Origin of the sequence: Streptomyces sp. NPDC050703 (assembly GCF_040654435.1) — a bacterium.
GTDB lineage: Bacteria > Actinomycetota > Actinomycetes > Streptomycetales > Streptomycetaceae > Streptomyces.
Genome location: NZ_JBFAHX010000052.1, coordinates 1 through 45,826, shown reverse-complemented (window position 1 = coordinate 45,826; position 45,826 = coordinate 1). Strand labels below are relative to the sequence as shown.

The following is a 45,826-nucleotide window of genomic DNA, read 5'->3' as shown; positions in this document are numbered from 1 at the left end:
TCCCAGGGTATATGTCGGGCATGACGCAACCTGTGGACGCCGACGAACTGTTGATCCGCATCCGTGGGGCCCGGGACTGGGTGGAGAGCGAGACGCCCCGTGGGGGTGGGCACGGCGACCGCGGTTCGGGGGAAGGGCGGCGAGGACTACTCGACGACCTTCAGGAGCTTGTTGGGCGTGCCCTCGCTCGGGTTGGAGATCTTGTCGGGCGTCGCACCGCCGGTCAGGGCCGTGGCCACGTCCGCGGGCTTGGCGTCCGGGTGGGCGGCGACGTAGATCGCGGCAGCGCCCACGACGTGCGGGGTCGCCATCGACGTACCGGAGATGGTGTTGGTGGCGTCATCACCGGTGTTCCAGGCGGACGTGATGTCCGAGCCCGGGGCGTAGATGTCGACGACGTCGCCGTAGTTGGAGAAGTCGGACTGCTCGTCGTCCTTGGTGGAGGAGGCGACCGTGATGGCCTCCTTGACGCGGGCCGGGGAGCCCTGCGAGGCGTCGGTCGACTCGTTGCCGGCCGCCACCGCGAAGGTGACGCCCGAGGCGATGGCCTTCTGCACGGCCGCGTCGAGGGCCTCGTCGGCGCCGCCGCCGAGGCTCATGTTGGCGACGGAGGGGCCCTGGTGGTTCTTGGTGACCCAGTCGATGCCCGCGACGACCTGCTCGGTCGTGCCCGAACCCTGGTCGTCGAGGACGCGCACGGCGACGATCTTCGCCTTCTTGGCGACACCGTGCGCCTCACCGGCGATGGTGCCGGCGACGTGCGTGCCGTGGCCGTTGCCGTCGTCGGCGTTGTCATCGTTGTCGACGGCGTCGAAGCCGGAGGTGGCACGGCCGCCGAAGTCCTTGTGGCTGACGCGGACACCGGTGTCGATGACGTACGCGGTGGCGCCCTCACCGGCGGCGTCGGGGTAGGTGTACTTGGTGTCGCCCGCGGTGTCCGCCTGGTCGATGCGGTCGAGGCCCCACGACGGCGGGCTGTCCTGGGTGGCGTCGATGGTGAACTTCTTCGACTGGACGACCTTGCCGACGGCCGGGTCGGCGGCCAGGCGCTTGGCCTCGGTCTCGCTCAGGCCCTTGGCGGAGAAGCCGTTGATCGCGGACGAGTAGTTGCGCTTCAGCTCGCCGCCGTACTCCTGCGCCAGCTCGGACTTGTCGCCCTTGTCGGCCTTCTCGTCCATCATCACGATGTAGCTGCCGGCGACGGCGCCCTTGGCGTCGAGGCCGTACACCTTGCCCTCGGCGGGGGTGGCCGCACCGGCGAACGAGGTGGCGAAGACCGTGACGCCGATCGCGGTGGCGGTGGTGGCTGTCGCGGCCGTGAGCTTCAGCGAGCGGGCGCGCTTGTGAGTTGCCATGAAGAGGGGTCTCCTCGTGGTGCTGTGGGGGGATGTGGGGGGTATTCAGCTGTCGCGCGAGGGGCGGGACATGGCGACAAAGTCGCCGCGACAGCCCTCGCGGCCCGGAAGATCTCCGGGTGTTGGGACGAAACCCTGACGGATTGACGCGCGCAGATCAATACCTTCAAGCACCTGTGACTTGTTCAACAAGGTTCTGTAATAACAAACGGGATCTGTTGCACGGGAACGGACATCCAGAGGCCGAACCGCCCCAACCCGGGCCCCGCGCCGCCCACTTTCCGGCCGCACGGGGAGGCGGTTCCCGTGTCACACCGTGGCGGAGACCCGCTCCTCCTCGAAGGAGTCGATCGTCCGCGTGAAGTCCCTCGTCGACAGCAGCAGCTTGTAGATGATGGCGAGCTCGAAGACGAGCAGGAGCGCGCCGGACACGATGGTCGCGGGCATCACCGCGTCGAAGAGCGGGCCGATCATGAAGACGCCCATCTGGAACTCGATGCCGCTGACGAGGTGCGCCCGGATGCGGTGACGGAGCAGGAAGGAGCGCGCCCGGAGGTAGAGCGGGAACTTGCGCCGGAACTCCTGGTGCAGGTCGATGACCTGCGCCTTGGGAGCGGCGGCCGTCGACGCCTCCCCCTCCCCCTCGCTCCCGGCCCCGGCTCCGGCTCCGGCTTCGGCTTCGGCTTCGGCTTCGGCCCCGGCTCCGGCCTGGGCCGGGAGGGCGTACGGGGCCTCGCCGCGCGCCCTCTGGAGGTCCTGCTCGATGTCCGCCTGGGGGTTGTCCCGCAGCAGGTCCTCCATGAAGGCCAGCTCCGCCTCGTTCCGCGCCCGCCGCGCGGCCCGCATGCGCGTCTTGATCTGCTTGCGCATGGTGTGCCGGATCTTGAAGATCTCCAGGGAGTTGATGTACCGCAGGGTGTCGAGCCCCACGACGGCGAGCGCGAGCCAGATGTAGGAGGTCTCGCCGGTGCGCTCGTACTGGCCGCCCATCAGGGCGACGCCGCACACCATGACGCGGATGCGGTCGAAGACGAAGTCGAGCCAGGCGCCGAAGACGGAACCCTGGCCGGTGAGCCGGGCGACCTTGCCGTCCATGCAGTCGAGGACGAAGCTGAAGTGGTAGACGACGGCACCGAGAACCAGCCACTGCCAGTCGCCGAACGCGAAGCACGCGGCGGAGCCGAGCCCCAGCAGGAACGCGCCCCACGTGATCTGGTTGGGCGTGATGTTCGTGCGCATCGCGGTGAACCGTACGAGCGGCGTGGCGACCGGGTCGACGAGCAGCACGGTCCACCACGCGTCACGCTTCTTCTCGGTGATGCGGCGCACCTCTGCGAGGGGCGGTATGTCTCGGCGCATGGGGGTCAACTTCCTGGCGTTCGGCGAGAGTTCACCTCACGCTAGGGAGGGGTTCACCCAAGGGACAAGATCGCTTCCGTGCAACCTTCAACCGGGGGTAACGGTCCTCCTTTCAGGACGAGTCAATGGCCCCGCCAGAGCACGGGCACGTTACCCGAGCGTTACCGAAAAGCTACACTGAGCGTTACATCAAAAGGGGAACCAGCGGGCCCGATCACCCCCGTGGGACGACCGGGTGACGCGCCGTCACACTCCATCACGCCCGCGCCCCGGCCAGTTCCGCCTCGATGAGATCGGCCGCCCGCCCCGTGCCGCCCTCGCCCGCCATGGACGCCTGGATCTCCGCCAGCCTGCGCGCCACCTCGGGGTCGTCGACCAGCGCGAGCACCGCCTCGCGCAGCGCCTTCGCGTCCGCCTCCGCCATCGGCAGGTGCCGGGCGACACCGAGCCCCTGCAGCATGTCGGCGTTGCCGAACTGATCCACCGCCTGCGGTACGGCGACCATCGGGGTGGCGGTGGCGAGCCCTTCCTGGCTGCCGCCCGCACCGGCGTGCGTGATGAAGGCGTCGGCCTTCTTCAGGACCGCGAGCTGCGGCACCCAGTCACGTACCTCGATGTTCTGCGGCACCTCGCCCAGGTCACCCGCGTCCACGTGCTTGCCCACCTGGAGCACCACGTGCCAGCCGGGCAGCCCCCCGAACGCCTCGACGCACTCGCGGTAGAAGCCGGGCTGCTTGGTGAAGGCGGAGCCGAGCGAGACGAGCAGCACCTTCTCGGCACCGGCGGGCCGCTCCCAGTCGCCCTGCGCGGCCCGGTCGCCCTGACAGGCGCCGACGAACGTGTGGACGCTCTCGTCGACCCGGTCCGCGTGCGGCTGGAGCGCCTTGGGGATCAGCACGAGGGACCGCGGCGGCCGGCCGACGAAGGGGTCGGGGTGCTGGTCGATCCCGTTCTCGGCGAGCCACGCGGTGAAGCGCGCGTAGTAGGCCCGTCCGCGCTCGCTCGTCTTCAGCTCCGCGTACATCGGCTCGGCGACCTCTTCCTCGTACCCCTCCCAGGCGACGAGGTTCGGCGAGAGCGAGATCTCGGGGACGCCCCAGCGGCGGGCGAGGACGCGCGCGGGGTAGGAGGTGATGTCGTGCAGGACGAGATCGGGCTCGTCCCCCTCGTACGCGCGGGCCAGCTCCGGCAGGACCTGGACGGCGTCGTCGAGGAACGGCTCGATGTTGTCGATCAGTTCGGTGCCCCAGGCCTCCGGGTCGTCGTCCGGCGAGGGCAGCGTCGTGGTGTACGGCCGGGGCTCGGCGCCGGTCTCGGCCACCTTGTCCGCGAAGACGTGCGGAATGGCGTACGTGACGCGGTGCCCGCGGGCGACGAGTTCACGGATGACTTCGAGGCTCGGGTTCACGTGCCCGTGCGCGGCGATGGAGAACATGGCGATATGGGCGGGCCGTGGTGTGGTCATACCCCGGAGCTTAGACGAGACGATACGTATCGTGCAACACTTTCACGCCTCGTCCTCGGCCTGCTGGACGCGACGCCATTCGCCCCCGCTGCCGCTGCTGCCGCCGCCGACGAGGTCGGGCGACCCCCCGTCGGCGGTCGCGGTCTCGTTGTAGCGCGACAGGTACTCCGCGAACCGCGACAGATCCGACTCGCTCCACTCGGCGAGCCGCTCCCGGAACGCGATCCGCCGGGCGTTGCCGACCTGGGCGAGGACTTCGTTGCCCCGCTCGGTGAGGTGCAGCACGTGTACGCGGTGGTCCGCGGGGTCACGCCGCCGCTCGACGAGCCCGGCCTTCTCCAGGGCACCGACCTGCCTGCTGATCGTCGACTTGTCCAGCGTGTAGTGCGCGGCCAGGTCCGTGGCCCGGCAGCCGCCCTGGAACTCCAGGTGCCCGAGGAGCGTGAACGAGACGAGCGACAGCTCGGGATGCATCCGCGCGGCGGTGGCGCGGGCCCGGCGCGCGAAGGCGGTCATCTCGCGCTGAATGGTCTCGATGGCGGTGTCGCGGGGCGCGGCGGGCGCGCCGCCACCCCGCGCGGACGCGGCGGGGGCGGCAGGCGAGGAGCCGGCCGGGCCGGTGGCCGAGGAGCCGGCCGCTGAACTGTCTCGCTCGGTCACGATTTCACCCTTCCCGTGGATGGTTGTAGAGTACAACATCGCAGTGAGTTGCATATACCAACTACTGTCGACTCGCCGAGCCGCCGACCCGCGGGCCCCACGGCTCCGCGCCCCCTCACACCCCGCCCGAGCAACCGGAGAACGCCCATGTCCGCCACCGCGGAACCCGCCCCCGGACCGCGCGCCACCCTGCGCCACGTCCTCCTCCACCTGGTCACGCCCCTGCTCATGTGCCTCGGCATGGGCCTCGCCTACATGGGTGCCTTCGTCACCCCGGAGCCGAACCACCTGCCGGTCGCGGTCGTCGGATCGGGCCCCGCGGCCGACTCCGTCGCGCAGGGCGTCCGCGAGGCGGCGGGCGACGCACTCGACGTGCGTACGCTGCCCGACCGCGGGGCGGCCGTGGACGCGCTGAAGTCGCTGGACATAGCGGGCGCCTACATTCCCGGCGCGAAGTCCCCCGAGCTCGTCGTGGCCTCGGCGGGCTCCGACATGAGCGCCATGGCGGTGCAGAAGATCTTCACGCCGCTCGCGGCGGAGCGGGGCGTACCGCTGAAGGTCACCGATGTGGCGAAGCCGGTCGCCGACGACCCCACGGGCCAGGGCCTGTTCTTCCTGCTCGTCGCCGTGAGCATCGGCTCCTACGCCTCCGTGGCCGTACTCGGCGCCGCGGGCGCGGGGCTGCGGATGCGGGCCCGCGCGGGCCTCGTCGTCGGGGTCTCCTTCGCCGTCAGCCTGATCGGCGCGGCGCTCGCGGGGCCGATCTTCCACCTGGCGCACCACGGCCTCTGGGGCGTGTGGGCGATGGCCTGGCTCTACTCGGCCGGGGTCCTCTTCATCGGCGTGGGCCTGCACACGTTCCTGAAGCGCTGGACCACGCTGACGATGATGGTGCTCTTCGTGATGCTGAACTTCACCACGTCCGGCGGCCTCTTCCGCCCCGAACTGCAGAACGGCTTCTTCGGCGCGCTGCACTCCTTCTGGAACGGCGCCGGTTTCGTCGAGGGCATCCGCGCCCACCTCTACTTCGGCGGCCACGGCCTCCCCGCCCACGTGTGGACGCTGACCGCCTGGCTCCTCGCGGGCCTCCTGGTCGTCGCCGTCGCCGCCCTGTGGGAACGGCGCCGCCGCGTGGCACCGGCCCCCGAGCCCACCGCCGAGGAGGAGATGGAGGAGTCGGTCGCCGTCTGACGTCGGCCGGGTCATCACACGGAGGACCCGGCCCCCGGCCACCGGCCCCCGGACCTAGCGCTGGTACCGCGCCAGCACCCTGTTCCCGTCCTCCACCAGGCGGTCGCGCAGCTCCGCCAGGTCGATCGCGCCGCTGTAGTACTCCTGGAGCGCCGGGGTGGCCACCTTGTCCTTCCACTCCGGGTAGCCGCGCACCGCCTGGGCGGGGGCCGGGCGCAGATGTCCGGCCAGGGCCGTGCCCGTGGCCCAGCCGTCCTTCTCCGTGTGCAGCGCCGGGTCCTTCAGCGCCTCCTCGCCGGTCGGCAGCATCCAGTCGCCGCGCGCCAGCTTCACCATGTTCGGCGGCTGGAGGAAGAAGTCGATGAACGCGGCCGCCTCCTTCTTGTGCGGGCTGTCCTCCGCCACGGACAGCGTCTGGGGGCTGACGCCCTGCGCGAGGCCCCCGGGCCCCGCGGGCGCGGGCAGCACCTGCCAGTCGAAGCCCTCGGGCGCCTGCTGGGCGATCTGCTGGCGGTACGAGAAGCCGAGCGGGACCATCGCGTACTTGCCGCCGAAGAAGCCCGGGAGCGTGTCGGAGCCGCCCATGCCGAGGGTGGCGCCCGACGCGCTCTTGTCGGTGTTCACCTGGTCATGCACCGTGCGCGGCATGACCGCGTCGGCCTTGCCGAAGCGGATGTCGACCTTGCCGTCCTCGCCGCGGTGGAACATCCGGCCGCCCGCCGACAGGGAGAGGTTGAGCGTCGCGGAGACCGGCTCCTTCAGCGGCCAGGCGACGCCGTACTTCCCGTCGTCGCCGTCGCCGAGCCGGGCGGTGACGCGCCGGAACTCCTCCCAGCTCCACGGCTTCTCGGGGGTCGGAATCCGTACGCCCGACCTCTTCAGCCACTTCGCGTCGGCGATCAGGACGCGCGGCTCCTGGAGGAAGGGCACGCCGTAGACCTTCCCGCCGAACGTCGTCGTCTCCCAGCTCCGCTCGGGGATGTCGGACTTCAGGCGTTCGGGGAGGAGGTCGCCGAGGTCCGCGAGATAGCCGCCGTACGCGAAGTCGGCGAGGTCGTCCGAGGCGTCGTGGATGATGTCCGGCGCCTCGCCGCCCTCGAAGGAGGTGAGGAGCTGGTCGTGGACGCTGTCCCAGCTGCCTTGGACGTACTCGACCCTGACGTCGGGGTGCGTGGCGTTCCACTCGTCGACGAGTGCCTTGTTGGCGTCGACGGACTCCTTCTGCCAGGCCAGGGACTGGAACTGGAGGGTGATCCGGCCGTCGTCCTCGCCCGGGTCGCCGCTGCAGCCGGCGAGCAGCAGGGTGAGCGCGGTGGCGGCGCCGAGGAGCCGGCCGCGGCGGAGGCGGAACCGCGGGGTGCGCATCAGGCCTTCACCGCCCCGGCCAGCATGCCGCCCGTGATCCGCTTCTGGATGATCGCGAAGATGACGAGCGAGGGGATGGTCGCGAGGAAGGCCGCCGCGGCGAGCGGGCCGAGGTCCGCGACGCCCTCCGCGCCGATGAAGCGGTTGAGGATGACCGGCAACGTCTGCTTCTCCGGGGTCTTGAGCAGGACGAGCGCGAAGAAGAACTCGTTCCACGCGGTGATGAAGGCGAACATCGCCGTGGCCACGATGCCGGGCGCGAGGAGCGGTGCGACGACCGAGACGAACGTCCGCGCCCTGCTCGCGCCGTCCACCGCCGCCGCCTCTTCGAGCTCGGCGGGCACCGCCCTGACGTATCCCACGAGCATCCACAGCGCGAAGGGCAGCGACCACACCACGTAGACCAGGACCAGGCCGAGCAGTGAGTTGATCAGGTGCAGGTTCTTCAGGATCAGGAAGAGCGGGATGATGATCAGGACGAACGGGAACGCCTGGCTGATCACCACCCAGCCGGTGGCCGCCTTCGCGAGGCGGTTGCGGTGCCGCGCCATGACGTACGCCATCGGGGTCGCGATGACGACCGCGATCAGGGCCGCGCTGAGCGCCGCGACCAGGGAGTTGCCCGCGGCCCGCAGCAGCGGCTGCTCGTCGAAGGCCTGGCGGAAGTTCTCCAGGGTCGGGTCCTCCGGGACCCACGTGGGGTGGAGGCTGCCCAGCTCCCGTGCCGGCTTGAACGCCGTGGAGATCAGCCAGAGGAACGGGAAGGCCAGGAAGACGAGATAGGCGGCGAGCGCCGCGTACTGCGCGGCGCGCGTGCTCTTCTTCGTGCGCATCATGCCTCGTCGCCTCCCTTCAGACGGCCCGCCAGATAGCAGGCGAGGATCACGGAGATCACGGCGACCATGACGCAGCCCATGGCCGCGGCGTACCCGAACTGGCCGTAGCGGAAGGCCTCTTCGTAGGCGAAGAGCATGGGCAGGCGGGTACGGCCGCCGGGGCCGCCCTGGGTGAGGACGTAGACCAGGGCGAAGGAGTTGAAGTTCCAGATGAAGTTCAGCGCGGTGATGGCGAGGGCGATCGGCCTGATCGCGGGCCAGGTGACGGTGCGGAACCGGCGCCAGGCCCCCGCACCGTCCATCGCCGCGGCCTCGTGCAGCTCGCGCGGGGTGTTCTGGAGCCCGGCGAGCAGGGCGACGGTGGTCTGCGGCATGCCCGCCCAGATGCCGACGACGATCACGGCGAGGAGCGCGGTGGCCGTACCGGTCAGCCAGTCCTCGCCGTCCCCGAGGCCGAGGCCGGAGAGCGTTTCGTTGAGGACGCCGGCGTCCGGGTGGTAGACGAGCCGCCACATGATGCCGACGACGACCTCGGGCATCGCCCACGGGATGATCGCGAGCGCCCGCGCCAGCCAGCGCATCCGCAGCGGCTGGTTGAGCAGCAGGGCGAGGCCGAGCGCGAGGAGGAACTGCGGCACGGTGACGCCGAACGCCCACAGCAGGCCGATCCGGAACGAGTCCCAGAACAGCGTGTCGTGCAGCAGGTCCCGGAAGTTGAGCGCGCCGATCCACTGGGTGGGCTCCGTGCGGCCCGACTGGGAGTCGGTGAAGGCCAGGGCGATGCCGTAGAGGAGCGGGCCGACGCTGAGGACGAGGATCGGGATCAGCGCGGGCAGCACGAGGAACCACGCGCCGTGGTCCGGCCGTCCGGATCGCTGCGCGCCTCTCGCTGACCGCTTCGTTGCGGTCGCCAATGTCACGGGATCGGCTCCTTTGGGCGGCTGGTGCGGGTCCGGCCGCCCTGGCGGCCCCCGTCATCGTGCTGATGTGATCTTGATACGTCAAGCGGCTGCACGGCCCGCGCACACGCCTTGGCCAGTGCGAATGCGAGACTGTCGGCGATCCGGGTGATCGGGTGACGGATGCGGGAGGCATGGGATGGACGAGGCGCGGGCGCGGTACGTGCTGGACGCGGCGGCTCTGGGGGTTCCGGCGGGTGGGGCCGAGCTGATCGCCCTCGGCGAGAACGCGGTGTTCGCCGCCGGGCAGCTCGTCGTCAAGGTCGGGCGCGCCTCCCCCGAGCTGCTCGACCGGGCCCGGCGGGAACTCGCCGTCGCCCGGTGGCTCGAACAGGCCGGCGTCCCCGCCGTGCGCGCCGCCGAAGGCGAGGCCCGCCTCGTGGACGGCCATCCGGTCACGGTCTGGCACCGGCTCCCGGAGGCCGTGCGCCCCGCGGAGCCGCGTGACGTGGCCGCGCTCATCCGTCTCGTACACGCCCTCGAACCCCCCTCCTTCGATCTGCCCCGCCGCGAACTGCTCGGTGGTGTCGAGCGCTGGCTGCGGCTCGCGGGCGACGCCATCGACCCGGCCGACGCGGACTACCTCCGGCAGCGCAGGGACGGCTTCGCCACCGCCGCCGCCGCGCTGACCCCGCACCTCCCCCCGGGCCCGATCCACGGCGACGCGCTGCCCCGCAACGTCCTTCTCGGCCCCGACGGCCCCGTACTCGTGGACCTGGAGACCTTCTCCTTCGACCTGCGCGAGCACGACCTGGTCGTCATGGCGCTCTCCCGCGACCGCTACGGCCTCCCGGCCGGGGCCTACGACGGCTTCGTGTCGACGTACGGCTGGGACGTGCGCGAGTGGGACGGGTGTGCCGTCCTGCGCGGGGCCCGCGAGACCGCGAGCTGCGCCTGGGTGGCCCAGCACGCGCCCGCCAACCCCGGGGCCCTGGCGGAGTTCCGCCGGCGGGTGGCCTCCCTCAGGGACGGCGACCCCGAGGTCCGCTGGTACCCCTTCTGAGCCGGGCGCAACCGGCGCGGCCGAACGGCCGCCTCAGCCCTCCCGCAGGGGCCACACCCCGTCCACCACGGCGTCCGCGTTGCCCTTGCCGCGCAGGAAGGTCTGGAAGTCCGCCGCCCACTCCGCGTACCACTCGGTCTGGCGGCGGTGCAGCTCCGCCGGGCCGAGTGTGGCGATCTTGGGGTGGCGGCCGGCTATCGCGCGGGCCAGGCGGACCGCCGCGAGGGCGTCGGCCAGGGCGTCGTGGGCCGTTTCGAGGACCACGCCGTACTCCGTGCAGACCGCTTCCAGGTTCCGCTTGCCCCTGCGGTAGCGGTCCGCGCGGCGGTCGATCGTGTACGGGTCGATGACCGGGCCCGGCTCGGCGCCGCCGAGGCGCTCGCTCAGGGATGGCAGGCCATGCCTCCGCAGCTCGGCGGAGAGCAGGCTCAGGTCGAAGACCGCGTTGTACGCCACGACCGGGACGCCCGACAGCCAGTACGACGTGAGGACGTCGGCCACCGCTCCCGCCACCTCGTCGGCGGGTCTGCCGTCGGCCGCCGCGCGTTCATCGGTGATGCCGTGCACGGCCACCGCGTCGGCCGGTATCGGAACGCCCGGGTCCGCGAGCCAGGTGCGGTGCCCCAGCGTCTCACCGGCCTTGAGCTCGACCACCGCCGCGGTGACGATGCGCGACTCGGCCGGATCTGTGCCTGTGGTCTCCAGGTCGAACCCGACCATCAGCTCTTGGTGCCAGCCCATGGCCGCCCCCTTCTTCGTGGTGCTTTCCCCCAGTGACCACAACGATCGCATGCACCACTGACAACGGGAGGACCACGTTCCGCTCAGCCCGCCGCACCCCCGTTCACGACACCGGACGCGAGTCCGCCCACGCCAGTTCGAACTCCTCCCGGTAGGTAGCGAAAAGGCCGCCTTCGCCCGGATCGTCCGACTTCACCACCCGGCCCCCGCCGCGCAGCACGAGCACCGGCGCCTCCATCCCCCGCGTCCTGCGCAAGTACGACTGGACGACGGCTATGCCGTCCGAACCGTCCCCGTCGACCAGGTACGCGGTGAAGCGCGGCGTCTCGTCGAAGACCTGGATCTCGAAGGCACCGGGGTCCCGCAGGCGCGCCCTGACCCGGCGCATGTGCAGGATGTTCATCTCGACCGTGCGGCTCAACTCACCCCTTTTGATGCCCAGTTCCCGCTCGCGGCGCTTGACCGCGCTGCTCGCCGGGTTGAGGAAGAGCAGCCGCGCCCGGCAGCCCGAGTCGGCGAGCCTGACGAGACGGCGCCCGGAGAAGTTCTGCGCGAGGAGGTTGAGGCCGATCCCGATGGCGTCGAGGCGGCGGGCACCGCCGAAGATGTCCTCCGCGGGGAACTGCCGCAGCAGCCGCACCCGGTCGGGATGGACGGCGACCACGTCCGCGTACCGGTCGCCCACCAGGTCCTCGACGGCGTCGACGGGCAGGCGCCGCGCGGAGGGCGTGTCGGTGCCCGCGCCGAGGATGTCGAGCAGCCTGGCGGAGGCGCGCTCGGCCTGGGCGAGGACCGCCTCGGAGAGCGCGCGGTTGCGCGAGACGACGTTGCGGGTGACCTCCAGCTCGTCGAGCGCCAGCTCGACGTCGCGCCGCTCGTCGAGGTACGGCTCGAAGCACGGCCAGTGCTGCACCATCAGCTCGCGCAGCTGGGGCAGTGTCAGGAAGCTGAGGACGTTGTCGTCGGCGGGGTCGAGCAGGTACCCCTTGCGGCGGCTCACCTCGCGCACGGCGACCGCCCGCTGGACCCACTCCTGCCCGGCCGGCCCGGCGGCGGCGACGACCCAGTCGTCGGCGTGCACCGGTTCGTAGACCGGGCGCAGAACAGCGGCCACGACCGCGCGCAGCCGCTGTTCCACCAGATTCAGCCAGATGTAGGCACGCCCGGCGCGCTGGGCGCGCGTACGGACCTCGCGCCAGGCGTCGGCGTCCCACTCCAGCTCCGGACCTATCTGGGACGCCGTCTCCATCGGCCGTGCCAGTGACACCGCTCCGGCGGGTACGTCCGCGGAGCCCCCCTCGTGACCCTCGTCACCTGGGGGCAGCTCCCGCCCACCCGAGCTCACCCGTGCACCTGCCTTCCGCTCCCCGCACACTCCCCCGGTCAACGATCAAGGAAGGGTACTCCGGGAGCGGCGGGCGGTGCAGCCCGATGGGCAGTGTGGCCCGTCAACCGCCGAGGGGCGGCTGACCGTTCTGGCCCGCGAGGTCCTGCGGAGTGAGCGGGCTCATGGCGGTGACGTCGCGCGCGGCCAGCGAGAAGCCCTGCCAGTGGACCGGCATCGGCTGCTGGTCCTCGTCGCGCGCGATGTGGTGGAAGCCGATGTGCACCCAGGTCACGGGGTGCGTCATCGTCTGGCCGTTGACCCACTTGTCGACGCTGGTGGGCGCGGAGTTCGCGCAGCCGGGGTTGTTGCTCGCGTACTGCTCGCACTTCTTGTACTGCGTGAAGTACACGTCGTGCTTGGTGAACTCGCGGCCCGCGTGCTTGTTGCTGGCTCCCGGCACGATCTCGTACGACCTGGGGTGGCCGTCCTTGTTCTTGCCCGCGCCGCTGACCACGCGCCACCAGCGCATGTCCTTGCGGTCGCCCGCGAGCTCCTTGGTGACCTTGGTGCGGGTGGTCTTCGTCTTGGGGCTGCCCTGGCCGGTGGGCGGGGTGACCTTGGAGTCGTACTGCTCGACCTTGGCCTTCGGGGAGCCGTCGAGGCCGAAGTTCAGCCGCCAGAAGACGTTGTGGGCGTGGCTCTCGGCCTTGGCCTGGTCGCCCTTGCCGATGGGCCAGCCGCGGCTGTCGCCGCCGTCGTAGTCGTACGGCGAGAGGCTGCCGGTCGCGCCCACGTTGGAGGTGATCGTGCCGTCGGAGGAGAAGCGCCACTCGGTGATGTACTCGTACCAGGAGGCCTTGTTGACGGTGTAGACGAGCAGGTCCTTGCCCTGGCCCGTGTAGACCTTGCCGGTGCCGCCGGTGCTCTGGTCGTCGTTCAGGCGGTAGGCGTGGCCACGCGCGCGTGTGGTGGTGCACAGGCCCTTGACGTCACCGCGGTGCGGGACCTTGACGGTCTTGATGGTGCCGCCGGGGCACTCGCTGGTCTTGAGGTTCTGCAGGGCCTGGCCGAAGTCGGTGCCGGTGACGTCGTCGTACTCGGCCTCGCCGTCGTCGTAGGGGACGTGCACCTGGGCGAGGCGGGCGCTGGTCAGGACGGGTATCGGCTTGGGCTCGCCCTTGGGCTGGTAGCTGACCTTGTCGAGTATCAGCCCGGAGAGCGTGTTGTAGTGCCAGCACATGCGCCAGGTCGTGCCGCCGTCGAGGGTCTGCTCGATCTTGTAGGCGTCACTGCAGTCGGCCGCCGCGGTCGGGGCGCTGGGCGCCTGCGGTGCGGCGGATGCGGGTGTGGTGGCGCTCAGGGCGCCGCCGATCAGCGCGGAGACCGCGACGGCCATGCCGGCCCGGCCGCGGGCGCGCGAAAGTCTGTTGACGTGCATTGCGGAGTGAACTCCCTCGTACGAGGAGAAAGACGAGTGTGGTGGCGGGCGCGGACACGGCTGCCGTGCCGCGCGGCCGGGTCAGCCGAGGCGGCCGACCGTGCCGGTGCTCAGGTCCACGACGAGGGACCTGGTGTCGATCCAGGGGCCGCTCTTGACCTTGGTGACGACCTGGAGGCAGCGGTGCTTGCCGCACTCCGCCAGCTTGTCGGGCACGCGCTCGACGGTCTCCTTGCGGAAGACCATGCCGCTCAGTTCGAGCTGGCCCGGGCCCGTGAGCGCCTTGCCGGTGGCGTGCTTGAAGTCCTTCTTCAGGCCCTTGCCGAGCGGGTCGGCGATGAGCAGCCGTGCGCCCTCGGCGAGCTCCTCCTGGCTGGGCGGCGGCTGCACGTTCTGGGCGGTCGTCGTGTCGTCCACCTTGCCGGTCTCCAGATTGACCGTCTTGGTGATGACCGCGTCCGTCTTGTAGTCGTAGTAGACGACTTCGGCCTTGCGCTGCGCCGCCGCGCCGGTGTTGGCCGGGTCCGGCTCGCTGAGGTTCGTGGACAGCAGCTGCGGGCCGCGGTCCCCCTCGACGTCCCGGGCGCTCGAACGCATCGGTGCCGACACCGACACCTTCTCGGCCCGCTCGATCTCCTCGTCGGTCAGCGGGTCGCTGCCGACGCCCCTGGCGCCCTCTTCGGGCGCCTCCTCGACGACACCGTTCCTCGCGATGGCGTCCTGCTCCTGCGCCGCGGCGTTGGCCTGGCGGCCCCCCGACTCGCCCGCCCCCGATCCGGGCAGCGCGACGCCCACCAGCACGGCGGTGCCGGCCGCCGCTACCGCCGCGCCCGCCACCACCTTTCCGAGGTGGCGTCTGACTGTTTCGCGCACTTACTCCCCCTACTCCCCTGGCGCCCCATTTTTGGGCATGCCGAGTATGTGGTCAGGGGGTTAGACGGGTTGAACAAGGCGGTGGTTGCCCCACTTTTGGGCAGACTCTGGCCAATGTGGCCCCGACCCGAGGGGGCGTGAGTGAAAGAGTCTTTGCATGCAGGTCTGGCCTGGACAGGCGTACCCCTTAGGTGCCGCGTACGACGGAGCCGGCACGAACTTCGCGGTCTTCTCCGAGGCCGCGGAGCGAGTGGAGCTGTGTCTGCTGCACGACGACGGCTCGGAGACGGCCATCGAGCTGCGCGAGTCCGACGCGTTCGTACGGCATGCCTATCTCCCGGGCATCATGCCGGGGCAGCGCTACGGCTTCCGCGTACACGGCCCCTACGAACCCGGACAGGGGCACCGCTGCAACTCCGCGAAGCTGCTGCTCGACCCCTACGCGCGCGCGGTGAGCGGGCACATCGACTGGGGCGAGGAGGTGTACGGCTACCACTTCGACGACCCCGACAAGCGCAACGACCTGGACTCGGCGCCGCACATGATGACGTCGGTGGTGGTCAACCCGTACTTCGACTGGGGTGACGACCGGCCGCCCCGCACCCCGTACCACCAGACCGTGATCTACGAGGCCCACGTCAAGGGCCTCACGATGCTGCACCCCGACCTCCCCGACGACCTGCGCGGCTCGTACGCGGCGCTGGGCCACCCGGCGATCGTCGAGCACCTCACCGGCCTCGGTGTGACCGCCCTCGAACTGATGCCGGTCCACCAGTTCGTGAACGACCACCGCCTGGTCGACATGGGCCTGAACAACTACTGGGGCTACAACACCATCGGCTTCTTCGCCCCGCACAACGCGTACGCCTCCTGGGGCGACCGGGGCGAGCAGGTCCTGGAGTTCAAGCAGGCCGTGAAGGCGCTGCACGAGGCGGGCATCGAGGTGATCCTCGACGTCGTCTACAACCACACCGCCGAGGGCAACCACCTTGGGCCCACGCTCTCCTACAAGGGCCTGGACAACGCCTCGTACTACCGCCTCACCGACGACCCCCGCTACTACATGGACACCACGGGGACGGGCAACTCGCTCCTCATGCGGTCGCCGCACGTACTCCAGATGATCATGGACTCGCTGCGGCACTGGGTCACCGACATGCACGTGGACGGCTTCCGCTTCGACCTCGCGGCGACGCTGGCCCGGCAGTTCCACGAGGTGGACCGGCTCTCGTCGTTCTTCGACCTCGTGCAGCAGGACCCGATCGTCAGCCAGGTGAAGCTGATCGCCGAGCCGTGGGACGTCGGCGAGGGCGGGTACCAGGTGGGCAACTTCCCGCCGCTGTGGACCGAGTGGAACGGCATGTACCGCGACACCGTGCGCGACCTGTGGCGGGGCGAGCCGCGCACCCTCGCGGAGTTCGCGTCCCGGCTCACCGGCTCCTCCGACCTCTACCAGGACGACGGGCGGCGGCCCCTGGCGTCCATCAACTTCACCACCTGCCACGACGGGTTCACCCTGCACGACCTCGTCTCGTACAACGGCAAGCACAACGAGGCCAACGGCGAGGACAACCAGGACGGCGAGAGCCACAACCGGTCCTGGAACTGCGGTGCCGAGGGCGAGACCGACGATCCGGGCGTGCTGGCCCTGCGCGAGCGGCAGATGCGCAACTTCGTCGCCACGCTGATGCTCTCCCAGGGCGTGCCGATGCTCAGCCACGGGGACGAGTTCGCCCGCACCCAGGGCGGCAACAACAACGCCTACTGCCAGGACAACGAAGTGGCGTGGGTGCGCTGGCCGGACGAGGAGACCTCGCTCCTGGCCTTCACGCGCGCGATGGCCATGCTCCGGCGTGACCATCCCGTCTTCCGCAGGCGCCGGTTCTTCCACGGCCGTCCCGTCCAGGGCACGCGTGACGAGCTGTCCGACATCGCCTGGTTCACCCCGGAGGGCGAGGAGATGGAGGAGAGCGACTGGAACGCCTCGCACACGCGTGCGCTGAGTGTGTTCATGAACGGCAACGCCATCTCGGAGCCGGGGCCGCGCGGTGAGCGGATCACCGACGACTCGTTCCTGCTGATGTTCAACGCCTCGCCGGACCCCCTGGGCTTCGTCGTTCCCGTCAACCACGGGCGGCAGTGGCAGGTCGTGGTCGACACGGCGCTCGAAGAGGGCGTCGAGCCGGACGCGGGCCGCAAGGTGCGGGCGGGCGACCGCCTGACGCTGATGGACCGGAGCCTCACGGTGCTCCAGCGGCCGGCGTGAGGGCCGCGAGGGCCGAGGGACCGGGCCGCCGGTCGCGCCGAAGCGGGTGACCGGCGGGAGCGGATGACACGAATGCCGTCCGGGCGGGTACGTACTTCCGCATGACCCCTGTGCCCTCCGGCCCCGCGGTGCCGCCCCCGCCGACCGCGACGTACCGGCTCCAGCTCCAGCCGGACTTCCCGTTCGCCGCCGCGGAGGCGGCCGTCCCCTACCTCGCCTCCCTCGGCGTCTCGCACCTGCACCTGTCCCCGGTCCTCGAAGCGGTGCCCGGTTCGACGCACGGCTACGACGTCGTGGACCACGCGCGCGTGCGCGAGGAGCTGGGCGGCGAGGAGGGGCTGCGGGCCCTGGCGCGCACGGCCCGCGAGGCCGGCCTCGGCCTGGTGGTGGACATCGTGCCGAACCACATGGCCGCCTTACCGCGGCACAACCGCGCCCTCTGGGAGGTGCTGCGGCAGGGCCCGGGGTCGGCGTACGCGCACTGGTTCGACATCGACTGGGAGGCCGGGGGCGGGCGCGTGCTGCTGCCGGTGCTCGGGGGCAGGCTCGGGGACGAGCTGGGGGCCCTGCGGGTCGAGGGCGACGTCCTGCGCTACCACGAACACGCGTTCCCCATCCGGGAGGGCACCGCGGGACTTCCGCTGCCGGAACTGCTCGACGCCCAGTGGTACCGCCTCGCCTGGTGGCGCCTCGCCCGTACGGAGATCAACTACCGGCGCTTCTTCACCATCTCCGACCTCATCGGCGTACGCGTCGAACATCCCGACGTGTTCGAGGCGACGCACGCCAAGATCCTGGAGCTGCTGCGCGACGGCGTCGTCGAGGGCCTGCGGATCGACCACCCGGACGGCCTCGCCGACCCGGGAGCGTACCTCCAGCGGCTGCACGAGGCGACCGGCGGGCGCTGGACGGTCGTCGAGAAGATCCTCGCCGACGGGGAGCACCTGCCCGCCGCCTGGCCGGTCGCGGGCACCACCGGGTACGACGCGCTGCGCCACCTGGACGGCGTCCTCACCGATCCGGCGGGCGCGGGCGAGCTGCTCGGCCAGTACCGGCGCTTCGCCGCGCCGCCCGCCGACCGGGGCGGCGAGTGGGAGGCCACGGCGCGCCGCGCCGCGTACAAGGTCGTCACGCGCGAACTGGCCGCCGAGGTGGACCGCCTCACGCGCGAGGCCGCCGCGATCTGCGCGGCCGACCCGGCGCTGCGCGACCACGCGCCCTGGGCGATCCGGACGGCGCTCAGGGAACTGCTCGTCCGCCTTCCGGTCTACCGGCCCTACGTCTCCGGAGGCGCCGCCCCGGAGACCGTGCTCACCGAGCGGGCGGCGGACGAGGCGCGGGCGGCCTTCACCGTGCCGCAGGAGGCGGAGACGGTCACGGTCGTACGGGACCTGGCGCTCGGCCGCGCCGGCGGGGCGGACGGCCGGGCGCGGGAGGCGGTGGCGGGGTTCCGCGCGCGGTTCGCGCAGGTCGCGTCGGCGCTGCGGGCGAAGGCCCTGGAGGACACCGCGTTCTACCGGCACGCGCCGCTGCTCTCCGCGGCGGAGGTGGGCGGGGCGCCGGAGCGGCCCGCGGTCTCCGTGGAGGAGTTCCACGGGTACTTCGCGCGCGTGCAGCGCGACTGGCCCTACTCGGGCACGGTCCTCACCACGCACGACACCAAGCGGAGCGCGGACGTGCGGGCGGGCATCTCGGTGCTCACGCAGTGCCCCGGGCGCTGGGCGGACCTGCTGGCCGCGCTGACCGAGCGGACGGCGCGGGCGGGCGGGACGGGCGCGCCGGACCCGCAGCTCGCGTGGGCGGCCTGGCAGACCTCGGTGGGATTCGGCATCCCGTACGACACGCGGCTGCGGGACGCGCTGCTCAAGCACGTGCGCGAGGCGGGTCTCCACACCAGCTGGACCGAGCCCGACGAGGCGTACGAGAAGGCGGTGGAGGCGTTCGTGGACGCGGGTCCCTGCGGACCGCCGCTGAACGCGGTCGCCTCGTTCACGCGCGGACTGGACGCGCACGTACGGGCCAACGTGCTCGGCGCGGCCCTGCTGCACCTGGCCGCACCCGGCGTGCCGGACGTGTACCAGGGCACGGAGGGCGAGTACCGCGCCCTCGTCGACCCCGACAACCGGCGTCCCGCGTGCTTCCGGCCGCACGTCCTCGAACGGCTCGACACGGACCGGGAGCGCCGCGACCTCTCCGAGGAGAAGACGGCGCTGACGGCGGCGGTCCTGCGGCTGCGCGGGCGGCGCCCCGGGCTCTTCGGCGGGGCCGCGACGTACGAGCCGCTGACGGCCGAGGGCCCCGGCGCCCCGCACTGCGTGGCGTTCGCACGCTCCGGGCAGGTCGTGGCGGCGGCGACACGGCTCTCCCTGCGGCTCGCGGAGGCCGGCGGCTGGCGGGAGACGGAGCTGCCGCTGCCGGCCGGGCGGTGGACCGATCTGCTCGTCCCCGAGCGCGTCTTCGAGGGCCACGTGCGCGTGGCGGAGCTGTTCGCCCAGTCGCCGGTGGCGCTGCTCGAACGGGCGGAGACCGACTAGTCGGCGGCGAGCCGGAAGCTCATCTGGCCGAAGCTGACCTGGTCGCCGTCCCTGACGACGGCGGCGCCGATCACCCTGCGGCCGTTGACGGAGGTGCCGTTGGTCGAGCCGAGGTCGCGCAGCACCCACATGCCGCCCTGCCGTCGCAGCTCGGCGTGGTACCGGGAGACCGTGTCGTGGCTGAGCCGCAGTCCGTTGGCCGGCTCCCTGCCGATGAGCAGGGGGCGCGGGGCCTCGGCGCAGGGCAGGAGCAGCTTGGGCAAGCGCTCGGCCTGCCAGGCCCTGCGCAGCTTCACCGTGAACCCGGAGACGGCCTCGACGCCGCCGAGCACCCGGCGTGCCCAGGGCTTCTCGGTCCGCAGGTCGGCGGTGAGAGCGGCCAGTTCGTCGGGCCTCCGGGCGGCGAGCACCAGCTCCATGCGGCGCACGAAGGTGTCGTGCGAGAGTCGGCCGGTGGCCGCGCCCTCCTTGAGTGCGTCGAGCGCCCGGTCCCGCTCGACGTCCGTCACCCGCGCGGGGGACGTGGAGAACTCGAAAGAGGATGTCACCCGCCGATTGTCGGGCAACGCCGCCCCGGGTGTCCAGAATGGGCCGGGCGGCGGCCGATCGATCACTTCGGCCCACGGAGCAGGGACTTCTGACGCACCATGGGACCCAGGTGTGTCGGACAGCGGACGAGGGGGAACGTCGGTGAGGTTCGAGGTGTGGGCGCCGGAGGCCGGACAGGCCGTGCTGGAGTGCGCGGGTGCCGCGCGGACGATGGAGCGCGTGCCGGGCCGCGCGGGCTGGTGGTCGGCCGAGGTCGACGCGGCCGACGCCGTCGACGGGACACGGTACGGGTTCTCGCTGGACGGCGGCCCGACGCTGCCCGACCCGCGTTCGCGGCGGCAGCCCGACGGACCCGACGGCCTGAGCGCGGTCGTCGACCACGACCGGTACGCGTGGCGGACGCCGTGGGCGGGGCGCGGCGTGCGGGCCGCGGTCCTGTACGAGCTGCACGTGGGCACGTTCACGCCCGAGGGGACGCTCGACGCGGCGGCGGACCGCCTCGGGCACCTCGCGGAACTCGGCGTCACCCATGTGGAACTGATGCCGCTGTGCCCGTTCCCCGGGCGCCACGGCTGGGGCTACGACGGGGTGTCGCTCTGGGCGGTGCACGAGCCGTACGGCGGCCCCGAGGCGCTGAAGCGTTTCGTCGACGCGGCGCACGCGCACGGGCTCGGCGTGGTCCTGGACGTCGTGCACAACCACCTGGGCCCCTCGGGCAACCATCTGCCCGCCTTCGGACCGTACTTCACACAGACCCATCAGACGCCGTGGGGCGCGGCGGTCAACCTGGACGCGCCCGGCTCCGACGAGGTGCGGGCGTATCTCGTCGGCAGCGCGCTCGCCTGGCTGCGCGACTACCGGATCGACGGGCTGCGGCTCGACGCGGTGCACGCGCTCGCGGACACGCGCGCGTGCCACTTCCTGGAGGAGCTGTCCGCGGCGGTCGACGCGCTGGCCGACGAGCTGGGCAGGCCGCTGTCCCTGATCGCCGAGTCGGACCTCGGCGACCCCCGGCTCATCACCCCGCGCGCGAGCGGCGGCCTCGGCCTGCACGCCCAGTGGAACGACGACTTCCACCACGCGCTGCACACCGCGCTGACCGGCGAGGCGCAGGGGTACTACGCGGACTTCGCGCGGGCCCCCCTCGCGGCGCTCGGCAAGACGCTGACGCGCGGCTTCTTCCACGACGGCACGTACTCGTCGTTCCGCGGGCGCGCGCACGGCCGCCCCCTGGACCGGGCGCGGACACCCGCGTACCGCCTGCTCGGGTACGCGCAGACGCACGACCAGATCGGCAACCGGGCGCAAGGCGACAGGCTCTCCGCCTCCCTCTCCCCCGGGCTGCTCGCCTGCGCGGCGGCGCTCACGCTCACGAGCCCCTTCACGCCCATGCTGTTCATGGGCGAGGAGTGGGGCGCCTCGACACCGTGGCAGTTCTTCACGGACCACACCGACCCCGACCTCGCCGAGGCCGTACGGCAGGGCAGGCGCAGGGAGTTCGCCGAGCACGGCTGGGCCGCGGAGGACATCCCCGACCCGCAGGACCCGGCGACGCGCGACCGGTCCTGCCTCGACTGGTCGGAACCGGAGGGCGGCGACCACGCGCGGCTGCTGGCCTGGCACAGGGAGCTGATCGCCCTGCGGGCCGCCCGCGGCGACCTCACCGATCCCGACCTGGCGTCGGTGCGGGTCGCGTACGACGAGGAGGCCCGCTGGTTCGCGGGCCGGCGCGGTGACCTGCTGGTCGTCGTGAACCTCGGCAAGGAGGCCGTCGCGGTCCCGCTGCGCGGCAACCACGCGCGTGTGCTCGCCGCCTGGGAGCCGGTCGAGGCCCCGGGCGCGGACGGCGTGTTCCGGCTGCCCGGGGAGTCGTGCGCGGTCCTCGCGGCCGTCTAGCCGGGGCCCGCGGGCTCAGCCGACGACCGCCATCTCGCGGGCGGTGGTGTTCAGGCGCCGCCCGCCGTCGGCCGTGACGGTCACGATGTCCTCGATGCGCACCCCGAAGCGGCCCGGCAGATAGATGCCGGGCTCCACGGAGAAGCACATGCCGGGGACGAGCGGCTGCCGTTCGCCCTCGATCATGTAGGGCGGTTCATGGGTCGTGACGCCGATGCCGTGGCCCGTGCGGTGGATGAAGTACGCGCCGTATCCCGCGTCGTCGATCACGGCGCGGGCCGCACGGTCCACGTCCTGGCACGCCGCGCCCGGCCGCACCGCCGCGCACCCGGCGGCCTGCGCCTCGCGCACGATGTCGTGGACGCGGCGCTCCTCCTCGGTCGGCTCGCCCACGTGGACCGTGCGGGAGGTGTCCGAGCCGTAGCCGTGCAGGAGGCCGCCGAAGTCGAGGACGACCATGTCGCCGTCCCTGATGACGCGCTCGCCCGCCTCGTGGTGCGGGTTGGCGCCGTTGGGCCCCGAACCCACGACGGTGAAGTCGACCTGGGAGTGCCCGAACCGCCGCAGCAGCTCCGCCAGATCGGCGGCCACGTCGGTCTCCTTCCGGCCCGCGAAGGGAACCTTCCGGATCTCCTCGTACGCCGCGTCGGCCGCCGCGCCCGCCGCCGCGAGGCGCCGCAGCTCCGCGTCGTCCTTGACCGCGCGGAGCATCGGCAGCACCTCCGTGAGGGACACGTACGACGTGGCGGGCAGCGCCTTCTGGAAGCCGAGCAGGTGCATGGCCCAGGCGTTGTCGCTCACCCCGAAGCGGCCCGACGCGTCGAGGAGCGGCGCGGTGACGGCGTACGGGTCCTTGCCGTCGGTCCAGTCCCGCAGCGTCAGCGCGGGGGCTCCCACGGCCCGTGCGGCGTCCGGGGCCTCAAGGGCCGGTACGACGAGGACGGGGTCCTGCCCCGCGGCGAGGACGAGGAGGGTCAGGCGCTCGGTGGCGGCCGTCGGCCGGTAGCCGGTGAGCCAGTCGAGGTCGGGGCCGGGGGCGACGAGGACGCCCGCGAGTCCGGCGTCGGCCGCCGCGGCGGCGGCGCGCTCCATGCGGGCCTCGTAGTCGTCGGCGGTGAAGGGCTCGGGAGAGCTGTCCGTGAGGTGCTTGTCGGTGTCCACGCCGGCATCCTGCCCGCTGTCGCCCACGCCCGCGAGCCGGTGTGCCGCACGGGCGCCGGGTCAGGTCACGACACCCGGCCTGACCAGCAGCACCTGCCGTTCCCCCGTGGCGTGGCGGACCGTCAGGGCCACCGCCCTGCCCGGCCGCAGGGCGGCGACCCCCGCGGCCAGTCCGGCCGCGGAGCCGATGCGGGACCTGCCGAGGGCGAGCAGGGTGTCCCCGCGTACGAGGCCCGCGCTGTGGCCGGGCCCCGGCACGTGCACGCCGACGACGAGGGCGCCGGGGCCGCGGGGCGCGTCCACGACTTCGACGCCGAGGGTCGCGGTGCGGGCGGGGAGCGAGGGGGCCTGCCGGGGCTGCCGGGCTCGGGGGGACCGAGGGGCCTCGGCGGTCTCGGGGGCCTTGTACGCCTTAGGGGCCTTGTGGGCCTTGTGGGAGTGCGGGGTTCGGAGGGTGGGGCGGGGCTGCGGAGTGTGCGGGTTCCGGAGGGCTCGCGGTGCCGTCTGGGCCCGCCGGGCGTACGGAGGCTGCGGGGACTGCGGGACCCGGGAGGTTCGCGGCGCTTTCGGCTTCCGGGCGGCGGCCCGGGCCGCGTCGCTCACGGCCTCGGTGCCCACGGCCCCGGCCCCCTTCGGCCCCGCCTTCTCCCCCACGGCCTTCCCGAGGCCGCCGGAGGCCGGCGCCCCCCATGTCTCCCCCGGTCCGCCGAGCCCGATGACCGTGGCCCCGACGGTGCCGATGCCGACCCCGCAGAGGACCAGCAGGACGGCGAAGGCCAGACCGCGCAGCACGGTCACGGGGCGCCCGCGGCGGCGCCGCCCGCGGGCGGCGTCACGGCTCCGGGACGCGGGCGTGCCGGTGGCCGTACGGGTGCTGGTACCGCTGCCGGTACCCGTGGCCGTACCGGTCCCGGCAGCGCTGCCGGTACCCGCACCCGAGTCCACGCCGGAAGGTTCCTGTCCCGGCATCGGCTTGGGTCTCAACGCGCTGTGCTCCATGGCTCGCCTCCGGGCACAGCCCTACCCGGCGCGCCCCCGTGGTGACGCCTCACGAACGGGTGACGTCGAGGCGTGCCGCGAGGTCGGCCGCGGCCCCGCGCAGGGTGCCCGCGTGCAGCAGCTCGGTGCGGTGGACGACGCGCGGTGCCGTCAGGGGGACGGCGACCGTGCCCGGCGCCTCGCGGGCGGCCGAGAGCGGCAGCAGGGCCAGGCCGTGGCCCGCGGCGGCCAGGGTGGCGAGGGTGCGCAGGTCGGTGCCGTCGTAGCGGAGGGCGGGCCGGAAGCCCGCCGAGCCGTTGGCGGTGCGGAGCCGGTCCAGGGGCAGGGCGGCGCCGGGGGCGTCGAGCCAGCGGGCGTCGACGAGGTCGCCGAGGCGCAGACCGTGGCGGCCGGCGAGGGGGTGGTCCTCGGGGAGCAGGACGGCCACGGGTTCCTCGGCGATGCCGCGCGCGGTGAGCGGCGCGACGTCGGGGAGGCTCAGCGGGTCGCTGGGCGCGGCGAGGCCGTCGATCAGGCCGAGGTCGGCGGCGCCGCTCGCGACGGCCGCGGGGACCTCGGCGCGGGGCAGCACGGTCAGGGCCACGCCCGCGTGCGGCAGTTCCCCGGCCGTGCGGCGGTCGAGCGCGGTCGCGGTGACGGCGAGGGTGACGCCCTGCGCGGGGGTGGCCGCGACGCGGACGACCTCGGCGCGCGCCGCGTCGAGGCGCAGCAGGAGGGGGCCCGCGTGTTCCAGGAGCCGGGCGCCCGCGGCGGTCGGCGCCACGGGGCGGCGGGTGAGCAGGGCGGTTCCGAGGTCCTGCTCCAGGGCGGCGATGTGCTGCGAGACGGCGGACTGGGTGTAGCCGAGGTGGCGGGCGGCCTCGGAGAAGGAGGCGAGGCGGGCCACCGTCACGTAGGTGCGCAGCAGATGCGGGTCCATGGGCGCAAGCATCGCGCACCGCATGCATCAGTGATGCTGATGGGTGGAGCACGTTTCATCGTTGGACGTGAACGGTGGGTCCGGCCGAGGATGACGGGCATGACCACGGCTCCCGTCACCGCGCCCGCCCGCATCGCCCTCGTGGGCGACCGCTCCCCCGACGTCACGTCCCACACCCGCGTGCCGCTCCTCCTCGACGCGCTCGCCGCCCGCGAGGGCCTGTTCCTCGACGCGTACTGGATCGGGACCGAGGACGCGGAGGAGCCCGGTGCCGTACGGGGCTTCGACGCGGTGTGGGTGCTGCCCGGCAGCCCCTACCGCAGCGAGGCGGGCGCGCTCGCCGCCATCCGCACGGCCCGCGAGGACGGCGTGCCGTTCCTCGGGACCTGCGGCGGGTTCCAGCACACGCTGCTGGAGTTCGCGCGTGACGTCTGCGGGCTCACGGGCGTCGCGCACGCGGAGAACGACCCGGACGCCGGCGATCCGCTCATCGTGCCGCTCGCCTGCTCACTGGTCGGCCACGAGGGGACGGTGACGCTCACGCCGGGTTCGCTCGCCGAGTCCGTCATCGGGGCGCCCTCCTCGGTCGAGCGCTACCACTGCTCGTACGGGCCCGGCGCCCACCTGGACACGCTGCGCGCGCACGGCCTGCGCTTCACCGGGGCGGACGGGGCGGGCCGGGCGCGGATCGCCGAACTGCCGGGCCATCCCTTCTTCCTGGCCACGCTCTTCCAGCCCGAGCTGGCCGGTGACGGCTCGCGCCCGCACCCGGTCGTACGGGCTCTGGCGCGGGCCGCCGTCCGCCACGCGCGCGTGGCCGCCGAGCAGCCGGCCATCAGCGCGGTCCGCTGAGCGAGGGGGCCCTCGGCGCCAGGTCGGGCACGAAGCCGTGGGATCGCCTCGCCAGGTCGTCGGCGCCGTAGCGCCGGCAGCCGCGGTGCCAGTTGAGGATGCCGGAGAGCCAGTTCCGCAGTTCGTCGACGTAGCCGTCCATGGTGGCGCGGGCCTCGGCCGAGAGGGCGAAGTCCTCGTACAGGACGGGGAACTCGTGTTCGGCGACGTGCTGGAACTGCCGCATGCGCCGGGTCATCAGATCGTGGACGACACCGAGCGCGGTCGGGTAGTCGCAGCCGAAGAAGTTCTGCACGACCAGGATGCCGTTGTGGATCTCGCCCTCGTACTCGATCTCCTTCTGGTACGAGAAGACGTCGTTCAGGAGCATCGCGTAGTCCGTGGCGGCGTTCTCCAGGGACCTCACGGGGCCGCTGCGGTAGACCCGGGGCGGCACCACCGGGCCGTGGCCCATGCGGCGCAGGCTCATGGTGAGCCGGAGGCCGAAGGTGGCGCGGCGCATCTCCAGGTAGTCGACGGGGTCGGGGATACGGTTCTGCAGCTGGTTGGCCAGCTCCCACAGCCAGCTCTCCGTCATGACGACGACGGTGTCCTTGACCGCCTCGCGCTGCCGCGCCGTCATGTTCACCGTGGTGCGCCGCCACAGGTCGGTGAGGCCGCGCTCCATGCCGTTCGCGGGGACGGTGGCGGCTTCGTCGCCGATCGGCATGCATCCGGCGAGGCGCTCGGTGCAGGCCCTCGCGGCGGCGAAGTCGCGGCGGTGGCCGAAGACGAGCGAGTAGTAGTCGTGGCCGTAGGTGCCCCAGGCGAGCCACTGCGAGCCGAGGTCGAGGGCTTCGGGCGTGCCGTGCGGGTCGATGCCCGCCGCGCACAGCGGGAGGTCGCAGGCGTCGAGCCTGTCCTCGTCCCAGACGCCCTCCGCGAGGATGCCCATGGCGTGCGACCAGGTGGTGACGTGCCGCCGGGCGGTCTCCAGGTGGGGGTTGAGGCGCAGCGGGAACGGCATCCGGAAGTCGGGCAGCAGCGAGGGCCCCACCTTCTGGAACGGCACGTGCGTGAAGGCGCGGACCCTCTCCGCCCCCGCGGAGGCGAGCAGCGCTCCGATGTCGGCGGCGGAGGTGCCGAGGCCGGTGGGCCCGGCCGGCGGCGACGTGCCGAGGGCACCCTCGTTCATGTACCGGCTGGAGCGCAGGTGCCAGGCGTGGCCGCCGGTCTGCCAGTCCTGGAGCCCTCGCGCGTACGCGGCCACGGCGGCGGTCTCGGCCGGTGCGAGGCCCTTGTCCAGGGCGAGCGCGGGCACTTCGGTGAGGGCGGTGTGCTCGAACTGGTGCATGCGCGAGGTGAGGACGTCGTTGACCGTGTCGGCGGCCTCCTGCGTCGTGCAGCCGAAGAAGGTCTCAAGGACGAGCACGCCGTTGCTGAGTTCGCCCTCGTCCTCGACCTCGCGCTGGTACGAGAAGAGGTCGTTGCGCAGATGGACGGCGTCGGCGAACGTCTCCATGAGCACCCGCAGCGGCCTGGTCCCCGCCACGGCCGCGGGTACCTCGGCGGTCGCGTACTCCACGAGCCCCGCCGACCAGGGGGCGCCGCCCACCTTGCGGCGCATCTCGATGTACTCGACGGGGTTGGCGACCCGTCCCTCGTCGATGTTGGACAGCTCCCACAGGGACTCGTCCAGCAGGTTCCCCGTGGACTCGGCGAAGCGGCGGCGCCAGTCGGCGGACATCGCGGGCACCGTGCGCGCCCAGAGGTCGGCCAGGCCCGCCTCCACGGGGTTCTCCGGCGCGGGTAAGGGAGCCGTCAGGTCCATCGGCATGAAGAGGGGCAGGCGGTCCAGGTGCGCCTTGGCCGCCGCGCGGTCCCGGCCGCGCTTGTACATGTCGAGGAAGTGGTCGTCGAAGAAGAAGACCCACACGTACCAGTCGGTGATCAGGGACAGCGCGGGGGCGTCGCAGTCGGGGTGGGTGTACGCGCACAACAGGCCGTAGTCGTGCGCTTCGAGGTCGCTCTGCTCCCAGACGCCGGAGCCCTCCAGCATGCCCATGTCGCGCGCCCACCGCGTGGAGTGCGCGCGCGCCTCCGCGAGGTGGGGGTTGAGCCGCGCCCGGTACGGCATGTAGAAGCTCGGCAGTTCGAACGGTTGCGTCATGGCGCGGCACTACCCGCGGCCTTTCGGCGCCATCCGTGCGGCTGCCGGTCATCGCACCATCGCGTGAACCGGGGGCGCGCCGAGGGCGCACGGGGAGCAGGGGCGGCGCCCCCGATGCGCCTGGCCGAGGCCCCGGTCCCCCGGTGAATCACCCGTTTCCCCCCGGGCCCTCGGTCCACGCCCCTAGGCTGCGGTCCACGCCCCCGGAAGGAACAGCCGCCATGACCGACGTGCCGCCGCGCGCGGAACTGATCCTCGGCCAAGAGGTCCCCGACGGCCTCGCCGAGGAACTCGTCGCCGCGCTGACCGGACTCGGCGCCCCGCCGGCCCGGACCCGCCGCGCCGTCGACCACCGCGGTGTCGAGGACATCCCCTGGATGGTCCTGGTCTCCCTGCCGCTCCAGGCGTTCCTCGGCGGCCTGGGCGCGGAGGCGGTCAAGGACGCGTACGCGTCGTTCAAGGGGCTCGTACGGAAGGTGGCGCGCCCCGCGTCGTCCGCTCCCGGCGCCCTCGGCGAGGCACACGAGGCGCGGCCGCTGCTGCTCCAGGACCCGGTGGGCGGGCTGAGCATCGTCCTGGAGGCCGACCTGCCCGCCGAGGCGTACGAGCGGCTCGCCGGACTCGACCTGACGGCGTTCTCCGTCGGGCCGCTGCACTACGACCGTGCCCAGGGACGCTGGCGCTCGGTCCTTGACGAGGCCGCCGGCTGACCGCCGGCCGAAGGGCACGGCGGTGCGTTCGCCGTGGAACGGGGGCTGACTGTGACTGCGCAGACCGCGGATACGGAACCCGGCCGCGCGGAACGGGCCTGCGCCGAGGGCGAGAAGGCCCTGGCCGCCGGCGACGGCGGGGCGGCCGAGGCGCACTTCCTGGCGGCGCTCGCGGCGGCCGGGGGCGAGTCCTGCGAAGCGCCCGCCCCGGACGGCGACGGCTCCCCCGAGGCAGGGGGGCGGCGTGTCGCCGCGCGGGCCCGTACCGGGATCGGGCGGGTGCGCCTCGCCGCGGCCGACTTCGAAGGAGCCGTGGCGGAGTTCGAGCGGGCGCGGCGGCTGCGGCCCACGGCCGCGGGGCCGCTGCACTGGCTGGGCTGCGCCGCCGCGCACCGCGGTGACCTCGCCGCCGCCGAGCGCCATCTCACCGCCGCGCTGGCCTGCGCGGCCCCGCACGGCCGGAGCCTGGTGCAGCGCGCCTACGTACGGGCCCGCGCGGGCGACGCGGCAGCCGCGGTCGCCGACCTCCGCGAGGCGTCCCGCGCCGCACCCCTGGACGACGAGGCCCGCTGGGTGCTCGCCGCGCTCTCGGGCCGCTCCGACCGCGAGGTGGCCCTGCGGCTGCGCCGGGCGGCCCTCACCCTGCTGCTCGATGAGAACGAGAACGGGAACGGGAACGGGAACGGGAACGGGGACGCGGCCGGGAACGGCGACGGGGCCGGAGTCGGAGCCGGGGCTGGAGTCGGAGCCGGGGCCCGAGTCGGAGCCGGGCACGGGGACTGGGCCAGGGCCGGAGCCGGGAAGAGCCGCGAGGGCGGGGACGGCGCCGGAGTCGGAGCAGGGGCCAGGGCCGGAGCCGGGAAGAGCCGCGAGGGCGGGGACGGCGCCGGACCCGGCGGCGACGCGTGGCGGCGGTCCTGCGCCCTCGTCGACGCGTCCCGGAGCCTCGACAGCGACCCCGGCGGCTTCGCCCCCCTGCACGCCGTGGTGCTCATACGCGGCGGGCGGCGCGCGGCGGCCGTGGAACTGCTCGACGCGGCGGTCCGGCGCGACCCCGCCGACCATCGCGTCTCCCACAGCCTCGCGCTCGCCCTGCTCCACTCCCCCGAGGACACGGGCGGCCGGAAGTGGGAGCGGTGCGTCGCCGCGTGGGCGGCCGTGCTGCACGACGCGGGGTTCTGGGAGCGGCTGCGGGCCACCGCGGGGCGGCGGTACGGCGTACCCGTGGAGAAGTCACTCGTCCCCGAGGTGCGCGCCGGGCTGCGCGAGCTGATCGAGCGGCGCATGCCCGAGGACGGCTCCGGGGCGCGCGTCGCCCCGGGACCGCTGCTCCAGCGTGAGGCCGACGCGGCGAAGCTGCTCGCGGCCGTGGGCGGCTTTCCGTCCGCCGACGGCGGCGGGGTGCCGCTGTTCTGCGGGCCGCTGCGGGTGGCGGAGCTGGGCAGGACGGCGGAGTTCGGGGCGTTCGCCGCCGCGCACGAGGACCGTGTGCTCACGGCGGACGCCGCCGCCCCGCCGGGAGGCGCGGCTGCGGGGCCCGCCGCTTCGGCGGCGTACACCTCCCTCACATACGCCTTCTCCGAACTGGGGTTCGCGCAGCTCCTGCTGGGCCAGAACAAGCCCGCCGACGCGCTCGCCGCCCTGACCGAACTGCGCTGCCCGGGCTGCCGGGCGCGGGGCGGCGGCCCCGGCGAGTCGGCCGTGTGCGAGCCGGGGTGCGCGCGCTTCGACGAGCTGAACCCCGGGTACGCCGGGCTCGCGGACAAGCACCGCAGGCTCGTCCTCGACGCGCGCGGCCTGGCCCTGGAGGCGCGCCTCGGCATGGGCCGCGCCGAACTGCTGGCCGCGCGGCCCGACTTCGCGGCCGCCGCCGCGTACTGGCGCCGCGCCCTGGTCCACAGCCGTGAGATCGAGCGGTACCGCGAGACGCAGACCGCCATCGTCGACATGGCGCTCGGCGCGGCCCGCGTGGCCCACCACGGCGGGCGGCTGAGCCTCGCGGTGTCCACCCTGGAGGCGACCCGGTCGGTGATCGGTGCCAATGAACGCGCCCGCCTTGAGGGGCAGTTGGCGCGGGTGCTCGCCGATCGCGGCATCTCCGTGGCCAACGACCAGGAGGAGCCGCTCGACGGGCCCGCCGCCGATCTGCGCCGCTCCGTCGCGTTCAACCCGCACCTGCTGCGGGCGCAGGTGGGCCTCGGCGTCGTGCTGCGCGGGCTCGCCCTGGCCCGCTGGAGCTCGGGCAGCCTCTCCGGCGCGCGGGCCACCCTGCGCGAGGCCATCGACCGGCTCACCGCCGCGCTCGAACTCTTCCCCGACGACCCCGACCTCGTGGAGCAGCGCGAGGCCGCGGTCGCCGATCTCGACCACGTGATGTGGCAGCCCGACGAGAGCGAGCGGTGACGGCCGTGCTCACGTACGAGGAACTGCGCATCCGGGTCCGCCGTGTCGGCGCGGCCCGCTATCTCGTGACGGCGAGCGGCCCCGCGTCGGCCGCCGAGATCATCGCGGTGGGCGGAGAGCCCGCGGAGTTCAGCAGGCGGTGGGACCGGCTGATCGCCGCGGAGCTCGGCCGGGCGCCGATGGGCGAGCAGCACACCGTGGCCCAGCTGAAGGAGCTGGGGCGCGGGGTGTTCGGGCTGCTGTTCGGCGAACCCGGCAGGACCGCGGAGAAGCCGGGCACGGCGGACGCGGCCTGCGAGGCGATCGGGGCGCGCGTCGGGGCCTGCGTCGACGCGTCGCTCGACAGGGCGCAGCGGATGCGGCCGCCGCGTGGCCTGCGGCTCCGCTTCGACCTGCCGCCCGAGCTGCGCGACCTCCCCCTGGAATCGCTCTGCGCGCCGGCGAACAGCCCCCAGCAGACCCTCGCCCTGAACCACGGCTACTCCCTGGTGCGTTCCCTGCCCGGCGGGCCGCTCGGCGGGCGCCTGCCGGAGTCCGCCGACGAGCCGAGCCTGATCAGGCTCCTGGTGGCCTGGGCCTCCCCCGCGGGCCTCGCGCCGCTGCGGGCCTCGGCGGAGATCGCCGCGCTCCGGCACGACCTGCCCGAGGTGGCCGTGCGGATGAAGGTGGTGGAGCGGGCCACGCGCGCCGGTCTGGAGGCGGCGCTCGCCGACCAGCCCGAGCTGCCCACGGCGGTGCTCCTGATCGCCCACGGGTCGTACGACGACGAGATCGGCAAGGGCGTGGTCTCCCTGGAGACGCGGGACGGCGGCGTCGACCGTGTGCCCGCCGACCTGCTCGGCGCGATGCTCCTGAAAGCCCAGCGGCTGCGCCTCGTCGCGCTCAACCTCTGCTCGGGGGCCGACAGTTCGCACCTCGAACCGTTCTCCGGGCTCGCGCAGGCGCTCATCGGCGACGGCGTGCCCGCCGTGGTGGCGATGCGGGGGAAGGTCAGCGACGTCTCGGCGGGCGCGTTCAGCCCGGAGCTCCTGAAGGGCATCGCCGCCAACCGGACGATCGACGAGGCCATGGCCACCGCCCGGCTGCACATCTCCCACCAGCCGCGGCACACGGCGGTGGAGTGGGCGACACCCGCGCTCTTCCTCCACGAGGAGTGCAGGCAGGGCTGGCTGTTCAAGGCGCGTGAGGTGCGGGACGACGGCGGGGCGGTCGCGGACCCGCTGCGCGAGGGCGCGGACGCGCTGCGGACCCTGCGGAGCCCCTTCGGCCACGTCGACTCGACCGTCCTGATCCGCGCGGCGCGCCACCAGCGCGACCTCGGGCAGTGGGCGCAGGTCCAGCGCATCCTGCGCACGTCGACCCAGCAGTACGCCGACGAGCAGCGCCGGATGCGGGCCGAGGCCGCCTTCGAACTGGCCTGGCCCGAGGTCGAGAGGCTCTGCGAACTGCTCGCCGGGGAGCGGGACGCGGCGGGTGCGGCGGACCAGCTGTCGGTGGTCGGTGAGCGCCTGCCGGGGCCGGTGCCCGACTGCCTGGCGGCGGAGGTGGCCGGGCTGCGGCGGATGACCGCGCTCGTCGACGAGGGGCGGGCGGCGGAGGCGGAGGCCGACTGGGCCACCGCCGTCAGCCGCTACGAGGAGGTGCTCGCCGCGTGGCCCGGGGGCCCCCGTGACGTGGCGGCGCGGCTCGCGTCGGCCCGCGACGAGCTGCACGTGGCGCGGACGCTCGCGGACGCCGCGCGGGCGCGGGAGGCGGGTGACTGGGCGACCGCCGCCCAGGCCTACGGGACCGTCCTCGCCCTGCGTCCCGGCCATGCCGCCGCCCGCGCGCACGCCGCCCTCGTGGCGGGCCGGGCCGCCGAGGAGCGCGAGGACTGGCGTGCGGCGGAGTCCGCGTACGGCGCGTGCGCGGGAGTCGAGGACGCGGACGAGCGCGCCTGGTACGCGCGGGGCCGGGCGGCGGCCGGGGACGAGGACTGGCAGGCGGCGCGGGAGGCGTTCGCGCGGGCGGGCCAGGACGGCTGGTGCGCGTACGCGGCGGGGCGCGCGGCGGACGCGCGGGCCGACTGGGCGGCGGCCGTACGGTCCTACGCGGCGGCGGGGTTCCGGGACAGCGCGGTGCGGCTCCTGTGCGCGCGGGGCCGCGGCGCGGCGGACGCGGGCCGCGTGGTGGATGCCCTCACCGACCTGTCGGCCGCCGCCGCGCGGGGCGCGGACACGGAACCGCTCCTGAGCGACCTGCGGCGGCGCGTGTACGACTCCGCGCTTGCGGCGGCGGAGGCGGGCGACTGGCGGGCGGTACACGACCTGCTCGGCCCCCTGCCGGACGGCCACCGCTCGGCGGGGGCCCTGCGCCGGTACGCCGAGGGCAGGTCGGCGATGGCGGAGGGCGACTGGGCGGCGGCGGAGAAGGCGTTCGAGGCGGTGGCCGGGGAGTCCTCTGCGGAGGGCGGAGGGGCCGTGCGGGGTCCCGCGTCCGCGGACGGCGTCCCGCCGGACGCCCCCCACCTCCGCGCGTACGCCCTGGGCCGGCTCTGCCAGGAGCGTGGCCACTGGTCCGAGGCCCTGGGCCACTTCGGGGGGCTGCCGTCCGAGATCCTCGACGTGCCGGACCGCGTGCTGTACTCGCGGGGCAGGGCCGCCGACGGGCGGGGCGAGTGGACCGGGGTCATCGACGGCTTCGGCCGGCTGCCCGACGCCTACGCCGACGGCGAGGTGGGCGTACGCCGCCGCTACGCACGCGCGCGTGTCGCCGCCGATCTGCGCGGCGACTGGACGGCGGTCCTCGGCCTGCTCTCGGGCGTGCCGGACGGGGCGCGCGAGGGCACCGTGTCCGCGCTGCGCCGCGAGGCGGAGGGCCGCAGGGCGGAGGAGGCGGGCGACTGGGCGGGCGCCTGCGCGATCTACGCGGAGGCGCTCCCGGCAGGCACCCCCGACGGCACGGCCGAACACCCCGGCCCCGCTGCCTCCCCGCCGCCGGACGAACTCACCCGCCTCCACCGCTACGCCCTCGCCCGCACCCACGAGCTGGCCGAGCGCTGGCGGGACGCCGACGACCTCTATGCGGCCCTGCCCGGCGACTGGGCCGACGTGCCCGCCCGGCGGGGCTACGTGCGGGCGCGCGTCGCCGAGGCCGGGGCGGGGACGAGTGAGGCGTGGCGGCGCGTCGTCGAGGCGTACGCGGAGGTCGCGGGGGCGCTCGGCGGGGACGCGGAGACGCGGGGGCGGTACGCGCGCGTGCGGCTCGCCGAGACCGACGGGGACTGGGCCCGCGTCGCGCGGGAGGCCGAGGCGCTCGACGGGTACGGGGACGCCCCCGCGCTGGCCGCCTACGCGCGCGGGCGCGTCGCCGACGCGCACCAGGAGTGGCGGCGGGCCGCCGAGGAGTTCGGGCGGTGCCGGGGCCACCGGGACGCCGACGCCCAGCTCGCCTACGCCGAGGGCAGGCTCCAGGAGGCCGCGGGGCAGTGGAGCGGAGCCGTCGCCGCGTACGAGAGGGCCGGCGGCGTGCTGGACCGCGCCGACGTGCGGTGCCGCAGGCTGCGGCGGCTGCTCGGGCTGCTGCCCTGGGCGGACGGCCTCACCGGCGCGCCCCTGGTGGCCGACCCCTTCGCCGTGCGGGACCGGGCGTTCCCGTACCTGGCCCTGCGGGACGCGGGCGTGGACCCCGGCGCCTCGATGGACGTCGTCAAGAACGCCTCGTACGCGCTGCTCGAACGCGGTTCGATGTCCTGGCACGAGCGCGTCGCCCTGGAGCGGCTGCGGCTGCCGGGCCGGCGGCTCCAGCTCGACGCCCTGCTGTACCGGTGGCACTCCGCCCCCGCCCTGCGGGACGCCCTGTCCCGGCTCTCCCCCGACGAGGGCCCCGCGCTCCTCGACACCCTGTGCGAACGCTTCCCCGGCGACGCCCCGCTGCTGCTCCTGCTGGCCAGGGACAGGGAGGCGGCGGTGGCCGAGTGGGAGCGGCGGCTGCGGGCGGCGCCCGGCGACATGGCGGTGGTGCACGGCCTCGCGGTGGCCCGGCTGTGGCAGGCGCAGGAGCTGGAGCAGAGCGGGGCGTGGGAGCACGCGGTGAGCGCCTGGGAGGCGGCGCTCGTGTACTGGGCGACCCTCCTGAGCGACGACGAGTACTGGGACGGCTGGCGTGCCGAGCGGGCCACCGCGTACGAGAGGGAGCTGACACAGGAGGACATGGCGGCGCTGCGCTGGGAGCTGAACCAGCACCTCTTCGGGCAGCTCTCGGCCTTCGAGCAGCGCCATACCGAGCAGGGCCGCCCGGAACAGGCCGCCGCCTACCAGGCGTTGGCGGGCCTCCTGGAGTCGGAGCTGGGCGGCGCGCGGGTCCTGAAGGACGTGGGCGGCCTGCCCGCGGTGCCTGGCGCGGGCGCCTCGCTGGCGTGCGGCCCGCGCTATCTGCGGCTGCTGTGCCTCCAGGCGCCGCTCGGCGACCTCGTCGCGAGCCTGGACGCGGCGGCCAAGGAGGGCAGGGACCCCGGCGAGTACGCGGTGCGCGAGCTGCGCTGGGCCTTCTCGGGGCTCGCGCGGAGCTTCGCGCTCTCGGAGGTCCGCAAGTTCGAGCAGGCGTTGCGCGAGCTGCCCGCGCCGCGCACGCTGACGACCCTGCCGGAGGACTGCGCGGGCCCCGCGTCGTCGGCCGGCCACCTGGAGGAGTGCGGGCACTGCCTGGCGTTCCTGCGCGACAACCCCGCCTACGTCCGCCTGCCGAGCCGCCACGCCCGCCTGCTCCAGGACGGCGTCGAACTGGCCGTCCACGTCCGCCTGGCGCTCGCGAGGACGGCGCTGACGCGGGGCGACGGCGGCCTCGGCGCGGCGCTGGAGCAGTGGTCGGAACTGGTGAAGGTGTCCCGCGGGGCCGGGATGCAGGCCCGGTCCAAGAAGGCCGTGATCCGTACGGTGCTCGGCCGCGTCGAGGCGCTGTCCACCGAGGAGGGGCCGCAGCTCGGCCCCGCCCTCGACGAGGCCGTCACGCTCGTGGAGTCGGCGGCCGAGGTGCTGCACCCGCTGGACCGCGAACTGCTCGGCCAGCTGCACGCGAAGCTGTCGGCGCTGCTGTCGCTGCGCGGCGTGTGGCGCGGCTACACCCGGACCAAGCACGGCATGCGCTGCGACGTGTACGGCGCCGAGGCCGACCTGCGCCGCGCCCTCGCCCTCAACCCGGAGTCGAACCACGCCCGCGACAACCTGGCGCGGTCCCTGGTCTTTACCCTGGACGAGCGCACGTACGCGGTGCCCGAGCGCCTTGAGCTGCTGCACGAGGCGCTCGGGCTGCTCGACGTGGGCCTCGGCCAGGCGTTGACGCACCGCTACCGCGAGACGCTGGGCGAGGCCCTCGACGAGATGGAGAAGCTCCTGACCCGGCACCTCGGCGTCGGCGGCATGGGCGACCTGATCCGCAGCGACGGCCAGGAGACGCCGCCCGACGACGAGGACCTGCCCGCGTGGGCGGCGGAGCTGACCGACAAGGCGGAGCTGGCGCTGCGCCGCGGGGAGATCCTGTGGGCGCTGCACCACCTGTTCCGCGCCACCCGCGCGGACCCCACGAACAGCCGGATCAGACGGGCGCTCCTGGACGCGGTGCGCCGCTGGCAGACCGAGCTGAGGCACGGCGGGAAGACCCCCGAGAACCGAGCGGCAGGAGGCAGTGTCGCGTGATCAAGGACCCCGACGCGAGCTGGGAGGGCCCCTTCCCCTACGACGCGCTCGCCCCGGTCGGCGTGACCCCCTGGACGACCCACGCCGACCTGCGGGACGTCTCCTTCGAGCTGCTGGCCCGGCATCTGATGACGCCGGTCACCCAGCAGGCCTGGGACGAGCTGCGCGGCGTACGCCGCAGGCTGCTCGTCGATCTGCTGCTGTACGACGTGGACATGGAAGCCGAACTGCCGCTCGCCGCGGCGGACATCGACCGGGAGCTCGCCTTGGAAGCCGCACCGCAGGACCCGCAGCAGGACCCGGCGCCGGGTGCGTCGCGGCACACCGTGCCCGAGGCCACCGCGCGCCTGGTGGCCGACCTCGTCCGCTTCGATGTCTGATCCCACGGCCCGTCTCGCCTACGAGCACGCCCGCGACCTGACGGCCCGCGACGCCGCCCACCAGGCGCTCACCGAGCGGCTGCTGCTGCGCTGTGCCGACGTCCTCGACTCCTTCGACCGGCTCCTCGCCGACGACGCCGGCGACGGGGACGGCGGGGACGGCGCGGCGTACGACGCCGCCACGTACCGCAGGAGCGTCGCGCTGATCGCGGGGCAGCTGGAGAAGGCCCTGGCCGACGAAGGGCTCGAACGGATCGGGCGCCCCGGTGAGCGGGCCGAACCCGCGACCCACCACGTGACCGAGGCCCGTGCCGCGCCGCCCGGCACGGCCGCGGGCGAGGTCCTGGAGACGGTGCAGCGCGGATACCGGTACCGGGGGCACGTGCTGCGTGCCGCCCGGGTGGTCGTCGCCGTGGACGGCGAGACGGAGCAAGGAACGGAGCGGGAATGAAGGCCATCGGCATCGACCTCGGCACCACCAACAGCGCTGTCGCCGCCCACGATCCGCACCGCGCGGACATCGCGGTGCTCACCAACAGCAAGGGCGAACGGCTCACCCCCTCGGTCGTCGGCGTCATGCACCGTGACGGCAAGGACCAGCCGCTGGTCGGCGAGGACGCCCTGAACTGGGCGATCATGCAGCCCAAGGAGACCATCGCCTCGGTGAAGCGGCTGATGGGGCGGGACTTCGCCGACGGCTCCGTGGCGCAGGCGCGCGACCGGATGAGCTACGAGATCGTCGCGGGCCCCGACGACGACCCGCGCGCCCACGTGGTGCTCGGCGGCCGTGCCCGCACCCCCGCCGAGATCTCCAGCGTCATCCTGGACAAGCTGGTCAGGGACGCCTCGCGCACCCTCGGCGAGCCCGTGACGCACGCCGTGATCACCGTGCCCGCGTACTTCCGCGACGCCCAGCGCGCCGCCACGCGCGAGGCCGCGGAGAAGGCGGGCCTGGTGGTGAAGAAGATCGTCGACGAGCCGACGGCCGCCGCGGTCGCCTTCGGCCTGCACAAGCCGGGCGGGGCGCGCAGCCGGGTCCTCGTCTACGACCTCGGCGGCGGCACCTTCGACATCTCCGTGCTCAACGCGGTCAAGGACCAGGAGGGCAGGAGCCAGTTCCAGGTGCTGCGCTCGGCCGGTGACATCTGGCTGGGCGGCGACGACTTCGACCTGGCGATCGTGGAGCGGATCATCGCGTGGATGCGCGAGGAGCACCACGTGGACCCGTCGGGCGACAAGGCGTTCCTCTTCCACGCGAAGAAGGCCGCCGAGCGCGCCAAGCGCGAGCTGAACGACATGGAGGAGACGTACATCGTGGTGCCCGCGGCCTACCGCGGGGAGAACGGCGTGCTCGACGTCGAGATGAAGCTGACGCGCGCCGACTTCAACGCGATGATCGCACCGCTGGTGGGCAGGACCATGGCGCTGGTCCAGGAGACCCTGGCGCGCTACGAGCTGTCCACGGACGACATCTCCGACGTCCTCCTCGTGGGCGGCGGCACGCTCACCCGGCCGGTGTACGAGGCGGTCGAGGCGTTCTTCGGCGCGCCGAAGGTCCGCAGGAACATCAACCCCATGGAGTGCGTGGCGTTCGGCGCGGGCGTCCTCGCCGAGACGCTGCGCGGCGTGGAGTGCTCGGACCCGAAGTGCGCGAAGGTGAACGAGTACGGGGCGGTCGCCTGTTCGGCGTGCGGCCGGAGCCTGGCGGACGGGCGGTCCAAGGGCGACACGGGCCTGTACGAGTCGACGCCGATGGCGATGGGCATCGCCGCGATCAAGGGCAGCCAGCACGACGTCTTCGTGGAGATCATCGAGGCGGGTTCGCCGTACCCGCTCTCGGAACCGCGCCAGCGCACCTTCCGCGCCACCGACAGCCGCCGCATCCGGGTGCCGGTCTACGAGGGCGACAGCAAGGTGGCGAGCGAGAACCACGAGCAGGGCGTGGTGGAGTTCGAACTGCCGCAGGAGATCGAGATCAACCGGCAGGTGGACGTCTCCTTCAACTACTCGGCGGACCGCATCATCACGGTGAAGATCAGCGTGCGCGGCACCGACATGGTGCTGGAGGCCACGCCCAACAGGGAGAAGCCGCGCACGCCGCCGCCCGAGCCCGTGGAGGAGCTGGACAGCGCGGTCCTGCGCGAGCAGCTGGCCTTCGCCGAACGGGAGGCCGACCACTTCCTGCGGCGGTACGGGCCCTACATCGAGCCCGTGCAGGCGATGAAGGTGCGCCGCGACATCGAGCAGGCGCAGCGGGCGGTGGCGATGGGCGACAGCGGCGAGTACAAGCGCCTGACGGAGCTGCTGCTCGACGACATGTACCGCCAGTGCGGCCTTGCCAGCCAGTTCCGCCAGGCCGAACTGGCCTCGGAGGGCGCGCCGCCGGAGACCGTCCGGCAGATCAACGAGGCGGTGGAGTACGTCAAGCAGGCCCACCGGCAGGGCAACCGCGTGCAGACCGCCCAGCAGGCGCGCAACCTGGTCAACCTGGTGGCGGTGGCCCAGTCCGAGCGTGCCGTGCCGACGCTGCCCGACCGGCCCGACTACGAGGGCATCCTGCGGTTCTCCGACGAGACGGCGGGCGGATGACGCAGGCACGGCGGGGCGGCCGCCCCGCGCCGGGGGCGGCCCCCGTCAGCCTCGGCATCGACTTCGGCGCCACGGGCCTGCGGGCGCTCTTCGCGCTGCCGGACGGCCCCGGCAGGCGCCTGGAGGCGGAGGAGGGCGAGGACGGGCCGTGGCTCCTGTGCGAGCCGGCGGAGACGGGCACGCTGCCGGTGACGTTCCCGAGCCTCAAGAGCCGCCTGGGCAGCGGACGTCCGGTGCGGACGTCCGAGGGGGCGGCCGACGCGGACCAGATCGTGGTGCGCAGGCTGCGGTCCCTGCGCGAGCGCGTGGAGGCGGCGGCGCCGGGCCGGGTCGCGCAGACGGTGATCAGCGTGCCCGCGCGGTTCGGCTCCGCGCAGCGCTCGGCCCTGCGGGACGCGGCGCGCGAGGCGGGCCTCGAACCCGCGCGTCTCGTCAGCGACTCCATGGCCGCGGTGATCGGCCACACCACGGAGCGGGACAGCGGCACCTGCCTGGTCTACGGCATGGGGTACGAGGGGTTCGAGCTCGGCCTGATCCGCAGCGTGCGCGGCCACTTCCGCTCCCTCGGCTACGAGGGCGGCACGACGTCGGGGGGCCGCGCGTTCGACACGGAGCTGCTGTCCTCGGCGGTCCGGCTGCTGCCGCGGGGCGGCGCGTGGCGGGCCGCGGGGCCCGACACCTCCGTATGGCAGGGCCTTCGCGTGCGCGGACAGGAGGCGCGCGAGGCGCTCGGCAGGGCGAAGGGGCCGCAGGCCGCGATGCTCGGGCTGCGGTTCGGCGGGGGGCCGCCGCTCCAGGTGCGGATCGACCGGCACGACTTCGACGCGTACGTGGACCGGCACGTGCGGCGCACCCTGGACCGGGCGCAGACGCTCCTCGACCGGTCGGGGATGCGGCGGGAGGACGTGGACACCCTGCTCCTCGTGGGCGGCAGCACCCGGATGGAGCAGGTGCGTTCGCGGGTCGCGGGGCTCGGGCGGCGCTGTGTGCGGGCCACTCCCGAACTGCTCGCGCTGGGCGCGCTGAAGCACGCGTTGCGGCTCGGCGGCGGCGCCGCGTCCTCGGGCCCCTCGGCCCTGGAGGAGGGCCCGCTGGACCCGGCCGCGCTCTCCCAGGACACCCTCTCCGACGCGCCCCCGCTCACGGCCACGCTGGTGGGCGGCGACGGGGAACGCCTGTCCGACGGCGCGGGCCGCCTCCCCGGCGCGGACGCGGCGGATGCCGCACGGCGGCCTTCCGCGGCGCCTGACCCGCGCGTCGCGCACGATCCCCGCGCGGCCCGCGCCGTGGAGGAGGCGCGGCTGCTCATCGGGCAGGGGCGCGCGGGCGAGGCGTCCGCGCTGCTGCGCGAGATCATCGCGGAGGCGCAGCAGCTCATCGACGGCCTGGACCGGACCGCGCCCCCGCCCGACCCCGGGCCGCCCGCGGCCCCCGGGCCCGCGCCGGTGCTCGACCGCGCGTCCCGGCGGCAGCTCGCCCGCGCGCAGGCGCTGCTCTCGCTCGGCCACTACGACCACGCGGTGCAGGCGGCGCACATCGCCTGGCAGGACGCGGCGACCAGGCCGGCCGGCGCCGACATGCTGGACGCGATGATCGACGTGCACTGCGCGGCGGCCATGGCCGACATGTCCCCCGAGCACTTCGCCGACGCCGAGCGGTGGCTCACCTGCGCGTACGGGCACGACCCGACGAACGTACGGGTACGTGGCCTGCTCGCCGAGCGCACCTACCGGCACGCCGTGGAGCTGGACCGGCGCGGCGAGCGGGACGAGGCGATCGAGGCCCTGGGGAAGTGCCTGACGTGGGACCCTGAACACGCCGACGCCGAGGCGCTGTTGCGGCGGCTGAACCGTGACGGCAGGAACCGGCGTGGCAGGGGGGACGTCCTTGGCTAGGACCCCACGGCCAGAGAGCTCGTACCCCACTTCGTGAGCCACCCCGCGCGCCAGGGAGGAAAGCGCTTGACGCCCGCACAACTGCTCGACAAAACCCTGATCATCAAGGAGTTGCGGCGTCTCGCGGCCCTGCCCGAGCTGTCGCCGCGCTCCGCCGAACTCGACGCGCTGAACAAGGATCTGGGCTCCGTGTCGCGGCTCGACCAGTGGGCGGAGGTCGACCTCGTCCAGGCGTACGTACGGCCGGAGAGCGTCATCTCACCGCCCGAACAGGCGTCGGGCAAGCGGGACCGCCTGCTGGAGGCGGCCCTCGGGGTGCTGGTGTTCGTGCCGCTCCTGATCACCTGGTACGGCCTGCGCGAGGCCGTGCGGGCCTACGGGGAACTGGCCGAGGAGCAGCCGAAGCAGGCGACGCGCCCCTTCCTCCAGCTCTGGCAGTCGGGCTTCGGCGGGCACCTGTCCTCGCTGGGCCGCTTCGAGAACGTGGCCCTGATGGCCGTCCTGCTCATCGCCCTGCTGGTGGCGCTCTCCTGCTGGCACGCGCGCGTGCGGGTGCGTGCCGACCGGGAGGAGGCCGCGCAGGAGGCCGCGCGCGAGCGGCTCCTCGCCGAACTCGCCTCGGTCCTCACCCGTGCGCAGATGGTGCTGGCGCCGCACCGCGGCGCGTCACCGCAGCAGTTCGCGGCGGAGCTGACGAAGGCCGCCAAGGAGATGGGGGACCTGACCGCCAAGGCGGCGCGGAGCCACCAGGCGCTCAGCGGCGCGACCGCGTCCGTGGGACAGGCCACCGACGCGCTGAAGAACGCGGCGCTGACCCTCACCAAGGAGGTCCCCAAGCTCGGCGCCGTCGCCGACCGCATCGACACCACGCTGCGCGACGGCGCGGCGGAGGCCGCCAGGGCGGGGCGGGCCGGCGCGATCGCCGCCGGCAAGATCGCGAGCCAGGTCAAGTCGGCGGGCGACACGGTGGAGGCGTCGCTCAAGGCCCTGGTGACCGTGCAGCAGTCGCTGGTGGCGCGCTCGGAGTCGGTGGTCGAGGCGACGGAACAGGCGTCCCAGGCCCTGATCGCGAGCACCGGCCGGACGAGCGACGCCGTGGACGGCATGCGCGAGGCCACGGAGCGCTGGGACGCCGCGGCGGCCCACTGGCAGGACGCGGCGGCCCGCCTCGACGCCCGCATGGGCGCGCTCGCCGGAGCCATGCCGCTCCAGGTCGCCGCCCCGGCACAGGAGCCGGGCGCGAACGCCGTGTACGGCGCGGACGGCGGGTCCTACGGCGGCCACGGAAACGGCACCGCGACCGCCGTGAACGGCGGGACATCCGGCGGGTACGGGTCCGGCGGGTACGGCACCGGCGGGTACGGCACCGGCACGAGCGCCGCGCCCCAGCCCGTGCCCGCCCCCGGCGGCTCCCCCGGCAACGGCCACGCGTCCGGCGGCATCCCCGACGACCCCGCGCCCACCAGCACCCCCTTCCCCGCCCCCACGCGGCCCCTCGACGGACACCGCGCCGCCCCGTTCGACGACCCGCTCGACGAGCCGCTCGACCCGCCGACCACCCGCCTCCCGGCGCCGGCCCCCCGTGACGGAGGCGCCGCGTGACCCGGAGGCGGCCGGCGCGCGGGCGGGGCGGGCGGCTCGGCGCTGTGGTGCTCGCCGGGTGGCTCTTCGCCGACCTGCTGCTCGTGCTCGCACTCGTGTCCATGGCCGACCGGCCCGACCCGCTGGCCGACGACCGTCCCGAGCCGTCGCCGACGAAGCCCGTCCCGACACCCACGGGGCCGCGTTCGGTGGACCGCGACCCGCGGGAGTTCAAGGTCTCGGGCAGGGACAAGGGGGATCTGGTCGAGCAGATCAGCGAGGGCACCCGGAAGTGGAAGGGGCGGACGGCCGCGCTCGTCCTCACCTTCGGCGGCGGCCCGGACGGCACCGTCTACGCGCACCGCGTGAACGGCCTGCTCGGCAAGGGCCGCGGGGACATGTTCACCGAGAAGACGGCGACGGACGACTTCCACAACCTCGGCAGACGCCCCGGGACCGCCGTCGTCCGCGTGTACTTCTACACCGCGCCGGGCGGCTGAGCCATGGCGGTCCTGCGCCCCGGCGAGCGCCCGAGGGCGCGCGGCACCCGCCCGCCGCGCCCCGTGCTGCCCCGCACCCCCGCGATGCGCGGCTACGTCCCTCTGCACGACGCCCTGACGGCCCTGTCCTTCCGGCACGCCGCCGACGTGCTGCGCCCGCCCGCGCCCGCGCCGGCCTCCGCGAACGCCGTCTTCGGCACGCTCCCCAGGGCCGACACCGACGACGGCTTCCGCATCCTCGACGGACTCTGGTTCCCCGGCCGCGGCGGCAACTGGACCCGCGTCGACCTGCCGTACGTGCGGGAGGCCCGCCGGCGCTGGCTCTCGGCCGCCGACCCGCGCGCCCTCGCCGCCGCGGCCCTGGTCGACACCCTGGAGACCCTCGTACGCGACGACGCGATGGGCCTGCGGCGGCTCGTCCTGTGGGAGGTGTGCTGCCGGCTGCGGGACGGCGGGGAGAGCCCGCGGGCCGACGACGCCGTCGCGCTCGGGGTGCACCGCGGCGAGGCCGGGGCCCTGGCCGCCGCCGTGGCCGCCGGGTTCCCCGCGGCGGGCCCCGCCCGGCACGCCGCCGAGACGCTCAACGACGTATGGCCCGGTGTGCGGCTGCGCGAGGCGGAGGCCGTCGTGGCACGGCTGCCGCCCGCCTCCGCCTACCCCGACAGCTCCGACGGCCCCGACGACCACCGCCTCGCCGCGCTCGTGGACGGCGTCCGCGCCCGCGCCGCCGAGGTGCGCGAACTCACCGCCGACGGCGCCCGGCAGGAGGCCGTGGGGTCGCTGCGGTCCGCCGCCCGCTCCTGGCTCGCCGCGCTCCGCCTGGCCAGGGACGACGCGGACGCCCAGGCGGGGCTGCTGCGCGTGGCCGCGCTCCTGGCCGACGACCCGCTCACCCCTGCCGAGGCGGCGGTGACGGCCACGACGGACGACAGGACGGTGCGCCTGGCCTGGTGCGCGCCGCCCCGCCGCGCCGACGGCGTCTCCTACCGGGTGCTCCGCTTCCCCGACGGCGCCCCGCACCTCGCGGTGGAGACCGCGGCGGACGAGCACAGCCCGGCCGCCGTCGACGCCGACGCCCCGGTGGGCCGTACCCTGCGGTACGCCGTGTTCCCGCTGCGCCGCTCCCGCATCGCCGGGGTCCCGCGCGTCACCGCGCCGGTGCTGATCACCCCCCTCGTGACGGAGCTGCGCGCCGAGGCCGTGCCGGGCGGCCTGCGGCTGGCCTGGCGGCCCGGCCCCGCGGCGGCCGAGGTGCGGGTCACGCGCTCGGGGACGGCCGGGGACGCCGGCGGCTGGGGCGAGGGGTCGAGGGTGCGGGTGCCCTGCGGCCACGACGGGCTCCTCGACGCCCCGCTCGCCCCGGGTACGTACACGTACGAGGTGCGCTGCGGCTACCGCGACGCCGACGGCGGCCTGGTGTGGTCCCGTGGTGTCCTCGTCACCGCCCGCGCCGAACGGTGGCCCTCGCCGGTGGAGGAACTGACCGTGCGCAAGGACCCCGGCGGCGGGCGCATCACCATCGCCTGGCGGCCGCCCGCGGTCGGCGAGAGCCACCTGCTGCCCTGGACCGCGGGCCCGGTCGCGCCGGGCACGGACGTCTCCGCGCTCGTCGGCGCGGCGGACCGGCTGCCCGCCGTCTCCTCCGGCGCCGAGTCGCGCGTGGAGCTCACCCCGCCGCCCGAGCGGCGCGTACGGGTGACGGCGGTGAGCGTGCTCGGCGACCGGGCCGTCTCCGGCCCGAGCCTGGTCATAGAACACCCGGCGGCCATCGATGGGCTGCGTGTACGGCGGCTGGGCGCCGACCGCGCCGAGCTGGCCTTCGACTGGCCCGAGCCCGCGGTCCTCGTGCGCGTGGCGTGGACCGACGGGTCCCTCGGCGACGAGCGGCGCGTGGCCCGCAGCGCGCTGCGGGCCGGGCGGGTGGAGATCCCCGTCTCCGCCGCGGCGTGCGAGGTCACCGTGGTGCCGCTGCCCCGCCCCGACGCCGTGGCGATCGGCACGGCGCCGGCCCGCGCGTCCCTCCCCGCGGCACCGCCGCCACCCCCGCCCGTCCCGCCGCCCGCGCCGCCCCGGTGGTGGTCGTTCTGGCGGCGCTGGCGGCGGACCTGAGAGCCTGTCTTTGAACCCCCGTCGTCCGCGCGGAGCGCGGGCGCAGCGGCGGTCGGTGCGTGCGATCGGCGTGCGGCGTCCCCGGTCATG

General features: G+C 74.1%; 31 protein-coding genes and 1 pseudogene. 16 read left to right on the top strand and 16 right to left on the bottom strand.

The window, feature by feature from the left end:
• Nucleotides 1-146: 146 nt before the first annotated feature.
• The 4 genes and pseudogenes from AB0I16_RS31590 to AB0I16_RS31575 form a co-directional block, all read right to left on the bottom strand.
• The gene (locus AB0I16_RS31590; RefSeq protein ID WP_363253075.1) at nucleotides 147-1,355 is read right to left on the bottom strand and encodes a S8 family peptidase; all 1,209 of its coding nucleotides are present in this window, start codon (nucleotides 1,353-1,355) and stop codon (nucleotides 147-149) included.
• 309 nt (nucleotides 1,356-1,664) lie between these two features.
• Nucleotides 1,665-2,714 (bottom strand): CDP-alcohol phosphatidyltransferase family protein, encoded by a 1,050-nt coding sequence (locus tag AB0I16_RS31585; RefSeq protein ID WP_363253074.1) that lies wholly within the window; start codon nucleotides 2,712-2,714, stop codon nucleotides 1,665-1,667.
• A gap of 256 nt (nucleotides 2,715-2,970) precedes the next feature.
• Nucleotides 2,971-4,258 (bottom strand): annotated as a pseudogene (gene mgt, locus AB0I16_RS31580) (macrolide-inactivating glycosyltransferase).
• Nucleotides 4,222-4,695, bottom strand: coding sequence for a MarR family winged helix-turn-helix transcriptional regulator (locus AB0I16_RS31575; protein ID WP_363253078.1), 474 nt, complete (start codon nucleotides 4,693-4,695; stop codon nucleotides 4,222-4,224). Before AB0I16_RS31575 ends, mgt begins: the two are co-directional and overlap by 37 nt.
• A 291-nt stretch (nucleotides 4,696-4,986) precedes the next feature.
• Between AB0I16_RS31575 and AB0I16_RS31570 the strand changes: the two genes are divergently transcribed.
• Nucleotides 4,987-6,030, top strand: coding sequence for a hypothetical protein (locus AB0I16_RS31570; RefSeq protein WP_363253073.1), 1,044 nt, complete (start codon nucleotides 4,987-4,989; stop codon nucleotides 6,028-6,030).
• A 54-nt stretch (nucleotides 6,031-6,084) separates the two neighbouring features.
• Here AB0I16_RS31570 and AB0I16_RS31565 read toward each other — a convergent pair whose 3' ends face one another.
• From AB0I16_RS31565 to AB0I16_RS31555, 3 genes are read right to left on the bottom strand one after another with little or no spacing between them, the layout of a single operon-like run.
• Entirely contained in the window at nucleotides 6,085-7,395 is a 1,311-nt protein-coding gene (locus AB0I16_RS31565; RefSeq protein WP_363253072.1) for a sugar ABC transporter substrate-binding protein, read from the bottom strand.
• Entirely contained in the window at nucleotides 7,395-8,228 is an 834-nt protein-coding gene (locus AB0I16_RS31560; RefSeq protein WP_363253077.1) for a carbohydrate ABC transporter permease, read from the bottom strand. Before AB0I16_RS31560 ends, AB0I16_RS31565 begins: the two co-directional genes overlap by 1 nt.
• A complete protein-coding gene (locus AB0I16_RS31555; protein WP_363253071.1) occupies nucleotides 8,228-9,151 on the bottom strand; it encodes a sugar ABC transporter permease in 924 nt (307 codons plus the stop codon). The genes AB0I16_RS31560 and AB0I16_RS31555 overlap by 1 nt, the downstream gene beginning before the upstream one ends.
• A gap of 178 nt (nucleotides 9,152-9,329) precedes the next feature.
• Here AB0I16_RS31555 and AB0I16_RS31550 point away from each other — a divergent pair, with 178 nt between their 5' ends.
• Entirely contained in the window at nucleotides 9,330-10,193 is an 864-nt protein-coding gene (locus tag AB0I16_RS31550) for an aminoglycoside phosphotransferase family protein (protein WP_363253070.1), read from the top strand.
• A gap of 33 nt (nucleotides 10,194-10,226) precedes the next feature.
• Here AB0I16_RS31550 and AB0I16_RS31545 read toward each other — a convergent pair whose 3' ends face one another.
• The 4 genes from AB0I16_RS31545 to AB0I16_RS31530 all read right to left on the bottom strand — a co-directional run bounded on the left by AB0I16_RS31545 (nucleotide 10,227) and on the right by AB0I16_RS31530 (nucleotide 14,572).
• Nucleotides 10,227-10,934 carry a 3'-5' exonuclease gene (locus AB0I16_RS31545; protein WP_363253069.1) on the bottom strand — a complete coding sequence of 236 codons (708 nt, stop codon included), beginning with the start codon at nucleotides 10,932-10,934 and terminating at the stop codon, nucleotides 10,227-10,229.
• A 103-nt stretch (nucleotides 10,935-11,037) separates the two neighbouring features.
• Nucleotides 11,038-12,279: an SAV2148 family HEPN domain-containing protein gene (locus AB0I16_RS31540; RefSeq protein WP_363253068.1), complete on the bottom strand. Its 1,242-nt coding sequence runs from the start codon at nucleotides 12,277-12,279 to the stop codon at nucleotides 11,038-11,040.
• A gap of 103 nt (nucleotides 12,280-12,382) precedes the next feature.
• Nucleotides 12,383-13,699 carry a copper amine oxidase gene (locus tag AB0I16_RS31535; protein ID WP_363253067.1) on the bottom strand — a complete coding sequence of 439 codons (1,317 nt, stop codon included), beginning with the start codon at nucleotides 13,697-13,699 and terminating at the stop codon, nucleotides 12,383-12,385.
• Nucleotides 13,700-13,780: 81 nt separating this feature from the next.
• Nucleotides 13,781-14,572 carry a Tat pathway signal sequence domain protein gene (locus tag AB0I16_RS31530; protein WP_363253066.1) on the bottom strand — a complete coding sequence of 264 codons (792 nt, stop codon included), beginning with the start codon at nucleotides 14,570-14,572 and terminating at the stop codon, nucleotides 13,781-13,783.
• A gap of 157 nt (nucleotides 14,573-14,729) precedes the next feature.
• Here AB0I16_RS31530 and glgX point away from each other — a divergent pair, with 157 nt between their 5' ends.
• Nucleotides 14,730-16,838: a glycogen debranching protein GlgX gene (gene glgX / locus AB0I16_RS31525; RefSeq protein WP_363253065.1), complete on the top strand. Its 2,109-nt coding sequence runs from the start codon at nucleotides 14,730-14,732 to the stop codon at nucleotides 16,836-16,838.
• Nucleotides 16,839-16,939: 101 nt separating this feature from the next.
• Nucleotides 16,940-19,372, top strand: a complete 2,433-nt coding sequence (gene treY, locus AB0I16_RS31520; protein ID WP_363253064.1) for a malto-oligosyltrehalose synthase — start codon at nucleotides 16,940-16,942, stop codon at nucleotides 19,370-19,372.
• On the opposite strand, the gene AB0I16_RS31515 is transcribed toward treY, so the two are convergent.
• Nucleotides 19,369-19,920: a DUF1707 and FHA domain-containing protein gene (locus AB0I16_RS31515; RefSeq protein WP_363253063.1), complete on the bottom strand. Its 552-nt coding sequence runs from the start codon at nucleotides 19,918-19,920 to the stop codon at nucleotides 19,369-19,371. The genes treY and AB0I16_RS31515 overlap by 4 nt on opposite strands.
• Before the next feature lie 142 nt (nucleotides 19,921-20,062).
• On the opposite strand from AB0I16_RS31515, the gene treZ reads away from it, so the two are divergent.
• Complete coding sequence (gene treZ / locus AB0I16_RS31510; RefSeq protein WP_363253062.1) at nucleotides 20,063-21,817, top strand: malto-oligosyltrehalose trehalohydrolase; 1,755 nt, start codon at nucleotides 20,063-20,065, stop codon at nucleotides 21,815-21,817.
• Between the two features lie 15 nt (nucleotides 21,818-21,832).
• Here treZ and AB0I16_RS31505 read toward each other — a convergent pair whose 3' ends face one another.
• From AB0I16_RS31505 to AB0I16_RS31495, 3 genes are all read right to left on the bottom strand, one after another.
• Entirely contained in the window at nucleotides 21,833-22,909 is a 1,077-nt protein-coding gene (locus AB0I16_RS31505) for an aminopeptidase P family protein (protein ID WP_363253076.1), read from the bottom strand.
• A 129-nt stretch (nucleotides 22,910-23,038) separates the two neighbouring features.
• Entirely contained in the window at nucleotides 23,039-23,923 is an 885-nt protein-coding gene (locus tag AB0I16_RS31500) for a PDZ domain-containing protein (RefSeq protein WP_363253061.1), read from the bottom strand.
• A gap of 103 nt (nucleotides 23,924-24,026) precedes the next feature.
• Complete coding sequence (locus AB0I16_RS31495; protein WP_363253060.1) at nucleotides 24,027-24,896, bottom strand: LysR family transcriptional regulator; 870 nt, start codon at nucleotides 24,894-24,896, stop codon at nucleotides 24,027-24,029.
• A 99-nt stretch (nucleotides 24,897-24,995) separates the two neighbouring features.
• On the opposite strand from AB0I16_RS31495, the gene AB0I16_RS31490 reads away from it, so the two are divergent.
• A complete protein-coding gene (locus tag AB0I16_RS31490; protein ID WP_363253059.1) occupies nucleotides 24,996-25,748 on the top strand; it encodes a hypothetical protein in 753 nt (250 codons plus the stop codon).
• Here AB0I16_RS31490 and cyc2 read toward each other — a convergent pair.
• A complete protein-coding gene (cyc2, locus tag AB0I16_RS31485; protein WP_363253057.1) occupies nucleotides 25,732-27,897 on the bottom strand; it encodes a germacradienol/geosmin synthase Cyc2 in 2,166 nt (721 codons plus the stop codon). The genes AB0I16_RS31490 and cyc2 overlap by 17 nt on opposite strands.
• A gap of 221 nt (nucleotides 27,898-28,118) precedes the next feature.
• Between cyc2 and AB0I16_RS31480 the strand changes: the two genes are divergently transcribed.
• The 10 genes from AB0I16_RS31480 to AB0I16_RS31435 all read left to right on the top strand — a co-directional run bounded on the left by AB0I16_RS31480 (nucleotide 28,119) and on the right by AB0I16_RS31435 (nucleotide 45,736).
• A complete protein-coding gene (locus tag AB0I16_RS31480) occupies nucleotides 28,119-28,607 on the top strand; it encodes a hypothetical protein (protein ID WP_363253055.1) in 489 nt (162 codons plus the stop codon).
• A gap of 51 nt (nucleotides 28,608-28,658) precedes the next feature.
• Complete coding sequence (locus AB0I16_RS31475; RefSeq protein ID WP_363253054.1) at nucleotides 28,659-31,010, top strand: hypothetical protein; 2,352 nt, start codon at nucleotides 28,659-28,661, stop codon at nucleotides 31,008-31,010.
• Entirely contained in the window at nucleotides 31,007-36,682 is a 5,676-nt protein-coding gene (locus AB0I16_RS31470) for a CHAT domain-containing protein (protein ID WP_363253053.1), read from the top strand. The genes AB0I16_RS31475 and AB0I16_RS31470 overlap by 4 nt, the downstream gene beginning before the upstream one ends.
• Nucleotides 36,679-37,062 (top strand): hypothetical protein, encoded by a 384-nt coding sequence (locus tag AB0I16_RS31465; RefSeq protein WP_363253052.1) that lies wholly within the window; start codon nucleotides 36,679-36,681, stop codon nucleotides 37,060-37,062. Before AB0I16_RS31470 ends, AB0I16_RS31465 begins: the two co-directional genes overlap by 4 nt.
• Nucleotides 37,055-37,513, top strand: coding sequence for a nucleotide exchange factor GrpE (gene grpE / locus AB0I16_RS31460; protein ID WP_363253051.1), 459 nt, complete (start codon nucleotides 37,055-37,057; stop codon nucleotides 37,511-37,513). Before AB0I16_RS31465 ends, grpE begins: the two co-directional genes overlap by 8 nt.
• Nucleotides 37,510-39,651 (top strand): Hsp70 family protein, encoded by a 2,142-nt coding sequence (locus tag AB0I16_RS31455; protein WP_363253050.1) that lies wholly within the window; start codon nucleotides 37,510-37,512, stop codon nucleotides 39,649-39,651. Before grpE ends, AB0I16_RS31455 begins: the two co-directional genes overlap by 4 nt.
• Nucleotides 39,648-41,546: an Hsp70 family protein gene (locus tag AB0I16_RS31450; protein ID WP_363253049.1), complete on the top strand. Its 1,899-nt coding sequence runs from the start codon at nucleotides 39,648-39,650 to the stop codon at nucleotides 41,544-41,546. Before AB0I16_RS31455 ends, AB0I16_RS31450 begins: the two co-directional genes overlap by 4 nt.
• A gap of 66 nt (nucleotides 41,547-41,612) precedes the next feature.
• Complete coding sequence (locus AB0I16_RS31445; RefSeq protein ID WP_363253048.1) at nucleotides 41,613-43,148, top strand: hypothetical protein; 1,536 nt, start codon at nucleotides 41,613-41,615, stop codon at nucleotides 43,146-43,148.
• The gene (locus AB0I16_RS31440; RefSeq protein WP_363253047.1) at nucleotides 43,145-43,627 is read left to right on the top strand and encodes a hypothetical protein; all 483 of its coding nucleotides are present in this window, start codon (nucleotides 43,145-43,147) and stop codon (nucleotides 43,625-43,627) included. The genes AB0I16_RS31445 and AB0I16_RS31440 overlap by 4 nt, the downstream gene beginning before the upstream one ends.
• Before the next feature lie 3 nt (nucleotides 43,628-43,630).
• Entirely contained in the window at nucleotides 43,631-45,736 is a 2,106-nt protein-coding gene (locus AB0I16_RS31435) for a hypothetical protein (RefSeq protein WP_363253046.1), read from the top strand.
• Nucleotides 45,737-45,826 lie beyond the last annotated feature (90 nt).

What these genes read in the sequence shown, in the direction of transcription:
- AB0I16_RS31590 (WP_363253075.1), bottom strand. Translation starts at nt 1,355, where the DNA reads ATGGCAACTCACAAGCGCGCCCGCTCGCTGAAGCTCACGGCCGCGACA.
- AB0I16_RS31585 (WP_363253074.1), bottom strand. Translation starts at nt 2,714, where the DNA reads ATGCGCCGAGACATACCGCCCCTCGCAGAGGTGCGCCGCATCACCGAG.
- AB0I16_RS31575 (WP_363253078.1), bottom strand. Translation starts at nt 4,695, where the DNA reads ATGACCGCCTTCGCGCGCCGGGCCCGCGCCACCGCCGCGCGGATGCAT.
- AB0I16_RS31570 (WP_363253073.1), top strand. Translation starts at nt 4,987, where the DNA reads ATGTCCGCCACCGCGGAACCCGCCCCCGGACCGCGCGCCACCCTGCGC.
- AB0I16_RS31565 (WP_363253072.1), bottom strand. Translation starts at nt 7,395, where the DNA reads ATGCGCACCCCGCGGTTCCGCCTCCGCCGCGGCCGGCTCCTCGGCGCC.
- AB0I16_RS31560 (WP_363253077.1), bottom strand. Translation starts at nt 8,228, where the DNA reads ATGCGCACGAAGAAGAGCACGCGCGCCGCGCAGTACGCGGCGCTCGCC.
- AB0I16_RS31550 (WP_363253070.1), top strand. Translation starts at nt 9,330, where the DNA reads ATGGACGAGGCGCGGGCGCGGTACGTGCTGGACGCGGCGGCTCTGGGG.
- AB0I16_RS31545 (WP_363253069.1), bottom strand. Translation starts at nt 10,934, where the DNA reads ATGGGCTGGCACCAAGAGCTGATGGTCGGGTTCGACCTGGAGACCACA.
- AB0I16_RS31535 (WP_363253067.1), bottom strand. Translation starts at nt 13,699, where the DNA reads ATGCACGTCAACAGACTTTCGCGCGCCCGCGGCCGGGCCGGCATGGCC.
- glgX (WP_363253065.1), top strand. Translation starts at nt 14,730, where the DNA reads ATGCAGGTCTGGCCTGGACAGGCGTACCCCTTAGGTGCCGCGTACGAC.
- treY (WP_363253064.1), top strand. Translation starts at nt 16,940, where the DNA reads ATGACCCCTGTGCCCTCCGGCCCCGCGGTGCCGCCCCCGCCGACCGCG.
- AB0I16_RS31505 (WP_363253076.1), bottom strand. Translation starts at nt 22,909, where the DNA reads ATGGAGCGCGCCGCCGCCGCGGCGGCCGACGCCGGACTCGCGGGCGTC.
- AB0I16_RS31495 (WP_363253060.1), bottom strand. Translation starts at nt 24,896, where the DNA reads ATGGACCCGCATCTGCTGCGCACCTACGTGACGGTGGCCCGCCTCGCC.
- AB0I16_RS31490 (WP_363253059.1), top strand. Translation starts at nt 24,996, where the DNA reads ATGACCACGGCTCCCGTCACCGCGCCCGCCCGCATCGCCCTCGTGGGC.
- cyc2 (WP_363253057.1), bottom strand. Translation starts at nt 27,897, where the DNA reads ATGACGCAACCGTTCGAACTGCCGAGCTTCTACATGCCGTACCGGGCG.
- AB0I16_RS31480 (WP_363253055.1), top strand. Translation starts at nt 28,119, where the DNA reads ATGACCGACGTGCCGCCGCGCGCGGAACTGATCCTCGGCCAAGAGGTC.
- grpE (WP_363253051.1), top strand. Translation starts at nt 37,055, where the DNA reads ATGTCTGATCCCACGGCCCGTCTCGCCTACGAGCACGCCCGCGACCTG.
- AB0I16_RS31455 (WP_363253050.1), top strand. Translation starts at nt 37,510, where the DNA reads ATGAAGGCCATCGGCATCGACCTCGGCACCACCAACAGCGCTGTCGCC.
- AB0I16_RS31450 (WP_363253049.1), top strand. Translation starts at nt 39,648, where the DNA reads ATGACGCAGGCACGGCGGGGCGGCCGCCCCGCGCCGGGGGCGGCCCCC.
- AB0I16_RS31435 (WP_363253046.1), top strand. Translation starts at nt 43,631, where the DNA reads ATGGCGGTCCTGCGCCCCGGCGAGCGCCCGAGGGCGCGCGGCACCCGC.